The 53,772-nt window shown below is 68.3% G+C and carries 60 protein-coding genes (2 of these 60 cut by a window edge); 31 read left to right on the top strand and 29 right to left on the bottom strand.

Annotation, left to right across the window (positions count from 1 at the left end; all coding sequences use genetic code 11):
• The 8 genes from NOV86_RS17485 to NOV86_RS17450 all read right to left on the bottom strand — a co-directional run.
• On the bottom strand, positions 1 to 623 hold the 5' portion of the coding sequence (locus NOV86_RS17485; RefSeq protein ID WP_267643007.1) for a complex I subunit 1/NuoH family protein. Its footprint begins 451 nt before the window's first position; only the first 623 of its 1,074 coding nucleotides appear in the window; the start codon lies at positions 621 to 623; its stop codon lies off the left edge, out of view.
• Positions 623 to 2,293 (bottom strand): NADH-quinone oxidoreductase subunit D, encoded by a 1,671-nt coding sequence (locus NOV86_RS17480; protein ID WP_267643006.1) that lies wholly within the window; start codon positions 2,291 to 2,293, stop codon positions 623 to 625. The genes NOV86_RS17485 and NOV86_RS17480 overlap by 1 nt, the downstream gene beginning before the upstream one ends.
• Positions 2,290 to 2,991, bottom strand: a complete 702-nt coding sequence (locus NOV86_RS17475; RefSeq protein ID WP_267643004.1) for an NADH-quinone oxidoreductase subunit B — start codon at positions 2,989 to 2,991, stop codon at positions 2,290 to 2,292. Before NOV86_RS17475 ends, NOV86_RS17480 begins: the two co-directional genes overlap by 4 nt.
• On the bottom strand, positions 2,988 to 3,404 hold the full coding sequence (locus NOV86_RS17470; RefSeq protein ID WP_267643002.1) for an NADH-quinone oxidoreductase subunit A: 417 nt from the start codon (positions 3,402 to 3,404) through the stop codon (positions 2,988 to 2,990). Before NOV86_RS17470 ends, NOV86_RS17475 begins: the two co-directional genes overlap by 4 nt.
• Before the next feature lie 191 nt (positions 3,405 to 3,595).
• Positions 3,596 to 4,237 (bottom strand): AIR carboxylase family protein, encoded by a 642-nt coding sequence (locus NOV86_RS17465; protein WP_267643000.1) that lies wholly within the window; start codon positions 4,235 to 4,237, stop codon positions 3,596 to 3,598.
• Positions 4,234 to 5,436, bottom strand: coding sequence for a 5-(carboxyamino)imidazole ribonucleotide synthase (locus NOV86_RS17460; protein WP_368408781.1), 1,203 nt, complete (start codon positions 5,434 to 5,436; stop codon positions 4,234 to 4,236). The genes NOV86_RS17465 and NOV86_RS17460 overlap by 4 nt, the downstream gene beginning before the upstream one ends.
• Positions 5,429 to 7,567 carry a flippase activity-associated protein Agl23 gene (locus NOV86_RS17455; RefSeq protein ID WP_267642996.1) on the bottom strand — a complete coding sequence of 713 codons (2,139 nt, stop codon included), beginning with the start codon at positions 7,565 to 7,567 and terminating at the stop codon, positions 5,429 to 5,431. Before NOV86_RS17455 ends, NOV86_RS17460 begins: the two co-directional genes overlap by 8 nt.
• Before the next feature lie 91 nt (positions 7,568 to 7,658).
• Positions 7,659 to 7,838 carry a DUF7550 family protein gene (locus NOV86_RS17450; RefSeq protein WP_267642995.1) on the bottom strand — a complete coding sequence of 60 codons (180 nt, stop codon included), beginning with the start codon at positions 7,836 to 7,838 and terminating at the stop codon, positions 7,659 to 7,661.
• A gap of 93 nt (positions 7,839 to 7,931) precedes the next feature.
• On the opposite strand from NOV86_RS17450, the gene hisF reads away from it, so the two are divergent.
• Both hisF and NOV86_RS17440 read left to right on the top strand, forming a co-directional pair.
• Complete coding sequence (hisF, locus tag NOV86_RS17445) at positions 7,932 to 8,747, top strand: imidazole glycerol phosphate synthase subunit HisF (protein ID WP_267642993.1); 816 nt, start codon at positions 7,932 to 7,934, stop codon at positions 8,745 to 8,747.
• An 87-nt stretch (positions 8,748 to 8,834) separates the two neighbouring features.
• The gene (locus NOV86_RS17440; RefSeq protein ID WP_267642992.1) at positions 8,835 to 9,614 is read left to right on the top strand and encodes a spore germination YkwD domain-containing protein; all 780 of its coding nucleotides are present in this window, start codon (positions 8,835 to 8,837) and stop codon (positions 9,612 to 9,614) included.
• A 72-nt stretch (positions 9,615 to 9,686) separates the two neighbouring features.
• Here NOV86_RS17440 and NOV86_RS17435 read toward each other — a convergent pair whose 3' ends face one another.
• Positions 9,687 to 9,971 carry a DNA-directed RNA polymerase subunit L gene (locus NOV86_RS17435; protein WP_267642989.1) on the bottom strand — a complete coding sequence of 95 codons (285 nt, stop codon included), beginning with the start codon at positions 9,969 to 9,971 and terminating at the stop codon, positions 9,687 to 9,689.
• Between the two features lie 102 nt (positions 9,972 to 10,073).
• On the opposite strand from NOV86_RS17435, the gene NOV86_RS17430 reads away from it, so the two are divergent.
• A complete protein-coding gene (locus tag NOV86_RS17430; RefSeq protein ID WP_267642988.1) occupies positions 10,074 to 11,072 on the top strand; it encodes a hypothetical protein in 999 nt (332 codons plus the stop codon).
• Between the two features lie 24 nt (positions 11,073 to 11,096).
• Here NOV86_RS17430 and dph2 read toward each other — a convergent pair whose 3' ends face one another.
• On the bottom strand, positions 11,097 to 12,134 hold the full coding sequence (gene dph2 / locus NOV86_RS17425) for a diphthamide biosynthesis enzyme Dph2 (protein WP_267642986.1): 1,038 nt from the start codon (positions 12,132 to 12,134) through the stop codon (positions 11,097 to 11,099).
• 133 nt (positions 12,135 to 12,267) lie between these two features.
• Positions 12,268 to 12,771 (bottom strand): DNA-binding transcriptional response regulator, encoded by a 504-nt coding sequence (locus NOV86_RS17420; RefSeq protein WP_267642985.1) that lies wholly within the window; start codon positions 12,769 to 12,771, stop codon positions 12,268 to 12,270.
• A 173-nt stretch (positions 12,772 to 12,944) separates the two neighbouring features.
• On the opposite strand from NOV86_RS17420, the gene NOV86_RS17415 reads away from it, so the two are divergent.
• The 4 genes from NOV86_RS17415 to NOV86_RS17400 all read left to right on the top strand — a co-directional run bounded on the left by NOV86_RS17415 (position 12,945) and on the right by NOV86_RS17400 (position 15,649).
• Positions 12,945 to 13,670 carry a helix-turn-helix domain-containing protein gene (locus NOV86_RS17415; RefSeq protein WP_267642984.1) on the top strand — a complete coding sequence of 242 codons (726 nt, stop codon included), beginning with the start codon at positions 12,945 to 12,947 and terminating at the stop codon, positions 13,668 to 13,670.
• A gap of 80 nt (positions 13,671 to 13,750) precedes the next feature.
• Complete coding sequence (locus NOV86_RS17410; protein WP_267642982.1) at positions 13,751 to 14,149, top strand: YlbF/YmcA family competence regulator; 399 nt, start codon at positions 13,751 to 13,753, stop codon at positions 14,147 to 14,149.
• Between the two features lie 61 nt (positions 14,150 to 14,210).
• Positions 14,211 to 14,855 (top strand): triose-phosphate isomerase, encoded by a 645-nt coding sequence (gene tpiA / locus NOV86_RS17405; protein WP_267642980.1) that lies wholly within the window; start codon positions 14,211 to 14,213, stop codon positions 14,853 to 14,855.
• Positions 14,856 to 15,025: 170 nt separating this feature from the next.
• Positions 15,026 to 15,649, top strand: a complete 624-nt coding sequence (locus NOV86_RS17400) for a toll/interleukin-1 receptor domain-containing protein (RefSeq protein ID WP_267642978.1) — start codon at positions 15,026 to 15,028, stop codon at positions 15,647 to 15,649.
• Here the strand turns inward: NOV86_RS17400 and NOV86_RS17395 are convergent.
• The gene (locus NOV86_RS17395) at positions 15,646 to 16,635 is read right to left on the bottom strand and encodes a J domain-containing protein (protein ID WP_267642977.1); all 990 of its coding nucleotides are present in this window, start codon (positions 16,633 to 16,635) and stop codon (positions 15,646 to 15,648) included. The two genes, NOV86_RS17400 and NOV86_RS17395, sit on opposite strands and share 4 nt — an antisense overlap.
• Before the next feature lie 219 nt (positions 16,636 to 16,854).
• Between NOV86_RS17395 and NOV86_RS17390 the strand changes: the two genes are divergently transcribed.
• The 3 genes from NOV86_RS17390 to NOV86_RS17380 all read left to right on the top strand — a co-directional run bounded on the left by NOV86_RS17390 (position 16,855) and on the right by NOV86_RS17380 (position 20,494).
• Positions 16,855 to 19,176, top strand: a complete 2,322-nt coding sequence (locus NOV86_RS17390) for a heavy metal translocating P-type ATPase (protein WP_267642976.1) — start codon at positions 16,855 to 16,857, stop codon at positions 19,174 to 19,176.
• Positions 19,177 to 19,247: 71 nt separating this feature from the next.
• Entirely contained in the window at positions 19,248 to 19,925 is a 678-nt protein-coding gene (locus tag NOV86_RS17385) for a PH domain-containing protein (RefSeq protein WP_267642975.1), read from the top strand.
• Positions 19,922 to 20,494, top strand: coding sequence for a PH domain-containing protein (locus NOV86_RS17380; protein WP_267642973.1), 573 nt, complete (start codon positions 19,922 to 19,924; stop codon positions 20,492 to 20,494). Before NOV86_RS17385 ends, NOV86_RS17380 begins: the two co-directional genes overlap by 4 nt.
• Positions 20,495 to 21,014: 520 nt before the next feature.
• On the opposite strand, the gene NOV86_RS17375 is transcribed toward NOV86_RS17380, so the two are convergent.
• Positions 21,015 to 22,814: an acyl-CoA carboxylase subunit beta gene (locus NOV86_RS17375; protein ID WP_267642972.1), complete on the bottom strand. Its 1,800-nt coding sequence runs from the start codon at positions 22,812 to 22,814 to the stop codon at positions 21,015 to 21,017.
• A gap of 142 nt (positions 22,815 to 22,956) precedes the next feature.
• Positions 22,957 to 23,268 (bottom strand): hypothetical protein, encoded by a 312-nt coding sequence (locus NOV86_RS17370; RefSeq protein WP_267642971.1) that lies wholly within the window; start codon positions 23,266 to 23,268, stop codon positions 22,957 to 22,959.
• 263 nt (positions 23,269 to 23,531) lie between these two features.
• On the opposite strand from NOV86_RS17370, the gene NOV86_RS17365 reads away from it, so the two are divergent.
• Positions 23,532 to 23,861 (top strand): ArsR/SmtB family transcription factor, encoded by a 330-nt coding sequence (locus NOV86_RS17365; RefSeq protein ID WP_267642970.1) that lies wholly within the window; start codon positions 23,532 to 23,534, stop codon positions 23,859 to 23,861.
• A gap of 122 nt (positions 23,862 to 23,983) precedes the next feature.
• Entirely contained in the window at positions 23,984 to 24,373 is a 390-nt protein-coding gene (locus NOV86_RS17360) for a hypothetical protein (protein WP_267642969.1), read from the top strand.
• An 18-nt stretch (positions 24,374 to 24,391) separates the two neighbouring features.
• Here the strand turns inward: NOV86_RS17360 and NOV86_RS17355 are convergent, their stop codons facing one another.
• The 4 genes from NOV86_RS17355 to NOV86_RS17340 all read right to left on the bottom strand — a co-directional run bounded on the left by NOV86_RS17355 (position 24,392) and on the right by NOV86_RS17340 (position 28,767).
• Positions 24,392 to 25,249: a class 1 fructose-bisphosphatase gene (locus NOV86_RS17355; protein WP_267643127.1), complete on the bottom strand. Its 858-nt coding sequence runs from the start codon at positions 25,247 to 25,249 to the stop codon at positions 24,392 to 24,394.
• Positions 25,249 to 26,034 (bottom strand): class I fructose-bisphosphate aldolase, encoded by a 786-nt coding sequence (locus tag NOV86_RS17350; protein WP_267642967.1) that lies wholly within the window; start codon positions 26,032 to 26,034, stop codon positions 25,249 to 25,251. The genes NOV86_RS17355 and NOV86_RS17350 overlap by 1 nt, the downstream gene beginning before the upstream one ends.
• Before the next feature lie 231 nt (positions 26,035 to 26,265).
• Positions 26,266 to 26,829, bottom strand: coding sequence for a DUF7409 domain-containing protein (locus tag NOV86_RS17345; RefSeq protein WP_267642965.1), 564 nt, complete (start codon positions 26,827 to 26,829; stop codon positions 26,266 to 26,268).
• A 78-nt stretch (positions 26,830 to 26,907) separates the two neighbouring features.
• Positions 26,908 to 28,767 (bottom strand): cation:proton antiporter domain-containing protein, encoded by a 1,860-nt coding sequence (locus tag NOV86_RS17340; protein WP_267642963.1) that lies wholly within the window; start codon positions 28,765 to 28,767, stop codon positions 26,908 to 26,910.
• An 80-nt stretch (positions 28,768 to 28,847) separates the two neighbouring features.
• Here NOV86_RS17340 and NOV86_RS17335 point away from each other — a divergent pair, with 80 nt between their 5' ends.
• The 3 genes from NOV86_RS17335 to NOV86_RS17325 all read left to right on the top strand — a co-directional run bounded on the left by NOV86_RS17335 (position 28,848) and on the right by NOV86_RS17325 (position 32,490).
• The gene (locus tag NOV86_RS17335; protein WP_303647781.1) at positions 28,848 to 29,711 is read left to right on the top strand and encodes a 3-hydroxyacyl-CoA dehydrogenase family protein; all 864 of its coding nucleotides are present in this window, start codon (positions 28,848 to 28,850) and stop codon (positions 29,709 to 29,711) included.
• Between the two features lie 71 nt (positions 29,712 to 29,782).
• Positions 29,783 to 31,147, top strand: a complete 1,365-nt coding sequence (locus tag NOV86_RS17330) for an MFS transporter (RefSeq protein WP_267642961.1) — start codon at positions 29,783 to 29,785, stop codon at positions 31,145 to 31,147.
• A 38-nt stretch (positions 31,148 to 31,185) separates the two neighbouring features.
• Positions 31,186 to 32,490: a hypothetical protein gene (locus NOV86_RS17325; RefSeq protein WP_267642960.1), complete on the top strand. Its 1,305-nt coding sequence runs from the start codon at positions 31,186 to 31,188 to the stop codon at positions 32,488 to 32,490.
• 31 nt (positions 32,491 to 32,521) lie between these two features.
• Here NOV86_RS17325 and NOV86_RS17320 read toward each other — a convergent pair whose 3' ends face one another.
• Positions 32,522 to 33,583 carry a phytoene/squalene synthase family protein gene (locus tag NOV86_RS17320; protein WP_267642959.1) on the bottom strand — a complete coding sequence of 354 codons (1,062 nt, stop codon included), beginning with the start codon at positions 33,581 to 33,583 and terminating at the stop codon, positions 32,522 to 32,524.
• A 243-nt stretch (positions 33,584 to 33,826) separates the two neighbouring features.
• Here NOV86_RS17320 and NOV86_RS17315 point away from each other — a divergent pair, with 243 nt between their 5' ends.
• Together NOV86_RS17315 and NOV86_RS17310 are read left to right on the top strand one after the other, a co-directional pair.
• Positions 33,827 to 34,969 (top strand): acyl-CoA dehydrogenase, encoded by a 1,143-nt coding sequence (locus NOV86_RS17315; RefSeq protein WP_267642957.1) that lies wholly within the window; start codon positions 33,827 to 33,829, stop codon positions 34,967 to 34,969.
• Positions 34,970 to 34,973: 4 nt separating this feature from the next.
• A complete protein-coding gene (locus NOV86_RS17310; protein WP_267642955.1) occupies positions 34,974 to 35,153 on the top strand; it encodes a hypothetical protein in 180 nt (59 codons plus the stop codon).
• A gap of 50 nt (positions 35,154 to 35,203) precedes the next feature.
• Here NOV86_RS17310 and NOV86_RS17305 read toward each other — a convergent pair whose 3' ends face one another.
• Positions 35,204 to 35,500, bottom strand: a complete 297-nt coding sequence (locus tag NOV86_RS17305) for a PadR family transcriptional regulator (protein WP_267642953.1) — start codon at positions 35,498 to 35,500, stop codon at positions 35,204 to 35,206.
• A gap of 110 nt (positions 35,501 to 35,610) precedes the next feature.
• Here NOV86_RS17305 and NOV86_RS17300 point away from each other — a divergent pair, with 110 nt between their 5' ends.
• Complete coding sequence (locus NOV86_RS17300) at positions 35,611 to 35,886, top strand: DUF7111 family protein (RefSeq protein WP_267642951.1); 276 nt, start codon at positions 35,611 to 35,613, stop codon at positions 35,884 to 35,886.
• Positions 35,887 to 36,003: 117 nt separating this feature from the next.
• Here NOV86_RS17300 and NOV86_RS17295 read toward each other — a convergent pair whose 3' ends face one another.
• The 4 genes from NOV86_RS17295 to coxB form a co-directional block, all read right to left on the bottom strand.
• Positions 36,004 to 36,285 (bottom strand): DUF7410 domain-containing protein, encoded by a 282-nt coding sequence (locus NOV86_RS17295; protein ID WP_267642950.1) that lies wholly within the window; start codon positions 36,283 to 36,285, stop codon positions 36,004 to 36,006.
• The gene (locus NOV86_RS17290) at positions 36,282 to 37,670 is read right to left on the bottom strand and encodes a hypothetical protein (RefSeq protein WP_267642948.1); all 1,389 of its coding nucleotides are present in this window, start codon (positions 37,668 to 37,670) and stop codon (positions 36,282 to 36,284) included. Before NOV86_RS17290 ends, NOV86_RS17295 begins: the two co-directional genes overlap by 4 nt.
• Before the next feature lie 24 nt (positions 37,671 to 37,694).
• A complete protein-coding gene (locus tag NOV86_RS17285; RefSeq protein WP_267642946.1) occupies positions 37,695 to 38,543 on the bottom strand; it encodes a cytochrome c oxidase subunit 3 in 849 nt (282 codons plus the stop codon).
• A gap of 139 nt (positions 38,544 to 38,682) precedes the next feature.
• Positions 38,683 to 39,474, bottom strand: a complete 792-nt coding sequence (gene coxB, locus NOV86_RS17280; protein ID WP_267642944.1) for a cytochrome c oxidase subunit II — start codon at positions 39,472 to 39,474, stop codon at positions 38,683 to 38,685.
• A 111-nt stretch (positions 39,475 to 39,585) separates the two neighbouring features.
• Here coxB and cyoE point away from each other — a divergent pair, with 111 nt between their 5' ends.
• Both cyoE and NOV86_RS17270 read left to right on the top strand, forming a co-directional pair.
• Positions 39,586 to 41,016, top strand: coding sequence for a heme o synthase (cyoE, locus tag NOV86_RS17275; RefSeq protein ID WP_368408790.1), 1,431 nt, complete (start codon positions 39,586 to 39,588; stop codon positions 41,014 to 41,016).
• Entirely contained in the window at positions 41,016 to 41,702 is a 687-nt protein-coding gene (locus tag NOV86_RS17270) for a DUF7546 family protein (RefSeq protein WP_267642942.1), read from the top strand. The genes cyoE and NOV86_RS17270 overlap by 1 nt, the downstream gene beginning before the upstream one ends.
• A 12-nt stretch (positions 41,703 to 41,714) precedes the next feature.
• Here NOV86_RS17270 and NOV86_RS17265 read toward each other — a convergent pair whose 3' ends face one another.
• A complete protein-coding gene (locus NOV86_RS17265; protein ID WP_267642940.1) occupies positions 41,715 to 42,083 on the bottom strand; it encodes a winged helix-turn-helix domain-containing protein in 369 nt (122 codons plus the stop codon).
• A 108-nt stretch (positions 42,084 to 42,191) separates the two neighbouring features.
• On the opposite strand from NOV86_RS17265, the gene NOV86_RS17260 reads away from it, so the two are divergent.
• Entirely contained in the window at positions 42,192 to 43,469 is a 1,278-nt protein-coding gene (locus NOV86_RS17260; RefSeq protein ID WP_267642938.1) for an MFS transporter, read from the top strand.
• Here the strand turns inward: NOV86_RS17260 and mvaD are convergent.
• Positions 43,466 to 44,473 carry a phosphomevalonate decarboxylase MvaD gene (gene mvaD, locus NOV86_RS17255; protein WP_267642936.1) on the bottom strand — a complete coding sequence of 336 codons (1,008 nt, stop codon included), beginning with the start codon at positions 44,471 to 44,473 and terminating at the stop codon, positions 43,466 to 43,468. The two genes, NOV86_RS17260 and mvaD, sit on opposite strands and share 4 nt — an antisense overlap.
• A gap of 405 nt (positions 44,474 to 44,878) precedes the next feature.
• On the opposite strand from mvaD, the gene nth reads away from it, so the two are divergent.
• On the top strand, positions 44,879 to 45,562 hold the full coding sequence (gene nth, locus NOV86_RS17250; protein WP_267642934.1) for an endonuclease III: 684 nt from the start codon (positions 44,879 to 44,881) through the stop codon (positions 45,560 to 45,562).
• A 28-nt stretch (positions 45,563 to 45,590) separates the two neighbouring features.
• Here the strand turns inward: nth and NOV86_RS17245 are convergent, their stop codons facing one another.
• Positions 45,591 to 47,180, bottom strand: coding sequence for a hypothetical protein (locus tag NOV86_RS17245; protein WP_267642933.1), 1,590 nt, complete (start codon positions 47,178 to 47,180; stop codon positions 45,591 to 45,593).
• Between the two features lie 147 nt (positions 47,181 to 47,327).
• Here NOV86_RS17245 and NOV86_RS17240 point away from each other — a divergent pair, with 147 nt between their 5' ends.
• Entirely contained in the window at positions 47,328 to 47,627 is a 300-nt protein-coding gene (locus tag NOV86_RS17240; protein ID WP_267642932.1) for a hypothetical protein, read from the top strand.
• Between the two features lie 13 nt (positions 47,628 to 47,640).
• Here the strand turns inward: NOV86_RS17240 and NOV86_RS17235 are convergent, their stop codons facing one another.
• Complete coding sequence (locus tag NOV86_RS17235; RefSeq protein ID WP_267642931.1) at positions 47,641 to 48,135, bottom strand: DUF7321 family protein; 495 nt, start codon at positions 48,133 to 48,135, stop codon at positions 47,641 to 47,643.
• A 97-nt stretch (positions 48,136 to 48,232) separates the two neighbouring features.
• Between NOV86_RS17235 and NOV86_RS17230 the strand changes: the two genes are divergently transcribed.
• The 8 genes from NOV86_RS17230 to NOV86_RS17195 are packed head-to-tail and all read left to right on the top strand — an operon-like array spanning position 48,233 to position 53,249.
• A complete protein-coding gene (locus NOV86_RS17230) occupies positions 48,233 to 49,075 on the top strand; it encodes a DUF7319 domain-containing protein (RefSeq protein WP_267642929.1) in 843 nt (280 codons plus the stop codon).
• A gap of 60 nt (positions 49,076 to 49,135) precedes the next feature.
• Positions 49,136 to 49,807 (top strand): plastocyanin/azurin family copper-binding protein, encoded by a 672-nt coding sequence (locus NOV86_RS17225; protein WP_267642927.1) that lies wholly within the window; start codon positions 49,136 to 49,138, stop codon positions 49,805 to 49,807.
• Positions 49,808 to 49,810: 3 nt separating this feature from the next.
• A complete protein-coding gene (locus NOV86_RS17220; protein ID WP_267642925.1) occupies positions 49,811 to 50,200 on the top strand; it encodes a DUF7318 family protein in 390 nt (129 codons plus the stop codon).
• A gap of 3 nt (positions 50,201 to 50,203) precedes the next feature.
• Positions 50,204 to 51,088, top strand: coding sequence for a Rieske (2Fe-2S) protein (locus tag NOV86_RS17215; protein WP_267642924.1), 885 nt, complete (start codon positions 50,204 to 50,206; stop codon positions 51,086 to 51,088).
• Positions 51,089 to 51,090: 2 nt separating this feature from the next.
• Entirely contained in the window at positions 51,091 to 51,885 is a 795-nt protein-coding gene (locus NOV86_RS17210) for a cytochrome b (RefSeq protein WP_267642922.1), read from the top strand.
• 4 nt (positions 51,886 to 51,889) lie between these two features.
• Entirely contained in the window at positions 51,890 to 52,654 is a 765-nt protein-coding gene (locus NOV86_RS17205) for a cytochrome b family protein (RefSeq protein WP_267642920.1), read from the top strand.
• A 21-nt stretch (positions 52,655 to 52,675) separates the two neighbouring features.
• Entirely contained in the window at positions 52,676 to 52,999 is a 324-nt protein-coding gene (locus NOV86_RS17200; protein ID WP_267642919.1) for a DUF7315 family membrane protein, read from the top strand.
• Entirely contained in the window at positions 52,992 to 53,249 is a 258-nt protein-coding gene (locus NOV86_RS17195; RefSeq protein WP_267642918.1) for a DUF7314 family protein, read from the top strand. The genes NOV86_RS17200 and NOV86_RS17195 overlap by 8 nt, the downstream gene beginning before the upstream one ends.
• A gap of 436 nt (positions 53,250 to 53,685) precedes the next feature.
• Here the strand turns inward: NOV86_RS17195 and NOV86_RS17190 are convergent, their stop codons facing one another.
• On the bottom strand, positions 53,686 to 53,772 hold the 3' portion of the coding sequence (locus tag NOV86_RS17190; RefSeq protein ID WP_267642917.1) for a DUF7313 family protein. The gene runs 372 nt beyond the window's last position; only the last 87 of its 459 coding nucleotides appear in the window; its start codon lies off the right edge, out of view; its stop codon occupies positions 53,686 to 53,688.

Below are 53,772 nucleotides of genomic sequence, written 5' to 3'. Positions count from 1 at the left end.
ACCAGGCTCTCCTGCTGGACGGCGACGATCTCGCTCATCTGGAGCGACTGCGAGAACAGCACGACGGACACGCCCGTCAGGACGAGCGGAATCTCGTACGCGATGTTCTGTGCGATGGCACGCAGCGCGCCGAGCATCGAGTACTTGTTCGCCGACGCGTAGCCGGCCATCGTCAGGCCGAGCGTCGCGATGGAGGCCACCGCGAACACGTACGCCAGGCCGGCATCGGGGTCGGCCAGGTGGATGTTCAGCGGGCCGAGGCCACCCATCGGGATGACCGCGAAGCCGAGCAACGCAGAGCTGGCGATGATGAGCGGCGCGAGGTCGTACGCCGGGCGGTCGACGTCCTCGGGGACGATGAGCTCCTTCGAGAGCAGGCGGAGCGCGTCCGCCGGGATGGTCCCCAGGCCGAACGGCCCGATGCGGTTGACCGCGATGCGGTCCGTGAACGCGGCGGTGATCTTCCGCTTCGCCCACGGGCCCGCGACGCCGGTGTAGGCCAGCATGACGCTGCCCACGATGAACGCCGCGAGGAACGCCGCGACGGCGTCACCGAGCACGCCGTAGGGCGCCAGCCCGAGCGCGTTCTCGATGGTCTCCGGGAAGAGGACCGTATCTGCCATCAGCGGTCCACCTCCCCGAGCACGATGTCGAGGCTACCGAGCGCGGCGACCAGGTCCGGGATGTACTCGCCCTGTGCCATCTCGGGCAGCGTCTGCAGGTTCGAGAAGCACGGGCTGCGGATCTTGAACCGGGCCGGCTTGTCGGTGCCGTCGGCGCGGATGTAGATGCCGAGTTCGCCCTTCGCGCCCTCGACGGCGCGGTAGGTCTCGGTGTCGTCCTCCGGCTTGAGGGTGCGCGGGACGTTGGACTGGATGGTCCGGTCGTCCTCGGGCCACTCCTCGAGCAGGTCGACACACTGTTCGATGATCTTCGCGGACTCCTCGACCTCGCGCATGCGTACGAGGACGCGCGAGTAGTTGTCGCAGCCGTCCTCGGTGATGACGTCCCAGTCGAGCTCGTCGTAGTAGCCGTATGGGTCGTCACGCCGGAGGTCGTAGTCGATACCCGACCCGCGGGCGACCGGGCCCGTCGCACCGTAGGACTTGGCCGTCTCGGGGTCGAGGTAGCCGGTGTCGATGCACCGGAGCTGGAAGATCTCGTTCGACGTGATCATGTCGTGGTACTCCTCCAGTTTGCCCGGGAGGTCCTCGAGGAAGTCACGCGTCTTCTCGAAGAACTCCTCGCGCGGTTCCGGCAGGTCCCACGCGACACCGCCCAGGCGGAAGTAGTTGAACATCATCCGCTGGCCGGTGAGGTCCTCGAGGATGTTCTGGACGACCTCGCGGTCGCGGAACGCGTACTGGAAGATGGCGGTGAAGTCACCGTAGACGTCCAGCGCGAACGTCCCGAGCGCGAGCATGTGCGCCGCGATGCGGCACAGCTCGGCGGACATCGTCCGGATGACCTGTGCGTACTCGGGCACCTCGATGTCCGCGAGGTCCTCGGCCGCGCGGGCGTACGCCCACTCGTTGAGGATGCCGGCGGAGACGTAGTCCCACCGGTCCGGGTACGGCATGATCTGGTGGCGGTAGGTGCCCTGCTGGCACATCTGCTCCTCGCAGCGGTGCAGGTAGCCGATGTCGGGGTCGACGTCCGCGACCTGCTCGCCGTCGAGGACGGTCTTGACGTGCAGGACACCGTGGGTCGCCGGGTGGTGCGGACCGATGTTGAGGAACATCGTGTCCGACTCCTCGTCCAGGTGGTCGTCACGGATCGGGTTGTCCCACTCGCCCAGCGTGACGATCTGTGGCCGGTCCTGGTCGTAGTCCATCCCGAGCGGGTGGCCCTGCCACGTCTGGGGCAGCAGGATGCGGCGCAGGTCCGGGTGGTTCTCGTAGTTGATACCGACGAGGTCGTAGGCCTCGCGCTCGTGCCAGTCGGCGGTGCGGTAGGCCGCGTTGCCGGACTGGCTGACGGGGTTGTCCTTCGAGGCGGGCACGACGACGCTGACCTCCTGGGTCGGGTCGTCGAACTTCTTCAGGTGGTAGATGGACTCGTAGCGGTCCTCGTACTCCTGTGCCGTCACGCAGGAACAGTGGTCGAAGCCCGCCTCGTCGCGCAGGGCGAGCAGCGTCTCTTCGACCTCGTCCGGGCGCACGACGACGGACTGGTCGGCGTTCAGGTGCTCCTCGGTGTCGAGGACCTTGTCGCCGAGCAGTTCGAGGATGGCGTCGCCGTCGACGTCGCCCTCGGCGGTGACCATCCGTTCGCTGGGTTTCTCCAGGCTCATGGCGAATCAGCCCAGTTGTAGCGCATTGCGAGTGTGTCCTCGTCGATCTGCTCTGCGAGCTTGTCGACGACCTCGTCGCGCTCCATGTCGCCGAACTGCTCGAGCTCGTACGGTTTCACCGTCACGGGCGCGGACTCGCCGTTCGCGATGCGTTCCTGGAGCTTCGCGACGCCGTAGATGAGCGCCTCCGGCCGCGGCGGGCAGCCCGGGACGTGGATGTCGACCGGGATGACCTCTTCGGCGCCCTTGATGACGTTGTACCCCTCCTGGAACGGGCCACCGGAGATGGTACACGAGCCCATCCCGACGACGAACTTGGGCTCGGCCATCTGGTCGTAGACCCGCTTCATCCGGGGGGCGAACTTCGAGACGATGGTCCCCGGCACGATGATGACGTCCGCCTGTCGCGGCGATGCCCGGGGCACACCCGCGTGGAAGCGGTCGAGGTCGTGCTTGATCGCGTAGGTGTGGATCATCTCGATGCTGCAGCACGCGATACCGAACTGCAGCATGAACATCGAGGACCCGCGGACCCAGTTCATGAACTTGTCGAACTTCGTGAGGATGAACGGCGTGGAGCCGAGTGCATCCCGAAGCCGCGAGTTGAACCGGTCGTCGAGTCCTTCGCCCATCCGGGCTTCGCGCGTCTTTGTCAGCGCGTCTGTACTCGTACTGTCTGTGGGGTTGTCGCTACTCATCGTTCTGCCTGTGCTCCCTTTCTTTGTTCAGCGCGCGGGCTACGCGCCCACTTGACTGCGCCATTGCGCCATGCCCATGCGAGGCCGACCACGAGAACGCCGATGAACACGAGCATCGGTGCCAGCACCGTCACGAGTCCGACGCCGCCTTCGAGAGCAGAGCGATAGATAACCGTCCACGGGAAGATGAGGACGGTCTCGATGTCGAAGACGACGAACAGGAGCGCGACCATGTAGTACTGGATGTTGAACCGGATGCGCGTCCCGCCGGTCGGAACCTCGCCACTTTCGTAGGTGGCGCGTTTACTGTCTTCTGGGACGGAAGGTCTGAGGAGTGCCGAAACCGCCATCATACTGAGCGGAATCAGCAACCCAACCAGAGCCAGCGCCCCGATGGCTATCCATGGATTCATGCCGTTTACTCCGTAACATCCGGGGCTTTGAAGCGCACCCATATAAGGGTTGATTCTTGCGATTTTCGGGTTTTCTACCGTGTAGGACCCCCGGAAAAACGAAGAGCCGAACAGTTGGGATAGTTTACGTAATCGACGGTTAGTCCTGACGGTTCGGTACCACGCCGACCGGGGTGCCCCCGGTGGGCGGGTCAGTCGCGACGGTCCTTGAACCCGGGCGTCCCGAGTTCGTGGAGGTCACGGGACGTCCGGGCGACGTCGCCCTTGAGCCCCTCGTGGTAGTCGACGAGGCGCTCGCGCAACTCGTCGTGCTGCCGGGAGAGGACCATCGCCGCCGAGAGCGCCGCGTTGAACGACTTCCCGGCGTCGACCGCGGTCAGGGGCGCGCCCTGGGGCATCCCGATGACGGAGTCGACGGACTTCTCCTGGACGGGGACGCCGATGACGGGCAGCGGGTAGGCGATGGAGGCGGTCATGTTCGGCAGGTCGGCGGACTTGCCGCCGGCACCGGCGATGATGACGTCGATGCCGCGGGCCTCGGCGGTCTCGGCGTAGGCGTACATCAGTTCGGGCGTCCGGTGGGCCGAGACGACGTACGTCTCGAAGGTGAACCGTTCCGCGGGCGGGTCGTCGTAGTCGGTGACCTCGGCGAAGCCGAGTTCGTCGACGAGCGCGTCGTAGGCGCCGCCGCGGCCCGTCTCCGAGCCCATCATCACGTCGAGGTCCGAGTCCGACCCCATGACGATGCCGATGTCGGGCGTCTCGTCGGCGGGTCGGTCGCGCTGTGCCTCTGCGTGCAGGTCGTCGATGAGGGAGTCCAGTTCGTCGGTCATCGGAACGTGAGGTCGTCGACGAGCATGCGGGTGCCCGTCAGGAGTTCGTCGGTCGATTCGTCCGCGGTCGCGATGCTGGTGACGTGGCCCATCTTCCGGAGCGGGCGCACCTCGCGCTTGCCGTACCAGTGCAGCGACGCTCCTGGCGTGTCGAGGACGTTCTCGACGCCTGCCAGCTCGGCCTCACGTGATTCGTCACCGGTTCCGAGGATGTTCTTCGAGACGGTGTTCGCGCGCAGGTCGGTCGCGCCGAGCGGCCAGCCGAGCACCGCCCGGACGTGCTGCTCGAACTGCGAGGTGACCGCGCCCTCGATGGTCCAGTGCCCGGAGTTGTGCGGGCGCGGGGCGATCTCGTTGACGAGGATGTCGCCGTCGCGGGTCTCGAACAGCTCGATGCCGTAGATACCACGGCCCTCCATGAGTTCGAGCACGTCGCGAGCGACCGCCTCGGCCTCCTCGACGACCTCGTCGTCCGAACCGGCCGGGACGATGGTCTCGCGGAGGATCTCCTCCTCGTGGACGTTCTCGCCGACGGGGAAGGTGGCGACCTCGCCGTCGCCATTGGCGGCGATGACCGAGACCTCGCGCTCGTAGTCGACGAAGGACTCGAGCATCGCGGGGCCGGCGACGGCCTCGATGGCGTCTGCGGCATCCTCGCGGTTCTCGACCGGGACGTTCCCCCGGCCGTCGTAGCCGCCGGTCCGGGCCTTGAGCATCGCGGGGGCACCGAGGTCGTCGATGGCCGCGCGCAGTTCGTCGGCCGTCTCGACCGCCCGGAACTCCGGGACGGGGATGCCGGCGTCGGCGAGTGCTTGCTTCTGGTGGAGCTTGTCGTGGATGAGTTCCAGCGTCGCCGGCTCGGGGTGACACGGGACGCCCGTGTCGGCGCTGACCTCGTTCAGCGCCGCCTGGTCGGCGAGTTCGATCTCGAAGGTGAGGTAGTCGGCGCGTTCGGCCAGGTCGCGGATGGCCGACTGGTCGTCGAAGTCGGCGACGAGCTGGTCGCGGGCGACCGGCGCTGCCGGGCAGTCGGGCGTGGGGTCCAAGACCACCACGTCGACGCCCAGGGGTGCGGCGGCCTCGGCCAGCATCCGCCCGAGCTGGCCGCCGCCGACGACGCCGAGCGTCGGCCCTGGTAGGGTCGCGGGCATTGTGGTCGGCGGTTCCACAGCCCGGCGCTTAACGCTTGCTTTATGCATCGACGTGTACCGACTGGCGGTCGTCGGACACGGATGTATTCACGAACACGACTGTAACGGTGTCACCCGCGGTCAGGTTGAACGCGTGGCGGTCGTACCCCGCGGGCAGGGCATCTCCGACCGCCTTCGTGTTCGTGACGCGGGTGACGACGACCGGGGGATTCGAATCGAGGTGCGCCTCCAGCTCGGAGACGTTGCGGACACTCGCGGTCTCGGCACCCGCCCGCGCGGTGTACCACGGGAGCGGGAGCCGGTGGTACCAGTTCTCGTTCTCGGCGTAGACGGTCCAGCTCCCGTTGCGCCAGCCCGCGCCGTTCGTGACGGGAAGGCTGTCGGCCGCACTCTCGTTGTCCATCGCGAAGAACGACCCGTAGTACACCACGTCGGGACCACCCTGGTTCTCGGCCGCCGCCGTCTCGATGGCCGCGGCCACCGGCTCGATGCCGGTCCCGGGCTGGCCTCCCTGGACCAGCGGGTTCTCGGCGCTCGTGGGGTAATCGTAGACCGTCGTCGCCACGGTCGCGCCCGAGAGCCCGACCGTGAACACGAGGACGACCACCACGAGGCTCGCGGACACCATGCGCCGGTCGGCCACGGCGTGCCGGCCCCAGCGCCAGACGACGCCGACGCCGACCGCGGCCGGAATCGCCAGCGGGACGAGCATGTGTGCGGTCGCCCACTGGCCCTTGACCGCGACGAGGACGGGGTAGGCGAGCACGCCCGCGAAGCCCCAGTAGCTCGCGAAGGAGACGAGGTCGCGCTGTGCCCCGGCCCCGTAGCGGTCCGCGAGGAACCCGACGACCGCGAACAGCAGGAGGACGAACGCGCCACCCCGGAGCGCCTGCGCGAAGAAGACGAACGAGTCGAGGAAGCTCAGGTCCTGGGCGTTGCCGAGGTACAGCGCCGACAGGTCGGCCCAGCTGTCGAACAGGGCCGCCTCGACGACCCCCGGCAGGAGTGCCGGGTCGGTCAGGGCGGCCCCGAGCCCGTCCGACCCACGGGGCGCGAAGAGGAGGACGGTCACCAGCACGAACAGCACCGCGGCGAAGACGGTCGGAGCGCGCCAGCGGTGGAGCGCCCGCCCCACGTCGGAACCCCGGAAGACGACGGCCAGCACGTAGCCGGCCAGCACAGTCCACGTGAGGGTGTACACCAGCAGTATCGACCCGACGCCGCCGAGCAGCGCGAGCACGCCGGCGGCGCCGACGAGCACACTCACGTCGAATCCCTCGCCGTCTCCGGGGACGACCCAGAGCGTCCCGCGGATGGCGACGAGCAGCAACACGATGGCGAGGAACCGCGACTCCACGAACAGGGCGACGACGACCGGGTTCAGGAGCGCGACCAGCCCGACCGGTCCGTCGACGCGCTCGGCCAGCCACCCCGGGACCGGGTTCGCCCCGTCCTCGACCGGGTCGTAGTCGGGGTGGCGCCAGAACAGCCGGTGGTCGAGCACGAGCAGACCGGCGACAGCCCACGTACCGACGTACAGCAGCGCGGTCTCCTGCGAGGCGACCATCAGCGCGGCGCCGACCGCGGCCGCGTAGAGGTACCACGGCGAGCGCGTCTCGGCGAGTCGCACGAGAAGCCCCAGCGTGAGCAGGGCGAAACCGGCGACGAGCACGTCGGCCCGGGCGAACCGCGAGTAGTAGACGAGCGCCGGGGTCGCCGCGAGGAAGCCGCCGAACGCGAGCACCTCGCCGTCGCGCAGGTGGTCGCGGAAGAGCCACGCGGTGAGTGGCACGAGCCCGCCGACGACCGCGACGACCAGCCGGAGCAGCGCATCGGACGGCCCGAAGGCCGAGAAGAGTAGTTCGTTCGCGTGCGCGAGCAGTGGGCCCTGCATGACCGGCCGGTACGTCCACGCCCCGGTCTCGACGTAGGTCAGGACCCCGTACCCGAGCCGCGCCTCGCTCCAGTGTGCCGGGCGGCGACCGAGCCAGAGGAGCCGCCCCGCCAGGGCGAGCGCCGTGATGGCGAGCAGTCCCCACAGCAGCCAGCGGTTCGCGGTCGCGGTTCGCTCGGGCGTCCGGAGCCGGACCGCGTCGAGGAGTCGGTCCGTCGTCTCGCCCGTCTCCGTCCCACCGGGCCCGCCTGCGTGCTCGTCGGTCCCCACCGGATCCGCAGCCATTGGCGACGGAAGCGTCTTCCGAGGTTGAAACCTTTTGGGTTCGCGACGGTCGGGACTCGGGGACGTGGCGAAGACTGCAGAACGGAGTGACTCAGATCAGCAGCAGGGGGACGGCCATGGTGACGATGATGCCGACGAGCATCGTGACGAAGCCGATGCCGGCCGCGCTCGTGTCGAAGTCCTGCATCGGGGAGGTCACGCGCCCGTCCTCGTCGCCGTGGTCGTGGTGGTCGTCGTGTCCGTGGTCAGCGTGCTCGGTCTCGTCGCTCATACGCCGGAGTACCCCCACTGGCTACCTGAAAGTATCGAAACTGACCACGGTCGAAACGGTCAAACGCCACACGCCCGAACCCCCACGTAGTAGATGCCCCTCACGAAGCGTATCATCCCCTGTATCGACGTGGACCTGGACGAGGACGGCAACGCCGCGGTGTACACCGGCGTCAACTTCGAGGACCTCGAGTACACCGGCGACCCGGTCGAGATGGCCCGGCAGTACAACGAATCCGGCGCGGACGAGTTCGTCTTCCTCGACATCACGGCCTCGGCGGAGGGCCGCGAGACGATGCTCGACACGGTCAGTGCGGTCGCCGACGAGGTGTTCATCCCCCTCACCGTCGGTGGCGGCATCCGGACGAAAGAAGACATCAAGGAGACGCTGCGGGCCGGCGCGGACAAGGTCTCCATCAACTCGGGCGCGCTCGAGAACCCGGACCTCATCAACGAGGGCGCCCGCGCCTTCGGCAACCAGTGCATCGTCATCTCGGTCGACGCCCGTCGCCGGTACGACGACGACGGCGAGTACTACGCCACGGTCGACGGCGAGTCCTGCTGGTTCGAGTGCACCGTCAAGGGCGGGCGCGAGGGCACCGGCCGCGACGTCATCGAGTGGGCACAGGAGGCCGAGGAACGCGGCGCCGGCGAGCTGTTCGTCAACTCCATCGACACCGACGGCACCAAGGACGGCTACGACATCCCGCTGACGAAGGCGGTCTGTGACGCGGTCGACACGCCCGTCATCGCCTCCTCCGGCTGTGGCGGCCCCGAGCACGCCCGCGAGGTGTTCGAGGACGCCGGCGCGGACGCCGCCCTCGCCGCCTCCATCTTCCACTTCGACGAGTACTCCATCCGCGAGGTCAAGGAGTACCTCGACGACCACGGCGTCCCGGTCCGGCTCTGACCCGGCAACCACGGGCCCGTTCTCGGCCGTTTCTCGTCCCGTCGAACGGCAGGTATTTCCACGTGACACCGTACTGTAGGCTAGAGAATGGGCTGGGAGTGCGACAACTGCGGGACGGTCTCGACGACACCGCCCTGCGACGAGTGCGGGCACGAACACGGCGAGTACACCGGCTTCGTCTGGGTCTGTACCGAGTGCGGCAAGCAGTCGACCCGGAACAACCCGCCCTGTGTCCGCTGTGGCAACATGGGCCTCGAGAAGCGCAAACCGGACTACGAGGACGTCGAGTCCGAAGCCGCCGGGGTCGGGTGGCTCACCGTCGCCAGGCCCTTCGCCCCCCTCATCGCGGTCATGTTGCTCGTCGCTGCACTCTTCGCCACGGGGGTCGTCCCGTTCCCCCTCGGCGACCAGACCCCGACCGTCGAGAACGTCCCGGGGAACGCGACGACCGCGAACGGCATCGACCTCGCGGCGGTCGAGACGAACGTCCACCGGCAGGTGAACGACTTCCGGGCCGAACAGGGCGAGAGCGACCTCGCGGAGGACGAGACGCTGGCCGCGATGACGACGTTCGCCAACCAGCAACGCGTCGCCGAGGACTACGAGGGCGGGCAGGTCCGCGGCGGCCTGGGCGAGTTCTCGCCGGGCTGTGAGCCGCGAGGGTACTTCTTCGGCTCCGTCGACGGCACCGACGGGTCACGCATCGGCGACTACGAGACCACCCAGGAACTGGCCGACAGCGTCGCCCAGTCGCTGCTCACCGGCTCCCAGTCCAGACAGACGGTCCTCGACGCGAACACGACCTACGCCGTCGACGTGCACGTCGCGCCCGACGGCCGCATCTACGTGGCCCACCTGTTCTGCTGAGGCTCCCGTCGACCCTGACCGAATGCGTCGCTCACTGTCGAGACGGCCGAGACGAGGAGACTGGTCGAAGAATCAGGCCGCGTTCTCGAACGCGGTGCGGAACGCGTCGGTCTTCTCCTGCACGCGCTTTGCGGCGGTCTCCAGCGCGTCGAGCGGGGCGGTCCCCTCGTACGTCTTGACGGTGAGGATGGGCTCTGTCTGCCCACCGGACTGCTCGGGGTTCATGTCGTAGGTCGCGGCACTGACGCCCTCCGTCTCCAGGAGCGCACCCTTGAGGACGTTCATGAACGTGTGGTCCTCCCCAGCGATCTCGACGTGGAGTTCCTGCTCGAGGTTCTCCGTGACGGTGAGTTCCATGTGTCCTCGTGGTCGGTGGCGGCGTTTACAGGTTTCGGAACGTGTGTGGCGCCTGGTGCACGCGGCAGAAAGCATTTACAATCGTTCGGACACGTCCAACGTGTGAAACGACGTGCCCTCCTCTCCACGCTCGCCGTCGGCCTCGCCGGCTGTGCGAGCACCCTCCCCGGCTCCAGCACGGAGTCGCAGACCACGACCAGCCCGCCCACCAGCCACACCGACACGCACACGACGACCCACCCGACCACCGGCGACCAGACCACCGCGCTGGAGCCAGCCGATATCGGTGTCCCCGCCTCCGAGACCGACTGCCCGGTCCACGGCGAGGAGAACACGAGCCGCGTCGTCTGCTGGCCCGCGATGGCCGACTCGCCGCTCGTCCTCTCGGCGTCCGGGGACAGCCTCTCGCTCCCGACCGGCGACCTCGCGTTCACCCTGCGGAACGACACCGAGACGACATTCACCACGAACTTCTACGACTGGCGGGTCAGGAAACGGGTCGACGGCGAGTGGTACAGTGTCGCGCCACGACGCATCCCGGTCCCGGCGATGATGGTCGACCCCGCCCAGTCCCACACCTGGACCCTGACCGTCGACAACGCGGACACCAGCGCCCTCGCGTTCACCGAGGGGACCGCGGACGTGACCGTCGGCGGCCTCGGCGGTGGCGAGTACGCCTTCACCGCCGGCGGCTGGTTCGAGTCGACCGACCACGAGCACCAGACCGCCCTCGCGGCGCGGTTCAGCATCGAGGGACCCGCGGTCGAACTGGAGCCATCCGAGAAGGTCACGGGGACCACGCGCGACGGCGACGTGGTCACGGTCGACCGCGACCTCGAATCCGGTTACAACGGCCGGACGTGCGAGTACCGCGTCACCCGGGTCGAGAGCGCGGCCGACCCGTACGAGTTCATCACCGAGCAGGTACTCCGGATGCGGAACCTCCGAGATGCCCTCGCGTTCTTCGAATCCGGCGTCGAGACGGTCCGGTTCGTCGAGGAGAACGGCGCCTACCCGCCCTTCGGCATCGACGAGGCGCGCCACGTCGCGTACGACGGGCAGACCTACGAGATAACGTCGGAAGAACTGGAATCCGAGTAGGAGAGAGAAGCGCGTTTCAGCCGGTCACCACGTCCCGTGGAAGGTGTCGAACGCGAGGTCCTCCAGCGGTTCCTCGCCGATGGCGATCCTGTACTCCTGGGGCGTGAGCATCGGCTTGTGGAACTGCGGCCCGTCGTCGGTCGTGATACGCGGACAGCCCGTGTTCACGAAGGCGTCCATGTCGAAGTTGCGCAGCCTGTCGGGGGTGACCTCGTCCATCGTGATGAGGTAGGCGTTCTCGTTGTTGTCGACGATCTCCTCGGCGATCTCCCAGCGCCCCTGGCCGATCTTCGTACAGAAGATGACGCCGAACTTCTCGGCGTCCATCGCCTTGTGGACCGAGGCGTAGCGCTGCTTCATGAACTTCTCCGTGTCGGCCACGGTGAGGACGTTGTTGACGGGGTCGGCGATGACGACCGTCTTGTCGGGGTGCTCCATCGCGAGTCCGAGGGGGTGGAACTTCCCGCCGCCGACGTAGAGGATCTGGTCGGCGTCGATGTCCGCGGAGGCGTAGTTGCACCCGAGCACCTGCCCCTCGTGGGTGAGGCGGTCGTCGCCCTTGCGGGTGTGGACGTCGAAGCCCTGCTCCGTGAGCCACTCTTTCATCTCGCCGAAGCGGTTCATGTGCTGGGCGGTCGTGACGAGGCCCACGTCGCCCTCCTCGAGTTCCTCCTCGACGGCGCGCTCCATGATGGGGCGGACCTCGACGTTGGAGAACAGCGGCACGTAGATGATCTTGTCCGACTCCTTCATGGGGGAGTGGCCGAAGTGGACGAACACGTCGGTGCGGCGCATGAGGAAGGTGTCGAGGTCGCACGCGCCGTAGCAGGGCTGGCCGGAGATGAGGACGGTCACGTCCTCGGGCAGCAGTTCGCGGAGGTCGTCGGCGACCTTCGGGCCGCGGCGTTTCAGGCCCTCCGGGAACTGGAGGCCCACCTTGGTCGCGTCGCGCTCCTCGACCGCCTCGATGATGCGCTCGAGCTCGTAGTCCCACTCGCGGTCGTGCTTGAGGGACATGCCTGTGTTCCTGAGGTCTCCCTCGGAGAACGACTCGTTGCTCATTAGCATCGCATAACTGGGGCGGACGGTTAACTTCCGCGGTTCGGGAACGGCCGGTCTGTGGCCTATGTGCCCTGTTGTCGGGGAGAACGGTCCGGAGGCGTCCTGTCGAGTGCTGTGCGACCCTGCGGCGACGCTACGACGGGTCGATGGTGCGGAAGACCGCCTCGTAGTCCGCCGGCTCGAACCCGTCCTGGAGGTCGCGGGTCTCCGACCGGAGCCGGGAGAGTCGGCCGTGGTTGCCGGTCGCCCGGCGCGCGGCCGCCAGCAGCGCGTCGAGCCGGTCGACGTAGGTCGCCCGGGTCACGAGGCGCTCGACCACCTGCCGGAGTTCGGCCTCCCGGACCGGCGAGGACAGGCGCGCGTCGTAGGGGAGGTCGTAGCTCGCCGAGGAGGCGAGCGAGACCACCGCGCATTCGCGGCCGTGGCGGCCGACCATCCGGACGAGTTCGTCGTGGGTCGCCCGGCCGACACCGCCCGCGACGAGCACGACCGCTGCCCGTTTTGCGGTCGCGAGCGCCTCGTCGAGGATGCCCGTGGCGACCACGTCGTAGTCGCCGTCCTCGAGCCACGCCGAACAGCGCTGTCGGATCAGTTCGTCGTCTGCGACGACCAGTACCATCGGGGTGCGCTCGACCATCGTAGTTTCCACGACGGCCCGAACGTATATCAAGTGGTGAGCCCGTTCATGAATCGTTCAGACCGTTCAAAATAGCGCGAAACAGGTGGACTCCGGAGATTCCTCCGCTCGCCGGTCCAGCGTCCGGCGGGCGGTCGACGGCTTTTATCGCACTGGCCGTGCAGTACCCACTGATGACTGGGCAGGACGACGCGACGGACGAGGCCGAGGTCCTCCGACTCACGCTGAAGGTCGCACACCCGGACTGCTGGTCGCTCCAGGTGACCGACCGGCACGACGGCGGCCTCATCAACCACGGGGCCTTCCCGCTCGCCGAGGGGAACATCAGGGGGCTGTTCACCGCGTTCGGGGACACCCGCGCGCAGGTGAACGACCTGGTCGAGGCGACGCGGGCCTCCGCCCTCACCGAGTCGGTGGTCGAACTCTCCAGCGGGCTGCAGACCCACGCCGAGGGGTTCGACCCCGGGAACGCGACCCAGGACATCTTCGTGGAGTACTCCGAGGAGGACAGCATCGAGCCGGCGCTCACCTCGGCCGGCTTCATCCACGAGGGGCCGGTCCGCATCTACGACGGGTACGAGTACTGGCCCGTGGTCGCCCAGTGCGACCGCGCCGACCTCGAGGAAAGACTGGCGACCGTCCGCGACCGCATGGACGCGACCATCGAGGTCCAGCACATCTCCTCGGGGCGGTCGCACTCCGGCGGGTCGACCCAGTACCTGCGCCTGCTCTCCCAGCGCCAGCGGGAGGTGTTCGAACTCGCTCGCCGGGAGGGCTACTACCAGTGGCCCCGCGAGGTGTCCCTGCAGGACCTCGCGGACGAACTCGACATCTCGAAGACGACGTTCACCGAGCACCTCCGCAAGGCCGAGGCGAAGTTGCTGAACGACATCCGGTGACGCCGGGCGTCGAACCGACGGATTCCTGCCGGGAATCTGCTTCCAACACGTTGAAACCCATCGGCTCCCAAGCCGCGTCCATGAGCATCGAAACGAGCGGGGACGCAGCCGAGGAGACGAACACGGTCGACGAGCGCGCCCGCGAACTCGGTGAGGCCATCCGCAACCTGCCCGAGTTCGAGCGGTTCCAGGAGGCCCAGGAGGCCGTCGAGCAGTCCGAGGAGGCCCAGGAGAAGATCGACGAGTTCGAGCAGGTCCGCCAGGAGTTCATGCTGGCGCGCCAGACCGGCCAGGCCTCCCAGGAGGACCTCCAGCACCTCCAGGAGACCCAGCAGGAACTGCACGACATCCCCGTGATGGAGGAGTACCTCGACGCCCAGAACCGCCTCGACGTGAAGCTCGAGCAGGTCAACGACACGCTCTCCGAGGTCATCGGGCTCGACTTCGCCGACGAGGCCTCCGGCTGCTGCAACGACTGAACCAGAGGCAAGCGCTGGCGGAACAGGTAGCTATTTTACCGACGCTCGTGGCGGTTACGACGTGTTCGTACTCGTCAACCTGAAGGCGTACCCGTGCGACCCGGTCGGGGTCGCGACGGCGGCAGCGAACGTGAGCGACGACTCTGGCGTGCGTATCGCCGTGGCCCCGCAGGCCGCGCACCTGCAGCGCGTGGCCGAGACGGGCGTCGAGACCTGGGCCCAGCACGTCAGCCCGGTCGAGCACGGCAGCCACACCGGGAGCACGCTGGCGGAGGCGGCCGCCGACGCCGGCGCGGTCGGCACGCTCCTGAACCACTCCGAGAACCGGCTGAAACTCGCGGACATCGATAGCTCGCTGCGCGCCGCCGAGCGCGCCGACCTCGAGACCATCGTCTGCGCGAACAACCCGCGCCAGATCGGCGCGGCCGCCGCCCTCGGCCCGGACTCGGTCGCGGTCGAGCCGCCGGAACTCATCGGCACCGGCACGCCCGTCAGCCAGGCCGACCCGGACGTCGTCACCGGCGCGGTCGAGGCTGCCAAGGCCGTCGACGAGAGCGTCGACGTACTCTGTGGCGCCGGCATCTCGACCGGCGACGACCTCGAGGCCGCGGGCGAACTCGGGTCGACCGGCGTGCTCCTCGCCTCCGGTGTCGCCAAGGCCGACGACCCGCGCGCCGCGCTCGAGGACCTCGTCTCGCCGCTGTAACTGCCACCACCGGGTCGCCCGGCGGGCCGGCAGGCCCGTATCTGTCAACCGATTGTCGCTGGTTCGCAGGGGAGCGACAGCGCCCGGCACGCCCTCGTGACCCCCTGTCCCCCGTCACGACCGACCCCGCCCGGAGTAAGGGTTTTGTACGTCTCGGGTGAGGTTCAGCTATGACCGACGCGCAGGTCTTCGTCACGCACGCGAGCGAAGACCTCGACCTGGCCCAGGACCTGTTCGGGACGGTCCGGAACCTCCCGGTCGGGGTCCACCTCGCCATGGAGGAACTCGAGGCCGGCCGGACGCGGAGCGACCTCAAGGGGCGACTCGCGAACGCCGACGTGGTCGTCGCCGTGCTCACCGCCGAGGGCGTCGCCGACCACTGGGTCAACCAGGAGATCGGCTTCGCCACGGCCCGCGGTATCCCGGTGCTCCCGCTCTACGAACCGCCCGTCGACCGGCCGGGCTACCTCGCGAACGTCGAGGGCGTCCAGCTCGACCGCGAGGAGGTTCCGGTCACCGTGTTCAACCTGCTCTGCCGGCTCCGGGCGGAAATCGCCCCGCTCGGGACGCTCTCGACCCCGAACTGGTACCTGGAGTTCCCCTGCAACTTCGAGGGCTGTGGCCACCGCGTGGTGCTCGACGTCGAACAGCAACAGAAGGACCTCTGGCAGCAGTACGAGCACAACCAGCCGCTCGTGGCGACCTGCGGCGAGTGCGGGTCGCGCTACCTCTTCAACCCGGGGACGCTCGGGTACGTCCGCCGGGAGGACCCCGCCGAGCAGGAGCAGGTCTAGAACTCGGATTCGAGGCGTTCGTACGCCCGCTGGACCCGCTTGAACGCCTCGCGGCTCCCGCCGGCGCGGTCGGGGTGGACGTCCTTGACCCGGTCGATGTAGGCGTCACGGAGTTCGCCGGCGTCGTCGACCGGCTCGATGCCGAGTGCGTCGTAGGCATCGGCACGCCGCATGCCGACCTCGGTGACGATGCCGCGGCTCCGGGCTATCTCGAGACAGTCGGGACAGAGGTTCTCGGTCCGGCTGTCGTTGATCTCGGCGGGGTAGAGTTCGACCGAGCACCACTCCTTGCACTGCGTGCAGAGGTTCCGGGTCTGGATCGCCTTCGAGGGGTCCTTCTCGGCGAGTTCCGACGCCGTCTCGCGCTCTGCGTCCTTGCGCTGCTCGTCGTCGACCTCGTCGGTCGCTGTCGGCTCGGGCGCGTGCTCCCGGCAGGTCGGACAGCAGAGGACGCTCGTCCCGTCCGAGAGCACGATCTCTTCGAGTTCGGAGACGGGGAACGTCGTGGTGCACCCGTCGCACTCGCGCTGTCGGTCGCCGAGTTCCGCCGTGGTGCTGACCGACTCCGCGTACCACTTGCACTCGGGACAGCAGATCGACTGGGTCCCACCCGGCATGTCGACGACGGCGAGGTTGTCGAGCGCGAACTCCCTCGAACAGCCGTCGCACTCCCGGCGGCGCTGCCCGAGTTCGGCGGTCGTCCCGACCGACTCGGCGTAGGTCCGACACTCCGGACAGCAGACCGACTGCGAGCCACCGGGCATGTCGACGACCGAGAGCTCCGAGAGCGGGTACGTCCGCGAGCAGCCGTCGCACTCGTGTTCGTCCCGGTCGAGTTCGGCCTTCGACCGCGCGGACTCGGCGAACCGCCGGCAGTCCGGGCAGCAGACCGACTGTGACCCCCCCGGCATCGTGACGGTCGACAGTCGCTCGACGGCGAACTGTCGGTCACATCCGTCGCAAGATTGCCTGTCGGCCACGGCCATCGCTCGAAGCGTTGGGTTTCATGGTATATGAGTTTTCAGTCCACGGCGAACGCGCCTGCTCCACGTCGGGCGGTCTCCGACGTTCGAGTTTCGCCCACCGCAGGCCCCCACCTCGCCACAGTGCTACTAACTAACAAACGCGATTTTGTTAAGAACTGCTATCCTGACCCGGTTCTGTAGCAGCCGAATTAATAACGTCCGGACGACTACCGTCAGGCAATGAGCGACGATTGCACGACCGAGTCCTGCGGCTGCGACGACGCCGGGACGGCCGGCACCGGGGCCGAAAGCGTCGCGGACGCGCCGGCGACCCTGCGGCTCGACGTGCCGGACATGGACTGTCCGTCGTGTGCGAGCAAGGTCGAGGGGGCCGTCTCCGGCCTCTCCGGCGTCCTCGCCGTCGACCCGCGGCCGACGACCGGGACCCTCGTCGTCGGCTACGACCCCGAGGCGACCGACCGCGAGACGGTCGTGGCGGCCGTCGAGGGCGCGGGCTACGCGGTCCGCGACGACGACGAGGACGGTGACGAGGCCGTCTGGACGAGTGCCCGCGGGCTGAAGACCATCGCCTCCGGCGCGTTCGTCGCGCTCGCCCTGCTGGTCATCCTCGTCCGCGTCAACCCCGTCGTGGTGACCGTCCTCGACCAGTCCTACGCCCTCTCGGACGTGCTGTTGCTCGGCGCGGTCGTCGCCGGCGGGCAGGTCATCCTCCGGAACGGCTACTACTCCGCCCGGACCCTGAGCCTCGACATCGACTTCCTGATGACGGCGGCCATCCTCGCCGCGACGGGCATCACCGTCTTCGTCCCCGGCGAGAACCTCCTCATCGAGGCCGCCTCGCTGGCGTTCCTCTTCAACGTCGCCGAGCTGTTAGAGCGCGCCTCGGTCCAGCGCGCCCGGCGCTCGCTGGACGACCTGCTCGACCTCGCGCCCGACACCGCGGTGGTCCGCCGCGACGGCGAGCAGGTCGAGATTCCGGCCGACGAGGTCCGCGTCGGCGAGGTCGTCCTCGTCCAGCCGGGGGAGAAGATTCCGGTCGACGGGGTCGTCCGCGACGGCGAATCCGCCGTGAACCAGGCACCCATCACGGGCGAGTCCGTCCCGGTGGACAAGGTCCGCGGCGACGAGGTGTACGCCGGCACCGTCAACGAACAGGGCTACCTCGAGGTCGAGACGACCAGCCCCGCCGGGGAGTCCACGCTGGCGCGCATCGTCGACCTCGTCACCGACGCCCAGTCGAACAAGACCGAGCGCGAGCGCTTCGTCGAGCGCTTCGCGCAGTACTACACCCCGCTGGTCACGGGGCTGGCCGTACTGGTCGCCGCGGTCCCGCCGCTGTTCTTCGGCGCGGACTGGGTCCACTGGGCGGTCAACGGCATCGGGCTGCTCGTCATCGCCTGCCCGTGTGCGTTCGTCATCTCGACGCCCGTCAGCGTCGTCTCCGCGGTCACCAGCGCCGCGAAGCGTGCCGTCCTCGTGAAAGGCGGGGACCGGCTGGAGACGATGGGCGACGTGGACATCGTCGCGCTCGACAAGACGGGGACACTCACGACCGGCGAACTCGCCGTCACCGACGTCGTGCCCCTCAACGGGAACAGCGAGGAGGACGTCCTCCGGTGTGCCCGCGGGCTGGAGAGCCGGTCCGAACACCCCATCGGCGACGCGATCGTCGCCCACGCCGCACGGAACGGGGTCGAGCACCGGGACGTGTCCGGCTTCGAGAGCCTGACCGGCGAGGGCGTGAAGGCGACCCTCGGCGACGTGCCCCACTACGCCGGCAAGCCCGGCCTGTTCACCGACCTCGGGTTCGACCTCGACCACGTCCACCTGACGACTGAGGGCGGCGTCAGCCGGCCCGAGATGCGCCGCCAGTGCGAGCGCGAGGGCTGTCTCGACCTCGTCGAGGACACCATCCCGCGCCTCCAGGGCGAGGGCAAGACCGTCGTCCTCGTGGGAACGGAGGACGCCCTCGAGGGCGTCATCGCGGTCAGCGACACCATCCGGGACGACGCGGTCGAGACCGTCGCCGCCCTCCGCGAGCGCGGCCTCTCGGTCGTGATGCTCACCGGCGACAACGAGGGGACGGCCCGGGCCGTCGCCGAGCAACTCGGCATCGACGAGTACCGCGCCGACCTGCTGCCCGAGGACAAGACCGACGCGGTCGCCGAACTCAAGGAGCAGGGGACGGTCGCGATGGTCGGCGACGGCGTGAACGACGCGCCCGCGCTCGCCACGGCCGACGTGGGTATCGCGATGGGCGCGGCCGGCAGCGACACCGCCATCGAGACTGCCGACATCGCGCTGCTGACCGACGACCTCTCCCGGCTCCCCTACCTCGTCGACCTCTCGCGGAAGGCAAACAGCGTCATCCGCCAGAACGTCTGGGGTAGCCTCGCGGTCAAGGCCGCACTCGCGGTCCTCATCCCGGTCTTCGCCATCCCGCTCTGGCTGGTCGTACTCGCGGGCGACGTCGGCATGACGACCGCCGTCACCGGGAACGCGATGCGGCTGGCCCGCGTCGCGCCCGACGAGGCGGACTGACCGCGGGTCGCAGGCCCCGACTCGTCTCGAATTCCCAACACCTTTGCTGACACGGGGCGCATCGACCCGGTATGAGCGACACCCCCGCGACCGAGTCCACCTACGACTGGTTGACGCTCGACGAGGACGAGGAGATCGTCTGGTCGGGCATCCCGGACCAGAAGAGCATCTACCCCGCCCTCATCATCGGGCTGCCGCTGTGTCTGGTCCTCGTCGGCATCCCCATCGTCGTCGGCGCGTACCTCCAGCGCGAGAACACGGAGTACGTCGTCACGACCGACGGGCTCTACAAGAAGACCGGCATCCTCTCCCGTGACGTCCAGAAGATCGACTTCGACAAGGTCCAGAACATCTCCTTCAGCGAGAGCTTCCTCGGCAAGCAGTTCGGCTTCGGGAACGTCGACATCTCCACCGCCGGCGGCTCCGGCGTCGAGATGCAGTTCATGGCCGTCTCGGACCCCAAGCAGGTCCAGGAGCTCATCAACAGGCGCATCAAGCAGGCCCGTGGCTCGCAGTCCGACGGCGAGGAGGACAAAGAGCAGGTGCTCGACGAGATACTGACCGAGCTGCGCGCCATCCGCGCGTCCTTCGAGGGCATCGAGGGGCAGGACACCGGCGCCGACACCGGCACCGCCGACGCCGGCGCCGCGCCCACCTCGCAGGGGCCGACCGGCGGCGCCGGTGAGGACGAACCGGGGGACCCGGCCGGCCGGCAGTCCGACGAGTTCGACTGGCAGGACGAGCGATGACCGGTCAGTGGTTCACGCCCGACGACGACGAGGAGGTGCTGTGGTCGGCGAAGCCCCGCATCCAGTCGGTCATCCCGGCGCTCGTCGCCGGGCTGGTCGCCCTCGCCGTCGCCGCCGGGTTCGCCTGGGTCATCGAGGAGCCACTCGTCATCCTGCCCGGGGTCGTCCTCGGCATCCTCCCGCCCCTCGTGGCGTACTTCCGCGTGGTCAACACCGAGTTCGTCGTGACGAACCAGGCCTGCTACCGGAAGACCGGCGGGCTCTCCCGGACAGTCCTCAGTGCCGACTTCGAGAGCGTCCAGAACTCCTCGTACGAACAGCCCGCGCTCGGGGCGTTGTTCGGCTACGGTACCGTCGAGGTCGACACCGCCGCCGGCGGCGGCACCGAGCTGACGTTCTGGAACGTCGAGGACCCCGGGAGCGTCCAGCGACTCGTGCTCTCACAGAAACAGCGCCACCAGTCGTCCGACGACATCCCCGGCAGCCTCGAGCAGTGGCAGGCGGTCCGGGACGAGGTGCGTCGGCTCAGGCGTGCGGTCGAACGGTCCGACGGAACGAGAACGCGATAACGGTACGAAAACCCACGGCGACCGTGTGTACATGGCCGCGCTCCCCCCGGGGCGCGACTGTGTCTGAAACCCCGCTAGCCGACCACGCAACCGCGTCGGTCGGCCCGGGATGACGACCGGGTCGCGAACCCCCATTCGCGTGTGACCCGGTGTGGCTGTGTGAACCGATGGGTCGTCACCTTCCCCCATGCCAGATCGGTGTCGAACCGGTCGTGACGACCCCACTATCGCCGTGGGCATACGTACCAAGGGCACCATCGAACAAATGTATGGCCCCACTATGGGCTCACGAGGTACCGGTTCGGATAGGGAAAATATCCGTTTGTCCGGTGGCAGGGCGACCGAACCGGCCCCTCGGGAACGGTAGTGGGGCGCTACCCGCGCTGAAGGGTAGCTTAAGTGCCGGTTCCGTCGGCCGGTTTCCTGCTACGGCGACGCTACCATCGTCGGGCCGTCGGTAAGGAGGGCGGAACCGGGTCGGTTCGGGCCTTCGCCGGTCCGGCAACCCGGGCGAGTCGCCTCAGAGGATGGTACCGTGCTTCTTGTCCGGCAGCTCCTTCTCGACGGTCTCGTAGAACCGGAAGCGGTTCTCGAGTTCGGTGCGCAGCGACGACGGCGGGACGATCTCGTCGATGACGACCTCGCTGGCCATGCGGTGGATGTCGATGTCCTCGCGGTACTCCTCGCGGAGTTCGGCCTCGCGCTCGGCGCGCTCTTCGGGGTCGTCGATGTCGTTGAGCTTGTTCGCGTAGACCGCGTTGATGGCGGCCTCGGGGCCCATGATGGCGATCTCGCCCGAGGGCAGCCCGATGGTGCTCTCGGGGTCGTACGCGGGCCCGGACATCGCGTAGATGCCGGCGCCGTACGCCTTGCGGACGACGACGCACTGCTTCGGCACCGTCGCGCTGGAGGTGGCGTAGATCATCTTCTTGCCCTTCTCGAGGATGGCGTCCTTCTCGACCTGCGAGCCGGCCATGAAGCCGGGGGTGTCCGCGAGGTACAGCAGCGGGATGTTGAACGCGTCGGACTTCCAGATGAACTCGGCTGCCTTCTCGGCGGCGTCCGGGAAGATGGCGCCGGCGCGGTGGGCAGGCTGGTTGGCGACGATGCCGACCGGGCGGCCGTCGATGCGGGCGTAGGCCGTGATTATCTCCTCGCCGTAGTCCGGGCGGAGTTCGAAGTACGAGCCCTCGTCGACGACCCGGTCGATGACCTCCGTCATGTCGTAGCCGCGGTTGGGCTCCTGGGGCACGATGCTGTCGATGCCCGCAGGCGACTTCGCGGGGTCGACGGGGTCGGCGCGCGGCGGCTTCTCGTCGGAGTTGCTCGGCAGGTAGGTGACGAGCTGGGAGACGAGTTCCCGGGCGTGCTCCTCGTCCTCGGCGACGAGGTCGGCGCTGCCGGACTCCTCGGCGTGGACGTGGGCGCCACCGAGGTCCTGCATGGATATCTCCTCGCCGGTGACCATCTGGACCATCCGCGGGGAGGCGATGGCCATCGCGGACATCCCCTCGACCATGATGGTGAAGTCCGCGAAGACGGGCGTGTACGCCGCGCCGGCGATACACGGGCCGTACAGGACACAGATCTGCGGGACGCGCCCGGAGAGCATCGAGTGGTTGTAGTAGTACTTCCCGATGCCCTCGCGGTTGGCGAAGAAGCCGGTCTGCTGGTCGATGCGACCCCCGGAGGAGTCCATCAGGTACAGCACCGGCTTGCCGGTCTTCAGGGCGCGCTGTTGCATCCGGAGGAACTTCTCGACGCCCTTCGACGCCATCGAGCCGGCCTTGACGGTGAAGTCGTTGGCCATGAAGTGGACGTCGCGGCCCTCGAACTCGGCCGCGCCCGTGATGAGGCCGTCGGCGGGGATCTGGTCCTCGTTGTCGAACTCGGCGAACTTGCCGTCCTCGAACAGCACTCCGTCGTTCCCGTGACCGGACTCCGTCTGGTCGCCTGCCGAGCCCTGCTCGGGATTGAACCAGAGGTCGATGCGGTCACGGACGAACAGTTTGCCCTGTTCGGGGAGTCGCTCTTTGTACTTCTCCGGGCCGCCCTCGAGAATCTCCTCGATCTCCTCGATGAGTTTCTCCTCGCGTTCGGTCGGCCCGAGGTCGTCGTCGTCGCCGGCCGACGCGGTCGACCCGCCGGCACTGGCGCCCCCAGCGGTCGCGGCCGCCCCTTCCGGAGCCGCCTCGACCGCCGCGGGGTCGTCGGCCCGGCCGACGTACACCTCGACCTCGTCGCCCACGTGCTCGGCGAGCGCCGCGGCGATGGCGGAGGCCTCCTCCTCGGACGCACCCTCGCTGATACGCACCTTCATGCATCGCCATGCGAAGGGTGCGGTGAGAAAGGTTTCCCTTTCCGGTAGGCACGAATGTTGCCACCAGTCTCGCGGGCGACCGCGTCACGGTCTCCGGCCGGGTGTGCCGTGGTACCGTCCCAGTCCGGGGTTCGTTTATGCCTCAGACCTCGGCGCGCCGGCGGCGGAGCGCCCGGCGGGCCGCACGGCCGAGCGAGACGGCACCGGCGACGAGCCCGACGAGCCCGGAGAGGACCGCCATCGCGAGTACCATCCCGAAGGCGACCTTCGCGAGTTCGCTGGTGAAAAACAGCGGGATGGTCATGGCCAGCCCGACGAGGAACACCTCGGCGAGGACCCACCGCACCACCCATGGGCGCCTGGTCAGCAGTTGCCCGATGGTGTCGCGGTCGAGTTCGAAGTCTATCGACTCTGTCGAGGACGTCCCCTGCCGCCCGTAGTAGCGTTGTGCCATGTTTCCAACTGTATCATGGTCGACCATACAAAAGGACGCGGCGACGGTTCTGGAACGGCGAAACCGCCACAGCCGGTCGCTGGGCGGTACTCGTCGGTCCTCCCCGGATATCCATGCGGCACGTTCACACTCGCGTTCCGTTGCCCCCGGTCAGGCCGCCGAAATCGTCCCGAAACCGTGAACGTCCCGGTGTCGACAGCGTTCTCACGTGGTGAAACTACCGAGGCTGCACCCTTTTCACCGTGGCTCCGCATCTATCTCCCGTGACAAACGAGTGGGACGCCGACACGCTGTTCGACGTCTTCGAACGGGAGACGGCCCGGCGCATCCTCGCGCTCACGTCCGTCGAGCCCCTCTCGGCACAGGCACTCGTCGACCGCTGTGACGCCTCCGAGGCGACGGTCTACCGGCGCATCGACGTCCTCGAGGAGTACGACCTGCTCGAATCGCGGCCGAAGGTCGACGAGGGCGGGAACCACTACGAGGTGTACGAGACCAACCTCGACAGCGTCTGCTTCGAGCTGCGCGACGGCGGCTTCACCATCGACGTGAGCTACCGGCGCGAGCTGGTCGACGAGGAGTCCAGTATCTGACCGTTCGGTCGATACGGGACGGTGATAACGAGACGGTAGCCTGAGAATCCGACCGTTACGTAGTCTCGTTACTCGTAAGTTCGCGATTAGCTATCACCGTTGCGGGACTACATCGTAGTCTGATGTATCCCGCCTCGCCGGACGACATCGACACGCGCCTCCGCGGCTACTGGTGGTGGCTCGGCGCGGTGCTGTTCGTCCTCGTCGCGCTCGACCTCGGGACCACGCTGGTCGCGGCCCAGCTGGTCGGGGTCGAGGGCGAGGCCAACCCCATCGTGCGGTGGGCCCTCGAACAGGGCGTCCACGTCGTGGTGCTGTTGAACCTGGTGGCGGTGGTGCTCGTCGTCGGCCTGTTCTCCGCACTGCTGGAGGCCATCCGCGACACGCCCGCCCGGGTCCGCGGGCCGTTCCTGTTGCTGTTCGAACTCTGGATCGCGGCGCTGTTGCTGCTCGGGGTCTTCCTGGTCGCGAACAACATGACCGTCATCGTCGCCGGCGCGAGCCTGCTCTGACAGAGAAGCGAGGAGCAGCTACGTCAGCGCTGCTTCGAGGCGCTCGATGAGCGCCTCGTTCCCGATGTGGACGGGGACGCGCTGGTGGAGTTCGGTCGGCTCGACCGCGAGCAGCGACCTGTCCCCGTCCGAGGACGCGCCGCCCGCCGTCTCGATGATGTAGCCGATCGGGATACCCTCGAACTGCAGGCGGAGCTTCCCGTTCGGGGCGGACTCCAGCGCCGGGTACGCGAAGATGCCGCCGTAGGTGACCACCTGGTTCACGTCGGATATCATCGCACCGCCGTAGCGGAGCTTGAGTTCGTCCTCTATCTCCCGGGCGTACGCCTCGAAGTCGCCCGGCCAGTCCGGGACGCGCCCGCCGAAGCCGTAGACGACCGGGTCGTCCGGGAGCACGATGTCCTCGCGGACGACCGAGCGCTCGCCGTCGCTGATCTCGTACTCGGTGACGGTGTCGTCGCGCGCGACCGTCATCGTGGTGATGGGGCCGTAGAGGACGTACGCCGCCGCGACGAGGTCCTCCCCCTTCGCGGGGAGGGGTTGCTCGTAGATGCCGACGATGGTCCCCATCGCCGCGTTCGGCCTGAGGTTCGAGGAGCCGTCGAGGGGGTCGACCGCGACCGAGACGCCCTCGCCGCACTCGACGATGTCCTCGCGCTCCTCGCTGGCGTACTGGCCGACGCCGTCGATGGCCGTGATGGCGTTCTCGAGGAGCTTGTCGGCCCAGACGTCCGCCGCCGCCTGCGTCTCGCCGCTGGGGTTCTCCTCGTCGACCTTGGTCCGGCGACCCACCAGCCCCTGACGGATCTGCGGGGCGGCGGTCGCGACCGTGTCCATGACTGCATCGACCGCGGACCGGCGGTCGGCCGTGTGCATCATTCGAGCGCTTCCTCGGCGGACGCACCCTCGAAGATGACCTGCTCGAGGCCGTCGAGGATGGCGACGGGGTCCTCCCGCTGGAAGACGTTCCGGCCGACGGCGAGGCCCTTGCCACCCGCGTTCATGCTCTCTTCGACCTGCTTGAGGAACTCGTAGTCCGAGGTCTTCGACCCGCCGGACATGACGACCTTGACCTTCCCCGCCGAGTCGACGGCCCACTGCATCGCCTCGGGCGTGCCGGGGTACTTCACCTTCGCGATGTCCGCGCCGAGTTCGAGCGCCTGCCGGGCGGCGTAGGCGATGGTGTCGGGCGAGCGGTCGTTCTTCAGGCCCTGGCCGCGCGGGTACGACCACATGACCATCGGGAGGTCGTAGTCGCGGGCCTCCTCCTGGGCGTCGCGGAACTCCTCGGCCATCTCTATCTCGTGGTTGGAACCGCCGTACAGCGTGAAGCCGAGCGCGTCGGCGCCGAGTTCGGCGGCGTACTCGACCGAGCAATTCACTGCAGAATCGGGCTCGCCCATCCACATGTTGGACGTGCCGTTGAGCTTCAACAGGAGGTTCACGTCGTCCTCGTAGGAGGGGTAGTACGTCTCGGCGACGCCCTTCTGGACGGCGAAGGCCGTCACGGCGTCGTGGGTCGCGACGTCGAACACCGTCTCCGGGTTCACCGTCTCGGGGACCGGCTCGAAGTCGACCGGGCCGTGCTCCAGCCCGTGGTCCATCGCCAGAATCAGTACCTTTCCGTCACGCACGATGGGAGAGTCGTCGATGGGGCGCATTCAGTTGGACATACCCGTAACTGCCTATATAAGATTGGTGGTCGGTTTTCGTCCGGAAGATATCGCCTAAAATCGCCTTATCGACCGGATAAACGCATCTGCGGGCCGCCGCGAGATTCGGGAAAACCACTACAGGTATAGTAAAAATCTGTCGGCGGGAGCAGAGCGTCGAACCGGCGGTCTCGACCCCGCTCGTCGGCGGTGGTGCACCCCCTCAGAACAGCCCCGGTTTCACCGGGCGTCGCGCGCCGCGAACCGCCACGTCCGGGCCTGCATCACGTTCACGTCCAGCGCCTCGGCGAGCGCGCTGGCGTCGACCCACGCGAGCTGGCGGACCGACGAGATGCCGGCCTCGGCCAGTCGCTCGGCGACCCAGTCGTTCACGACGGTCTCGACCGGGGTCGGGCGCTCGTGGTCGGCCCAGAAGTCGATGGGCTCGCGCTCGACCGGGTCGTACTCGGGGACGCCGAGGTCCTCCCAGTCGGCCGTGCTCGCGGCCACCCAGTCGCGCTCGCCCTGCTGGAGGCCGCCCATCTCCTCGGCCCGGTCGTCGAGCCCGTCGCCCATGCGGGACGCCCAGGTCAGGGAGTAGTGTCTGCGTATCTCGCCGGCGACCTCCCGGTCGACGCCGGCCTCCACGAGGTCCATGTAGGTGACGGCCTTCTCGGTCAGGTCGGTCGGCGTCACGTCGGCGTCCGCCAGTTCTGCGGCTGCGTCCGGGGGAACGCCCTCGAGGGCGTCGACGGTGTTCGCGTCGCCCACCAGCTCCCGTCCACCGTGGTCGTCGGCACCCATGTCTACTCGTCTGTAACTACTGGTAATCCGACTTCAATCTTGCCGTGGCGCCCGGGCCCGGACCGGGACGACGACCTCCTACCAGCGCGACTCGTCGGTGAGTCGTTGGAGGGCCGTCTCGACCGCCGCCTCCTCCCCGACGAAGGTGATTCGGTCGCCGTGTTCCAGCCGGTCGTCCCCCGCCGGTACCTGCGTCTGGTCGCCGCGGGTGAGCGTCACGAGGAGGGCCCGGGGCGGGAGCTGGGCCTCGACCTCCTCGACCGTCCGGCCCGCCAGCCCCGGAGGGACGACGAACTGCCTGATGTCGCCCTCGCGGAGCAGCGCGGTGAGCCAGCCGGGCCTGGCCGTCGTCTCGCGTGGGGTGATGCCCTCGATGGCCCAGAGGTGCAACACGGAGCCCGTCAGGGGGCGGCCGCCGAGCGCCTCCGCGGTCTGGACGGCGTCGGGGTCGTCCGCCCGGACGAACACCGGGTCAACGTCGAAGCGCGTGCGAAGCAGCCGGGTGACGTGGACGTTGGTCCGGTCGTCGCCGGTGACGACGACGGCCCGGTCCGCGTCGGCCGCACCCGCGGCGCGCAACACGGCCGGGTCGGTCGCGTCGCCGCGGTGGACGGTGAACCCCGCGTTCCGTCCGGTCTCGACCGCCCCCGGGTCGCGCTCGACCAGTTCGATGCGCTCGCCGCCGGCCTCGTACTGCCGCGCGAGGGCGCGCCCGACCGTCCCACCGCCGACGACGAGGACGCGGGGCGGCGTCACCTCGAACAGGTCGGCGAGCGACCGGGCCAGCCCGCCCTCGACGACGACGCTGGTGATGATGACGAGGAACACGGTGCCGACGAGGATGGCCGCCCCGGCCGGGTCGAACTCCCGGAGTTCGAGCGCGAACAGGGTCGCGACGCTCGCCGGAACGATGCCGCGCGGGGCGACGAAGCTCATGAACAGTCTGTCGGGCACGTCGAAGGTGCTCCCCCAGGTCGAGACGAACACCGACAGGGGCCGGACGACCAGCAGGACGGCCGCGACGACCGCCACCCCGCCGAGCCCGAGGACGGCCAACTCCGCGAAACTGACGAGCGTGGTCAGGACGATGAAGACGAACGAGAGCAACAGCACCGTCACGTCGTCCTTGAACGTCGCGATGTCGGCCTCGTAGGCGAGGTTCGCGTTCCCGAGGACGACGCCCGCCGTGGCGGCGGCCGCGATGCCGGCCTCGCCGGCGACGGTCTCGGCGGTTCCATGGGCGACGACCGCGCTCGCCAGCACCAGCAACCGGGCGTTCTGTGGGGCGTTCCACGGTGAGTGCTCGACCGTCTCGAAGAGGTACCAGAGGACACCGGCGACGACCCCCCCGATGACCGCACCGACGAGGAGCCGGTGGCCGAACGCCATCGTGACGTTTGCGAGCGTCGGGTTCGGGGCGGTCACCGCCTCGAACATCGCCACGGCGAGGATGGCCGCGGTCACGTCGTTGAGGATGCTCTCGACCTCCAGGGTGGCCGCGACGCGCGGCCGGACCCGGACCACCGAGAGGATGGGCGTGATGACGGTCGGGCCGGTCGCGACCAGCAGTGCCCCGGTCAGCAGGGAGACGCCCCACGTCGCGCCGAGGAACACCCGGACCGCCACCGCGGTCCCGAGGAACGAGACGAGCACGCCGACCGTGACGAGTGCGACCGTCGCCGAGGGGGCGCGCCTGAACGTCTGTGCCTTGAGGTTGAACGCGCCCTCGAAGACGATGATGGCGACGCTGATGCCGACGATGACCGAGAGCGCGTCGCCGAACGTCTCGGGCCGGACGAGCGCCAGCCCCTCCGGCCCGAGTGCGAGCCCGACGAGCACCAGGAACGGGATGCTGGGCAGCCGGAGCCGGTCCGCGATGACCTGTGCGGCGACGCCCAGGCCGACGACGGCGACCACGACCGTCAACAGTTCCGTCACGTGCGCAGAGAGGCGAGGCAGGGGGTTGGCCCTTGCCCGGGACCGGCAAGCTTAGGGACGGTTCGCAAGAATTGCGAGACATGGTGTACGACCTCGACAGCATCGAGCGGATCGGCGTCATCGGCGCAGGGACAATGGGCAGCGGCATCGCACAGGTCGCCGCGATGAACGGCTACGACGTCGTCATGCGCGACATCGAGGACGAGTACGTCCAGAACGGGTTCGACAGCATCGAGAGTTCGCTCGACCGCTTCGTCGCCAAGGACAAACTGAGCGAGAGCGAGAAGGCAGAGACGATGGAGCGCATCGAGGGGACGACCGCCCTCGACGACCTCGCGGACTGCCAGGCCGTCGTCGAGGCCGCACTGGAGGACATGGACGTCAAACAGGACATCTTCGCGGACCTCGAGGACGTGGTCGACGACGAGGCGTTCATCGCGACCAACACCTCCACGCTCTCCATCACGACCATCGCCTCCGCCATCGACTCCGAGGAGCGCGTCGTCGGCCTCCACTTCATGAACCCCGTCCCGGTCATGCAGGGCGTCGAGGTCGTCTACGGGGAGAAGACCAGCGACGAGGCGCTCTCGCTCGCCCACGACCTCGCCGAGGCGCTCGGCAAGGAGACCTGGGAGTCCGACGACAAGCCCGGCTTCGTCGCCAACCGCATCCTCATGCCGTGGATCAACGAGGGCATCCGCGCCTTCGACGAGGGCGTCGCCACGAAGGAGGACATCGACAAGGGGATGAAACTCGGGACGAACGTCCCGATGGGCCCGCTCCAGCTCGCCGACCACATCGGTCTGGACATCTGTCTGCACGCGACCGAGACGCTCCACGAGGAGCTGGGCGACCGCTACAAGCCGGCGTACCTGCTCAAGCGCAAGGTCGACGCGGGCGACCTCGGCAAGAAGACGGGCACGGGCTTCTACGAGTACGACTGACTGGCCAGTCCTCGGCCCCCGACCTCGCACCCGCGGAAACTATTTGTCGAGACAGTGAGACGACCTAGCCGATGCGCCCTCCACACGCAGCCATCGCGGTCGTCGCGCTGCTCCTCCTCGTCCCCGCGCTCGCCCCCGCCAGCGCAGGCGCCCCGCCGCCCGAGGGCGTCTGTGGCGTCTGCGGCCCGGCGTTCGAACGCGCCGCCGAAGACGCCGGGGTGAACGCGAGCGTCGGCGAGAGCGAACTCGCGGTCCAGGTCGCCGCCGATGGCGACAGCCGCTGGACCGCCGTCGTCGACCTCGACCCGGCCGCCGCCGACCGGTTCGCGGCGAACCAGAGCCTGCTCGACCGGGTCGTCCGCGAGACCTTCGACTCCTATCGCACCGTCGTCGACGACCCGCGGAACCTCTCCACGCGCCTCGACGGCCGGACCCTGACGGTCGCGTGGACGGTCCCCGACGCGGCACACCGCCGAACTGGCGACGTCCTGCTCTTCGACGTGTTCACGCAGGACCAGGGTGAGGGCGAGGCGTACGTCGATTCGGACAGCCTCGCGGTCCGTGGGCCCGAAGGGAGCGTCGTCACGCACGCCCCCGAGGGCGGGACTACCCGCGGGAACCGCATCGTCTGGGCCGACGCCGACGACCGCGACTACCACCCGGACCTCGGTCGCCACGCGACCATCGCGTTCGCCCCCGACGGCGGCCTCGCCGCGCAGGCCGCGACCGCGCTCGCGGTCCGGAGCCACTCCCTCGGGCTGGTCGAGTCGGAACTCCGTGCCTACGCGCAGTGGCCGGCACTGCTGGTCGGCCTGGTCGCCGCGGGGCTGCTCCTCGCAGGGGGCCGTCTCCGGTTCGACGACCGGTTCGCCCGCCGGACCGTCCAGGCCATCCTCGTGGCAGCCGGGGGCATCGTCGCCCTCGGCGTCGGTGGCGGCGTGGTCGGCGGCGAGTGGGGCGAGCTCGGCATCGTGCTCGCACTCGTCTCGATGGGGCTCGCCCCGGCGGCGGTCCTGACCGCGGCTATCGTCGGGCTCGCGGCTCGCGTCGACCTCGACCCCGGCCGCCGGCTGCCCACCGTCGCGGCCGTCGCCGCGGTCGGCTGGCCGCTCGTGCTCGTCCTCGGCGCCCCGGCGAGTGCCGTCCTCGTGCTGTTGCTCGGCCCCCTCGCGTTCCTGGCCTACGGCGTCCTCGCGGGCGCGGGCCACCCGGCGCGCTGGCTCTTCCCGCCGGTGGCGGCCCTCGGCGCCGGCGTCGCCGCGCTCCCCCTCGTCCCCCGGGTCGGCGTCGTGTTCGTCACGCCGGGACTGTTCGGCGTGGTGCTGGTCGGGGGCGCACTGCTCGGCGTCCCGCTGTTCGTCCTGGGCCGACGCCTCGGGCGCGAGGCCTCCGCACCCGCCGAGGAGCCGGCCGACACGCGGCCGACCTCTGCCTGACAGAAGACATTTACTTTCTCCCCGAGAGCTTCGGGTAGATGTCCCGCGTCCCCGTCGTCGCCGCCCTCCTCGTGCTCGTCCTCGCCGGGAGCCTCGTCCCCGCGGCCACGGCGAGCAGCCCCCCGGAGCGAGTCTGCCCGGTCTGTGACCAGCAGTTCGAGGAGGCGGCGCACGAACTCGACCTGAACGCGACGGTCGACCGGTCCAGCCTCCGCGTCGACGTCCGGGACGACGGGAGCAGCCGCTGGACCGCCCGCGTCACCCTCTCCCCGGAGACGGCCCCGACCTACCGCGACGACCCGGCCCAGCTCCGCGAGGTCGTCGACACCGCCTTCGAGGCGCACAACAACCTCGTCGAGGACCCCCGGAACGTCTCGGTGCGGTTCGAGGACCGGACGGCGGTGGTCGGGTTCACCGTCCCGGACGTGGCACACCGCGGGGTCGGCGGCGTGCTGGTCGTCGATTACTTCCACACAATCGGTGGGCGGTACACGATGCTCAACGCGGACGAGTTCGTCGTCGCCGGGCCCAGCGAGACCGTCGTCGCGAACGACCCGCCGGGGGACCCGGGCGTGGGCGACGGGCTCGCCAGCTGGGAGAGTGACAGGGGGTACACCCAGGAGACGTTCGTCGTCTTCGCCGACGACGACGGGGCCGCCTCGCGCGCCGCCGCAGAGGCCAGCGTCGCCCTGGCGGTCGGCCCGCGGCTGGTCCGGGACGCCCTCCTCCTCGCGACCGCGCCGACGTTGCTGTTCGCCGCCGCCCTCGGCTCGCTCCGGGGGTCGGACCGCTTCGCGGAGTGGTCTCTCTCGACCGCCGCCGCGGTCTCGGCTGGCCTGCCACTCCTCGGTCTGGCGGTCTCTACGGTGACGGTCACCAGCACACTCGCGGCGCGACTCGTCATGGCACTCCCGCTGCTCGTGATTCCGCTCGTGGCCGTGGCGGTGGCGGACTGGCTCTCGCCCCGGCGGATGCTGGCGCTCGTCGGGCTGACGCTGCTCGCCCAGTTGGTTGCCGCCGACGCGGTCGGGCTCGGGTGGGGACTCGCCGGCTTCGCCGGCGGTGGGGCAAGTGCGCTCCTCCTGCCGGCACTGCTGTTCTTCCCGGCCGGCGGGCTGGCGGCCGATTCGAGAACGCGTACTCGCGCGTGGCGGGCGCACACGCTGCTGGTGGTGTCGTGGCCGCTCCTCGTGACGACGCAGTTCGTCCCCCTGACGGGGTTCGAGTTCCTGTTGCTGCCGGCGTTCCTCGCCTGGGCGGCCGGGACGCTCCTCGTGGGGACGCCACTGTTCGCGCTCGGGCGGGCCGTCGCCGGGTCCCGCGGCTTCGAACCACAGTTCTGACGGCCGAGATGGTGGACGCGTAGAAAGAGCCCTACACCGACACGTCGGCTTCGTGCAGGGGCTTGTCCTCGATGACCTGCCGGACCTGCTCCAGTGCCTGCCGGTCGCCGTGCTGGCGGAACCAGCTGATGATGGCGACGACCTCCATCCGGGAGATCTTCACGCCACCCTCGCGGACCACGTCGGCGGGCCGCTTGCGCAGTTCGCGCAGGGTCGCGACCGCGAGCAGGTACGGGATGCCCCAGGCCGAGAGGCGGTTCCCGCGGTGCTCGGGGAGCGCCTCGAGGTATGTCTGCGTGTCGTCGAGGTAGCCAGAGGCGTGGTCGACGACGCGCTCGATGACGGAGGCGACCTCCTCCTCGTTCTCGGGGTCGAGGACGTTGTCGCGGTCGACGCCCTCCTCGGCCAGCCACTCCGCCGGGAGGTAGACGTTGTTCTCCTCCTGGTAGTCGTCGCTCACGTCCTTGGCGACGTTGACGAGCTGCAACAGCAGCCCGAACGACCGGGCGTTGTCCCAGAGGCGGGACTCGCGCGACTCCGAGGTGTCGCGGGTCACCAGGCCAGTGACCAGCGAACCGACCGTCCCGGCGACGTACCAGCAGTACTCCTCGAGTTCCTCCAGCGTCTGGATGCGGAGGCCGCCGGAGTCGGCGTGGCGTTCGACGAACTCGGCCATACCGTTGGTGAGTTCGAGCACCGGCGGGAGGATGTCCTCGCGAGCCTCCGGCGACAGGTTGCGATACGTCTCGACGACGCGCGGCGATTCGGCGACGACCTCCCAGTCGTCGTCCAGCTCCTCGGGGAGCCACGGGTCGACCTGCTCGCGGAACGCCGCGGCGGTGGTCGGGTCGTCCTCGTCCAGCACGTCCGCATACATCCGCAGCAGTTCCGCCTTCTCGGTCGGCGGGATGTGGCCCGCGTCCTCGACGGTGTCGGCGACGCGACAGAGGAGATAGCCCAGACAGATGTGACGGGCCGTCGGTTCCTCGAGTTCCTCGATGGTGATGGCGAACGTCCGGGAGACGCCCTGCACGGCGTCGTAACACCACGCGAGGTCGTCGTCCACGGGATACGCGGCCTGTTCCTCGTTCATCCACTAACCCCTGTGTATTCCACTCTGAAAAACCCACCTGCCGTGATACCTTCGACGGCGCGGTGGCCCTGTCGACGAACCGGATGCTCCATACTCGTGAAAGCAGGCCCGAAGTCGTTTCTACCTTTCGGGACCGCAGGCGAGCCAGCGACCCCGGCGTACAGCCGTCTCACACCCGGGAATATCAGGTATTTTCGCGCGGGTTGTAGCAAGAGTAAAGGGTCGACGGCCGTACCTTCGAGTATGGACTTCAGTCTCTCTGCCGAGCAAAAGCAGATTCGTGACATGGTCGCGGAGTTCGTCGACGAGGAGGTCGTTCCCGTCGCCGCGGACATCGACCACGACGACGAGTTCCCCGCGGACCTCGTCTCGGAGATGGCGGAACTTGGGCTCATGGGAATGCCGTTCCCCGAGGAGTACGGCGGAGCGGGACTTGACTACCACTCCTACGCCATTGGGCTGGAGGAGATCTCCCGGGGCTCCGGCGGCCTCGGCACCATCGTCGCCGCCCACATCTCGCTGGCGGGCAACATGATATACGAGTTCGGTGACGAAGAGCAGAAACAGGAGTACCTCACACCGCTCGCGGAGGGCACGGACATCGGCGCGTTCGCGCTCTCGGAGCCCCAGGCCGGCTCCGACGTGCCCGCCATGTCGACGACCGCCGAGAAGCAGGGCGACGAGTACGTCATCGACGGTGGCAAGCTCTGGATCTCCAACGGCTCCGTCGCCGACACCGTCACCGTCTTCGCCAAGACCGACCCCGACGCCGGCAGGAAGGGCATCTCCTCGTTCATCGTCCGCCCCGAGGAGGACGACGGCTTCATCGTCGAGGGGACCGAGGACAAGCTCGGCGACAAGGGCTGTCCGACCGCCGAACTCCGCTTCGACGACATGCGCATCCCCGCCGACCGGCGCCTCGGCGAGGAAGGTGACGGGTTCGTCCACGCGCTGAAGACCCTCAACGGCGGCCGCATCACCATCGCGGCCCGGTCGGTCGGTATCGCCCGCGCCGCGCTGGAGCAGGCGCTCGACTACGCCCAGCAGCGCGAGCAGTTCGACCAGCCCATCTCGGACTTCCAGGCCATCCAGCACAAGCTCGCCGACATGGACACGAAGGTCCAGTGCGCGAAACTGCTGATGCACCAGGCCGCGGACAAGAAGATCCGTGGCGAAACGTTCATCAAGGAGGCCGCACAGGCCAAGCTCTACGCCTCGGAGATCAGCCGCGAGGTCGCCAACGAGGGCATCCAGATCCACGGCGGCTACGGCTACACCAAGGACTTCCCCGCCGAGCGGTTCTACCGCGACGCGAAGCTCAACGAGATCTACGAGGGCACCTCCGAGGTGCTGCGCAACACCATCGCCCAGCAGCTGCTCGACTGAGCCGATGGCACTGCTCCGGGCCGGCGTGCTCGGAGTCGGTATCTTCGGCGGCCTCTTCTTCGTCGCGATGCTGCTCGCTCAGGTGCCCGGCTTCGACGGCCCCGCGGTGTTCCTCGCGGCCGGGTTCGTCGGTGCCGGGGCGCTGCTCGGGGTCGGGCTGTTCCGGGCGGTGTTCCGGGCCTGACGCAGCTATCCTCGTCACTTGACTCCACCCGGAGACGGTGAGCTGTCTGGCTACTCGTCGCCGCGGGGTTCGCCCTCGACGCACGAACTGACCCACGCGTAGTGCTCGCGGAGCCGCGCCTCGCCAGCCTCGGTCAGCGCGTACACGTCGTGCAGGCCCTCGGTCCGCGTCGTCAGGAAGCCCGAGTCGACCATCGCCTCCAGCGTCCCGTAGAACGACTTCGGGTCGATGCGGTCGTCGTAATGCTGTTCCAGCCGCGTCTTCAGCCGCTGTGCCGGCAGTTCCCCGGCGTCGGCGAGGAGGAAGCAGAGGTCGCGGCGGCGACCACTCTGGAGCCACTTCGTCATGGGCGAGTCGAGCGGGTGCGAGAACAGGTGTGTTTCGCTTGGCGGCCGACAGAGTCGGCAGGGTCGCACGGAACCGGTACGTACGAAACCCACCGGTCCCAAGCGGGGGTATGAGCGACGACACGGCCGAGGCGAACGGCATCACGGCACGGTACTCCGAGACGGAGACGGAACGGCTCCTGGAGTTCGACAGAGGGGGGACGACGGCCGCGGTCGCCCAGAACATCGAGGGCTACGCGATGCTGAAGGTCCGCCCGAGTGCCGACGGCGACGAACTCGAACGCTACTACGGCTTCGACATGGCGCTCGACCACGTGGCCGAGTTGCTCGGCGTCTCCGAGCACGACCTCCCCGTCCCCGAGGCCGCCGAAGACATGGGGATGTGACCCGCGTGAACAACCACACAAAAGAAGGCTTATCCGGGGTCCCCGGTAAGCACCAAGTCCGCGTCGACTTTCCATAGCAAACCCGACGCGGTGACGCGATTTCGCGTCGCGTTTTCCTCAGGTGACCACGGAGTAGAGCATCAGCATCCCGAAGTACAACAGCACCAGCACCGCGAACGTCCGGAGCCGGAACAGCCCGAGGTCGTCGGACTCGTCGCGGTAGGCGTCCTGGAACCGGTCGCGCTCGTCGTCGGTCATCACGTCGTAGTGGGTCAACCCGACGTGCAGGGTCCGGTACTCCGTCTCGCGGAAGGGTCGGTCGCAGTACGGGCAGCGATACGGCTCCTCGTCGGCGGGCACGTCCGTCTCGAGTGCTGCGTGGTCGGTTCTGCGTGTCATAGGAACGGTGGGAGCTGGTTCGGTTCCGCGACGATCCACAGGCTCGCCATCGTGTACAGCACCATCACGCCGATGAAGGGGTACTGGCTCCGGACCGCCTGCAGCCGGCTCGGGAAGAGGTCGTAGGCCGCGGCGTGGGCGACCCAGATGGCGAGCAGGTGGCCGAGCAGGACGAACGCGAGCGCGAGCCCGCCGACCCACGCCGGCAGCACGAACTGCTGCGGGTTCAGCGGCGGCGCGAACGGGTTCGCGAGCGCCTGCGAGAGGGGGAGCGACAGCGAGACGAAGTACCCGAGGTAGTGCGCGAGGTGGTAGCCGGCCGCGATGGCGAGCAGGGGCGGGGCGAACCGGAGCGCGAGTTCGCGCGTCGTGAGGTAGGTGTTCCCGGTCCGACGGGCCAGCCGGGCCGCGAGCAGGTACGCGCCGAGGAACACGCCGAACCCGGCGAGGAACGTCAGGAGGTACACCAGCAGCGCCGGCACCCCTGCCGCGACCGCGGCCCGGGCGATGTCGCCCCACGCCGGCGTGGTGACGAACCCGTCGTAGGTCGTCCCCCACAGCAGCGCGACGACGAACGCGACCTCTCCCGCCCCCCGGTGCTCGCCCGCGTCGGAGAGCGCCATCCCGGGCAGGCGGAGTCGCAGGCCGTCGTCCGTGCGCGAGAGCGGCGCGACCCGGCCGTACGCCTCGAAGACCCGCGAGACGGGGTCGGCGCGTTCGAACCACGTCTCGTGGCCGAAGACGATTGCACCGGCCAGCGTCAGGAGGCCGTAGGCCGCCACGACCCCGGCGAGCAGTTGCGGGTCGTCCGCCAGCGGGCTGACGACCTCGACGAACACCAGCGCGAGCAGGCCGACGACGGCCGGCCACGCGCCCACACCGGCCGGGTACGAGCGACCGAGGCTCGGCAGCAGGCGCGCGAGGGTCCGGAACGGGTTCAGCGCGGGCCAGGTGTTGCCGACGAGGTAGACCGACATGGTGTAGCCGGCCCACCAGCCCACCCAGACCAGCAGGATGCTGAGGTTGCGAAGCGGCGCCTCGACCCCGAGCGACCGGGCGAAGAAGCCGAAGCCGAGCACGACCGCCAGCCCGGCGAGGCCGACGACCGGCGCGAGGTACGTGCCGACGGCGCCCGGGAGCCGCCCGAAGAACCGGTGCCAGTCGTCGATGGTCGCGATCCAGCGACGGTCCGTCACCAGCGTCGCCAGCAGGAACGATGCGCCGACCGCGGCCCCGCCGGTCAGCAGGAAGAGCCACGTCGGGATGGCCAGCGTCTCCGCCTGGCCGCGCAGCGACCCCCCGTGGGCCAGTGCCGTCCCGGACGCCAGCGTCACCACTCCGAGGACGGCGACGAGTGCGCGGCGGCTACGTGTCTGGCGGGTCATCGAGAACGAAAGGTTGTGACTGGCTTACGCGCCGGCGTACAGGACGACGACGAGGAAGATCCAGACGGCGTCGACGAAGTGCCAGTACATCGAGACGGTGCTCACGGACACGTGGCGCTCCGCGGAGTACTGCCCGCGCAGCGCGCGGACGAACACGATGCCGATGAGGACGGCACCGAGGGTCACGTGCAGGCCGTGGAGGCCGGTCAGGGCGTAGAAGCCGGACGCGAAGGTCTGGTCGAACGCCTCGGCACCGAGCGTGAAGCCTTCCTCGGCGATGAACACGTAGTACTCGTACACCTGCCCGCCGATGAACACGGTCCCGAGCAGGAGCGTCGCGCCCAGCAGGCCGATGAAGCGCCGACGGTTGCCCTTCAGCAGCGACGTGTGCGCGAAGTGGATGGTGACACTCGACAGCACCAGTATCAGGGTGTTGACGATGACGAGGCTCCCGAACAGGTGCGGAAGCTCACCCAGGCCGCCGACCCGGATGAAGAAGTAGTAGATGAAGCCAGCACTGAACGTGGCGACCTCGCTCCCGAGGAACGCGACCATCCCCCAGCGGAGCTTGTGTTCGCTCTTCTCGTTCGCGCCGCGTTCCCAGAACGTGCTGACGAAGGTGTGGTAGAGCCAGCCGAACAGGCCAGCCAGGAACAGGAACGTGCTCCCGATGGCGACCGCCGAGAACGCGCCCATGCCGATGATGTCCTTGATAGCCATTACGTAGAGGGCCGCGGCGAGGTAGATGCCGCCCCCGCCGATGGCCGTCACGAACGGCCACCAGCTGGCCTCGCCGAACCCCTTCGGCCAGTCCTCGACGGCCGGCAGGTGGTGCCCGTGACCGTGGTCGTCAGCGTCTTCCGCGACTGTCATACACGGGGCTTACGACCCGACTACTAAAAATCCATCCAAGCGTGTTCGCCCGGGCTATCTCACAGCAAGCGTGGGGCCGTGCGACGAATCCGTCGGCTCAGCAGGGTGGAGAGAACGAGAGAAAGCGAGTCCAGAGCGCTCAGGCCGCAGCGACGGAGCCGGAGCCGGACGAGCTGTTGCCCGCGGTACAGGTCTGGGAGCCGGCGTCCCAGCTACCGCCAGCGTCCTCGCACTGGCTCTTGAGCCAGTCCTGGTAGTCCTCCTGGGACATGACCTCGACCTCGAACATCATGCCCGAGTGGCCGACACCACAGTACTCGGCACAGTAGCCCTGGTAGGTGCCTTCGGTCGTCGCCTCGGTCATGATGTAGTGGTGCTGGCCGGGGACCGCGTCCTGCTTCAGACCCAGTCCGGGCACGTGGACCGCGTGCAGCCAGTCCTTGGTCGTGACGTTGAAGTACGTCTCCTGTCCCTTGGGGATGACGAGCTTGTTACTGGAGCTCACGTTGTGCTTGTCGTAGGTGAACGTCCAGGCGTAGGTCTCCGCGGTGACCTGTACGTGCTCTGCGTCCTGGGGCACGTCGGCCCGGTCGTTCACGTCGTCGGTGATGACGGCGGGGTTCGCCATCGTCATCGTGGCCGAGAGGCCGACGAACAGCAGGATGACCGCCGTGGCGACGGTCCAGGTGATCTCGAGCCGGCGGTTCTCCCGCGTCGGCTTCGCCTCGTCGTTCTTGCGGTACTTGAGGACGGTGTAGATGAGGACGCCCTCGACGAGCACCGTGATGGGGATGGCGACGACGAGCAGTTTCTCGTTCAGTCCCCGAATCGCCTCTTCCGTTGTCGACGCCTGCGCTGCGACCGGGTCCGCGAGCAGCAGCAGGAACGCCGCCCCGAGCAGGGCAGTCGGGGCTAGCCGCTTTGCGTTCATGTCGGTTCGAGGGTTAGGAAGACGGGGTTAAATATGTGCTGACTTTCGCCACCGGGGACCGCGCTGTGGGGGGAAAGCGCGGGCTCTAAGTACGCGGAGCCGAATCATCCACTGATTGCCGTGTCTCGCACATTCCCGACCCCCGTCAGGACCCACGCCCGTTTCACCGGGCTGCTCGCAGTCGCGGCGATGGGCGTCTACCTGCTCATCATCGTCGGGGCGACGACGGCCGTCACGGGTGCCGCCGACGCGTGCCCGACGTGGCCGGCGTGTAACGGGCAGTGGCTCGTCCCACTCTCGGACACCACGCTGGCCATCGCGTGGGGACACCGGGTCGCGGCCCTGCTCGTGGGGGGCGCCGTCCTCGCGACCGTCGCCGTCGCCTGGCTGGGTGACACCGACCGTCGCGTCCGTGTTGCATTGACGCTCGCGCTGTTGTTGTACCCCCTGCAGGTCGCCCTCGGCGCGGTCGCCGCGACGACGGGGTCGACCGGCACGCTGTCGGCCGTCCACCTGACCGTCGGCGTCGGCATCTTCGCCGCCATCGTCGTCGCGCTGGCGTGGACGCTCGAGGCCGAGACCGCCGACGAGCCGGACTGGGAACCGATGCCCGACCCGGAGCCCGTCGACGAACCCGCAGACGACGGGGGCATCGAACTGCCGTCGGGAGTTCTCGCACGCGCGAAACTCAAGACCGGGATGTACTTCCGGATGATGAAGCCACGCCTGATGTGGCTGCTGTGTCTGGTCGCCGCCGCCGGGATGGCGCTGGCGGCCGGGCAGGAACTCCGCGTCGAGACCGTCCTCTGGACGCTGCTGGGTGGGGTCCTCTCCATCGGTGCGAGCGGGACGTTCAACCACGTCCTCGAGCGCGACGTGGACCGCCGGATGCAGCGGACCTCCGACCGCCCGCTGGCGGTCGACGTGATTCCGGTCCGGAACGCGCTCGCGTTCGGCCTCCTGCTCACCGCGGCGTCGCTGTTCGCGTTCGCCCAGCTCAACCTGCTCGCCGCGGGCCTGGGCCTGACCGCCATCATCTTCTACAGCGTCGTGTACACGCTGGTCCTGAAGCCGAACTACGTCTCGAACACCGTCATCGGCGGTGCCGCCGGCGCGCTCCCCGCGCTCATCGGCTGGGCCGCCGTCACCGAGACCATCGGTCTGCCGGGGCTCGCCCTCGCGGGCGTCATCTTCCTGTGGACGCCGGCGCACTTCTACAACCTCGCGCTGGCGTACAAGGAGGACTACGCCCGCGGCGGCTTCCCGATGCTGCCGGTCGTCCGCGGTGAGGCCGTGACGCGCAAGCACATCGTCTGGTACCTCGCGGCCACGCTGGTCAGCGCGGTGGTGCTCTCGGCGGTCTCCTCGCTGGGGCTGCTGTACGCGTTCGTCAGCGTCGCCATCGGTGCGGTGTTCCTCTGGACGGTCGTCGAACTCCACCACGAGCAGACCACCGACGCCGCGTTCCGCGCCTTCCACGCGTCGAACGCCTACCTCGGCGCGCTGCTGGTGGCCATCGTGGTCGACTCCCTCGCCTTCTGATGGCGTTCGAACGCGTCGACCTCGACCCGGAGACGGTCGTGCCGGAACCGGAGACGCTCTTCGCCTTCTTCATCGTCCTCACCGGTGAGGCCCTGTTGCTCGGCCTCTACCTCGCCAACGGTGGGACCGCGGCACTCGACCTGCTCCTCCTCCCGCTCGTCTGGGTGAACCTCGGGCTGTGGGCGCTCTGGCGCGCGAAACCGGCCCCGGCCCCGGCGAAGCGCAAGCGACGCGCGGCCGCCATCGCGGTCGGCTACGGCCTCGTCCTCGCGTACTTCGGCGGGCTCTGGAGCCAGGGCTACATGTTCTTCGAGACCGGCGCGTACCAGCCCTCCTTCGGCTGGTACGTCTCGACCGCGCTCCCACCCGGCTTCGGCCCGGCGATCTCCTACGAGAGCCAGCTGGTGAACCTGACCATCCTGCCGTACAAGGTCGTCGGCTACGTCGCCCTGACGTACCTCGTGTACGTGACGGTCATCGACGCGGCCAGTTCGGCGGTGTCGGGCGTGCTCGGACTGCTCTCGTGTGTCTCCTGTAGCTGGCCCGTCCTCGCGACCATCGTCACCGGCGTCGCCGGTAGTTCTTCGGCACTGGCGACCGCGGCGATGCAGCAGTCGCTCCCGCTCTCGACGGCGGTGTTCGTCGTGACCGTCGTGTTGCTGTACTGGCGGCCCTCGTTCTGGTAGGGGACCGGAGAATCAGGCCCACGGTGGGGTCAGGTGCACGTGGAAGAGGCGTTCGCAGTCGTCGTCGCCGCAGACCGGGCAGGCGTCGCTCGCGGCATCGGTCGCCGGGGCGTCCCCGTCCTCGGCCTGCATCGGCTCGGCCGCGGCGATGACGCGCGTCCCGGCGTGACCGAGTTCGTACCCGTCCGCGACCTCGCGCACGTAGTACTCACAGAGCCGGGTGAGGTGGTAGTTGAACTTGCCCGTGTCCCGGATGCCGGCGCGCTCGCGCAGGGTCGAGAACGGGAGTGGCTCCTCGGCCGCGGCGAGTTCGCGCAGGATGCGCATCCGGAGCTCGTTCCCGAGGACCTCGAGGGCGTCGGTCGCGTCCGCGTCGTCCATACGTCGGCGCTGGTCGGTGGTCGTGATATATCTCGTGTCTGCTGTCACCTCGGCTACAGAACTGGCGTTCGCGGAACGGCCAAGTGCGCCGTGGCCGAGGCGTGGGACGTGACCCTCCCCGAACGGTTCGCCGTCCTCCGCCACCGCGGGTTCCGCCGGCTGCTCACCGGCCGGACCGTCAGCGTCCTCGGCGACGGCCTCTACACCGTCGCCGCGATGTGGCTCGTCTTCGAGTTGACCGGGTCGACCGCCTACACCGGCCTCGCCGGTTTCCTCACCCAGATTCCGGGCGTGCTCTCGCTGTTCGTCGGCCCCATCGTCGACCGGTCCCGGCTCGACCGGGTGCTCACGCTCTCGGAGGTGGCACAGGGCGTGGTCGTCCTCGTCGTCCCTCTCGCGTGGCTCGCCGAGTCGCTGACTGTCGCGGTCGTGCTCGCGACCATGCCCGTGCTGTCGCTGGTCGGCCTGTTCGCCGGACCGGCCCAGACCGCGGCGGTCCCCCGGCTGGTCCCCGACGGGTCGCTGGTGCGCGCGAACGCGGCGGCGACGGCGGTCGGGAAGACGGTCGACGCGCTCGCCCGCGGCATCGGGGGCGCGCTCGTCGTGCTCGTGAGTGCGGTCGGGGTCTACGTCGTCGACGCGGTCACCTTCCTGGTCGCCGCGGTGCTGTTCGTCGGCCTCGACGTGCCGGGTTCTGCGAGTGCCGATGGCGGCGAGTCCGAGGGCCCATCCCAGACAGGGGACCACGACCCGTTCGACCGCGAGGCGTACGTCCGCGACCTGCGCGAGGGCATCGCGACGCTCACGGACTCGGTCCTCGGCCTGATGCTGGTCGGGAGCCTGTTCGCGAACTTCCTCTTCGGCGTCGCCTTCGCGGTCCTTCCCTCGTTCGCCGCCGACCTCGGCGGTGCGGGCACCTACGGCCTGCTGCTGGCCGGGCTGACCGGCGGCACCGTCGTCGGCTCGCTGTTCTCGTCGTGGGTCGAGTCGGTTCCACTCGGCCGGACGACCATCGTCGGCCTGACGGCATCGGGGGTGCTGTTCGCGGCCAGCGTGCTCGTCGCCCGCCCGCTCGCGTCGGTCGCACTCTTCGCGCTCTCGCGGGTTCCGGTGGGCATCTACAACGTCTCGGTGCTGGCGACGCTCCAGTCCGGCGTGCCAGACGACCGGCTCGGGCGCGTGAGTTCGGTGCTCTCCAGTGCGTCCAGTCTCGTCTCGCCTGTCGGCGTGCTCCTCGGCGGGCTCCTCGGCGAACTGGTCGGCGCGTGGTCGGTCCTGCTCGCGAGCGCGGCCGGGACGGTCCTCACGGCGGCGTACTGGCTGGTGGTGCCGTCGCTCCGGACCTTCGACGCACCCACGGCGGTCGAACCGGGGTCGCTCGGCTAGAAGAGTGCCTCGTCCTCGTCGAGGAGCGTCGCGGAGCCGCCGACCTCCCAGATGGTCGTGCGGACGCCAGTCTCGGCGACCTGTTCCTTGACGCGCTCTGCGTGTTCGGCGGTCGTGTTCACGTAGACGGACGCGCCGGTATCGGTGGAGAACCAGACGGGCACCGAGTCGACGTCGTCGTCGTCCGGGTAGCCCTCGTTGCGGAGTTCGCGTACCTTGTTGAACACGGCGAGCGTGGCCGGCTGCCAGTAGACCCAGCCGTCGGGGCCGGTCATGGTGGTCGCCGCCAGCGAGAGGGAATCGTGCTCGGCGATCTCACAGACGCGGTCGAGGTCGTCGTCGTGCAGCGCGTCCTTCATCTCGACGAGCTGGTCCTGGACGTGGGCGCGCCGGGCGTCGAACATGTGGCTGTCGGCGGCCTCCTCGTGGGCGTCGTCCGTGTTCTTGTACGCGGGGACGAGCGCGACGATGGTCTTCAGTTCGTCGTCGAGCTTCGTCTCGATGCGGTGCGAGCGACAGTCCTCGTCGTTCAGGCCGGCGCTCAGGTAGGAGAAGCCGCCTGTCACGGCACGGGCCGCAGAGGAGGAGCCGACGCGGGCGATGGTCGAGACGTCACCGAGCGTGGCGTCGAGTTCGGCAGCCTCCGCGAGGGCCATCGCGGCGGCCGCGAAGCCCGAGGAGGAGGAGCCCAGCCCGACGTTCGAGGGGAAGGAGTTCTCGGACTCGAGCTTGACCGGGTAGACGGTGTGGGCGGCGTCGGACATCGAGCGCGCCTTCTCGACGACGCGCTCGACGCGGTCGTAGGCGTGGCCGTCGAGTTCCTCGCCGTCGACGATGTAGACGTCCTCGTCGTAGTCCATCGAGAACTCCACCGTCGTCTTCGTGTGGCTCGGGGCTGTGCACACGCTGATGGAATCGTGGTAGGGGAGTCGTTCGATGGAGTCTCGCATACCGTGGTACTTGACGAGGCCCTGGATCGGGTGCGCCATCGCGGTTGCTTTCATACGTTTGTACGCAACGAGTGCGCGCTTAAAAGTCACGGCAAGCGTCTCGACCCTGTCGCTCGCGGTGTCTGTGGTCTGGAACGAAGTGCCGGGCGCCCCGGTGTGGGTCGGCAGTAGCAGTCGGTGGACGCCCGGTAGTCGTGGCCGGACAGGGTCCAGTCGTATCGGTTCGCAAGGTGCTTCGGGCACGAGGCTCCCCCGGACCCCCCTACCCGCCAGCCGGCCGTGCTGGAGCGTGTGTATGGGTGCCTGACGGTTGCTCGACGACGGCCGGCCGGCAAGGTCGGCCGGGGAACGCCTCACGTAGATGATTGTTCTTGACGGGCAAAACGGTGCGGCTTTACGCCTCAGGTGCCCCACCGCGGGAACCGAATCGCTGAAATCCGGGCCCTCGAACACAGCACCATGGGCACGCCACTCGACACGCGGACGGCACAGGCCGAGGCGGTCGTCGACCGATTGCAGGCGGAGTATCCGGACTCGACCATCTCCCTGCGGTACCGGAACCGCCTGGAACTGCTGGTCGCGGTCGTCCTCTCGGCGCAGTGTACCGACGAGCGCGTCAACAAGGTGACCGAGGACCTCTTCGAGAAGTACCAGAGCGCCGCCGACTACGCCGCGGCCGACGAGGCGGAACTCGCCGAGGACATCTACGGCATCACCTTCCACAACAACAAGGCGGGCTACCTCACCGAGGCCGGCCGCATCATGGTCGAGGAACACGACGGCGAGGTGCCCGACACGATGGACGAGCTGACCGACCTCCCGGGGGTCGGCCGCAAGACAGCGAACGTGGTCCTCCAGCACGGCCACGACATCGTCGAGGGTATCGTCGTCGACACGCACGTCCAGCGCATCTCGCGCCGGCTCGGCCTGACCGAGGAGGAGCGACCGGAGGCCATCGAGGACGACCTCATGCCGGTCGTCCCGGAGGAGCACTGGCAGCAGTTCACCCACCTGCTCATCGACCACGGCCGGGCGGTGTGTACCGCCCGCAACCCGGACTGCGGGGAGTGCGTTCTCGCGGACATCTGTCCGTCCGAGAAGGGCGACGGCGCGGTCGACCTGGCGTCGGGCGACCCCTGGTGACCGGCGTCGGCTCCCACCGCGGCTGCGACTAGCCTTCCTGCTCCGGCGTCGGCTCCGACGGCGCCAGCCCCGCGAGCGCCTGCCGGACCTTCGCGTTCTCTTCGACCCGCGCGTCGAGGTCGTCGAGCCGGTCGTCGACCTCCTCGATGGCGCCGGTCAGCCGGTCGACCGCGTCCCCGAGTTCTCGCAACTCGGCCGTCAGGGCCTCCGAGCGCTCCTCGAAGTCCGACCGGAGCGTCTCCATCGATTCTTCGAGGTCGTCGATGCGGTCCAGTTCCGCAGCGTTCGCCTCGACCGACTCGCCGAGGGTCGCACGCTCCTCGCGCTCCGCGCTCAGTTCCTCCGCGAGGTCGGCCTGCTCGGCCTCCAGCGTCTCGATGTCCTCCTGCAGGTCCTCGAGGAGGTCCTTGCCGGTCCCGTTCTCGTCGAGGAACGTCTCCATCGCGTCCGCGTAGGCGGCGAAGCGCTCGACGCGGGACTGGAGGTGGTCGAGCCGGACCTCGGTGCTCGTCCGTGGGTCGAACCCGAGCTTCCGGCGCAGCGTGATGCGCTCGTCCTCCGAGACCGACCCCTCCTCGAGTTCGGCGAGCAGTCGTTCGACCATCCCGTCGTCGCGGGTGGTCGTGGTGGCGTCGGCGTCCGCCTTGTCACCCGCGTCGGCGTCGACCAGTTCGTCGAAACTGAGGTCGTCGAACGGGAGGTCCTCGTCGTCGTCGCTGGTGTCCTCTGGGGCCGCCCGCTGTTCGAACCCCGCCTCGGTGAGGTCCTCCCGGAGGTCGTCGTAGTCGGCCTGCTCGACCGTCTCGCGGAGCGACTCGAACGTCTGGCGCAGCGACGCCGAGGCCGCGTCGTCCTCGGCCGTCGGCTGGCGCTCGCGGAGCACCGAGGTCTCGACCCCCTCGACGCCCTCGATGGACGAGAGGGCGTCCTCGACCACGACGTGCGGGAGGCGGGTACAGACGACCACCCGCACGAGCGACCCGTCGTCTCGCGCCTCGATGGCCGAGAGGTCGGGCTCGGTCTGTAACACGTCCGTCCCGTTCAGCAGCTCGCGGACGACCCGGTACTGCCGGGAGCCGGACCCCTCCACGAAGCGTATCTCGAAGCGGTACAGCCCCTCGGGCGTGGCCGGTTGCTCGTCGCCGTCGGCCTCCGAGATGTCGTGGACGGCGGAGAACACCGGTTCCGGGACGCGCTCGTCGCTCGGCAGCGCGTCGACCGGCTGGAGGTCGACCGTCTCGACCGTCTGGTCGACCGGCAGGTCGTCCGGTTCGTCGACGGCATCGACCCGCTGGACCGACGCGACCGTCGGGCGCGTGTCGAGCGATTCGACCACCGCCGGGTCGGTGACGACGGCCGCGTACTCGGCGGTCGTCGTCTCCTCTGGCGGGACGCGGCCCTGCCAGACCAGCGACCCGTCGTCGAAGGCGCGCCAGTCGCCCGGCGTCTCCGGGACGCCGACGTGGTCGAAGCCGAGGTCCTCGGGGACTGCCTCGACCAGCTGGACGTCGACCGGCACGTCGTACCGCGAATCGAGGTCGAGCCGGACCCGCGTGAGTCCCTGTTCGTCTATCGATACCCGTCTCGTCAGTCGTAACCCCCGGGCGTTGCAAAGCATGGTAACCCCCTGTTCCCCCAACCGGAACAGTTGGATGATAGATAATTCTGTCCAGAATATAAAAACACGGCTTGCTGATTAATGCACTCCCCGGAGGCTAGCCGAATAGGCCGGGCCCTCACCTCGATGGCCGGACAACGTCGGGATATGACGGACGATTCGACAGACGCCGACCAGAACACCCACGTCGAACAGCGCAACGAGGAGGGTATCCCGGACGAGCTCGGAGAGCCGGGCGAGGACCCACCCGACGAGACGGCCGATGCAGTCCCGGACGACGAGGAAGGCGAGGTCGAAGAGGAACACGAGGAGGCGATGGAAGAGCGCGAGGAGGAAGAGCTCGAACCGGGCCAGCACAAGAACACAGACAAGATGAACACCACCGCGGAGAACCAGACCAACGACGACAACGGCCCCGACGAGATGCCGAACCAGGGGCCGAACTGACGCCGCGAGGGGCTCAGAACGGGGCCTCGAGGAACCCGTACCGGATGAGGTAGCGTCCGACGCCCAGCACGTAGGCGAGCAGCCAGAAGACGACGTAGCCGAACACGCCGATCCTGAGGCGGCGACGCCAGTGCGACATGTCCTCGCCGAGCTCGTCCAGGTCCACGTCCTGGTCGGGGTCGTTGTACAGGTTGTAGCGCATCTTCGCGCGGAGGATACGGTAGATGCCCGTGAGCGCGAACACCAGCAGCGCGTACGCCTGGAGCCCGAGGAAGGCGTGCAGTGCCGCCAGGCCACCCAGTTGCTCGAACAGCCGTGGAGCCATCCACGTGACGACCGGGACGGTGTTGAGCACCAGTCCGGTGACGATGAACTTCAGGTGGTAGGTGAGCACCCCCCACGTCACCACGTCGGCGTCGATCATGATCCAGGCGCCGTAGAGGTAGAACGGGAAACTCGCGGTCACGAGCGCCAGCGCGACCGTCGCGATCGTCGTGTCGCCGACCATACGTGTCCCTCGGGGGGCCGTCGGGTTAAACCGTCTGAAACCGGGCGGGGTCGTGCGTTCGGAAAGCGTTTACCGGTCCGGGCCCAAGGGTCGGCAGATGACTCGACCGATACGGGCGGACGGCGGGACCGACGCGGACGTCCCGGACCCGTCAGAGGAGGAACTCCGCCGACGCGTCGAGGAGACCTACGACTTCGAGAACTTCGGCCCGCAGGACATGGCGGAGATGTCCTACGAGGAGTGGGACGCGGTCTTCGACCCCGACTCCTGGATCGTCGGCCAGGAGTTGCTCGAACGGGTCCAGCAGGACCTCCGCGCGCAGGTCGCCGCCCGCGACGTGTTCGCCATCGTCGAGCGCGTCCGGTACGAGGGCGAGGAGTGCGTCCTCGCGTACTCCGACGAGGGGTACGCGCTGGTGTTCCCCGACGGGTCGACCGACGGGTTCGGCACCGTCCTCCGCGACGTGAAACCGACGGTCGCACTCTGCTCGATGGACGACTACGAGCCCTCGGAGGCCCAGGCGAACGCCGTCCTCCCGCACCCGGAGGAGGTGCCCGAGGGCAGCGGCCAGCTCGGGAACTGGATGCTCCAGGCCGTCGCGTTCGTGCTGTCGCTGAGCGCGCTCGCCCTGTTCGGCGGTGCGGCGTTCCTCTCGAACCCGGGGCTGACCGGTGACTCGGCCATCGCTCGCGGAGTGATGGTCGTCGCCGGCATCATCTTCCTCCTCACCGCCATCGTGCTCTTCCTGACGGTCGCGAACGCCCGCCTCTCGGACCGGTTCCGGGCGAAGGAGTACAAGCAACGGCTGCGCGCCGTCGGCCTCGAGGACGGGGAGCGCCCGGAGTTCCTCCCGGACGTCGAGTTCCTCGAGGACTCCCGTCCCGAGACGCGGCGCACGCTGGACGAACCGTCTGAATCTCCCCCCGAGCCGGATTCGTAAACCCGTTCTCGGCGGCGGCATCGGTGGGTTTAAGCGAACCCAATCCTGAGCATTTCATGTATGAATAGGCGGGACTTTCTGAAGGCTGCCAGCGGCGTTGCCGGAGGCGCTGCAGCAGCGAGCACGGCGGCGTCTGCTGCCGGGCAGGAGGAGACAACGACGACCTCCGGAACGTCCGGCACCTCCACGGGGACCGGCACAGGTACTGGGACCGGCACTGGTACCGGCACCGGCACCTCCGGTGGAGGCGGCGGCGGAGGCACAGAGACCGTCAAGGTCGGCCCCGGCGGGAACTACGTGTACACACCCGGCACGGACAGTCCGCTGTACATCACGCCCGGGACGACCGTCGAGTTCGTCTGGGAGTCCGACAACCACAACGTGAACCCCACGAGCGTCCCCGAGGGCGCGTCCTGGGAGGGCCACAAGCCCATCGAGAACACCGGCTTCTCATTCAGTTCGACGTTCGAGACGAAGGGGACCTACGAGTACCAGTGTGACCCACACGCCGGGCTCGGCATGAAGGGGTCCATCATCGTCAACGACAGCGGCCAGGCCCCCTCCAGCGGTGGCGGGGGCGGTGAGGTCGACCCCGAGCACATGGGCGTGCCGTTCCAGGCCCACTGGGTCGGCATCGCGACCATCCTCGCGATCCTCGCCTCGCTGATGTTCACGTTCTACATCGTCAAGTACGGGGAATCTGCACACAGCAGTAGCCCCGGGAGGAAGTAAGCCATGTCCACGAAAGGAAGCAACTACGGTGACATCCACCGGTACGAACCGGCTCGCGAGAGCACGGCTGCCGCGGTCGCGATCGTCTTGCTGACCGTCATCGAGGTCGTGTTCGTCGGCGTGTTCACCTACGGACTCGTCAGCGGCTGGGGCCTCGACGAGGTCGGGAACATGTACCTCGGATTCCTCCTCGCGATCATCTTCATCGACCTCGCGTTCATCCTGCTGCTGTACCGCAAGGAGTTCCTCCCCGACGTGATGATCGTCAAGAAGCGCCGTCGCAAGTGGGAGGACCTCTACATCCGTGAGGAGGACGTCGATGGCGTGAGCCTCGGCGGCGGCTCCGCCATGGACACACTCAAACGTGCGGTCTACCCATATTACAAGAAGTAAACCATGCCAGTTGACGAAGACAAATATCCGGTCGAATCGGACCGTCGCCGCTTCGTGAAGGGCGTCGTGGGCGGCGCGACACTCGCGGGCATCACGACCGCGGGGTCCGCCGCAGTGAACTCCGCGACAGCCCCGAGCGGTGAAGGCGGTGGGACGACGACCTTCCGGGCGGTCGAGAACACGGACGGTCCCGCACCCCGCGGGATGCCACAGATTCCCATCGAGCTCGAACCCATCGATGGTGAAGACGACTTCTACATCAAGGGCCTCTGGCCCGAGGTGTCCACCGAGAACCAGCAGGGCCGTGAGGTCACGGTCGCCAAGCAGCAACTCGGTGGCGTCACCTACTCCTCGGAGTGGTTCCAGTACTGTGGCGTCCAGACGTACTCTGGCGTCTACCCCAACGCGGCGGAGGAGAACTCCGACCTGACGAACTACTTCCGGTACACCAACAGCTCCCAGTACGAGTGGCAGTCCAACGATGTCAGCGGTGGCGACCGCATGAAGCTCAGCGACTTCGAGGACTACAAGACCTGGGAGAACGGCGTCGGCACGCCCGGTATCGGGAAGCCGGCGACGGGCACCTGGCGCTCGGAAGGCCTCGAGCCGGCAGAGACGATGCCGGTCGAGGTCATCCGCTCCGAGAAGATCGAGCAACTGGCGAAGGAGAACCCCGACAGCTGGCTCGCCGCCAGCACCGAGAAGGGTGTGATGGCACACCTGAACAAGTGTACGCACTTCTGTTGCGTGCCGGGGTTCAAGAAGGAAGGCTCCGGCAAGTTCGGCGCGGCAGACGCGATCTACTGCCAGTGCCACCAGTCGGTGTACGACCCGTTCAACATCGTCGAAGCATCGTTCGTGGCACTGCCACGTCCGGATAAGGAGTAACAATGAGTCTCGAGAAGAAAGACGAATACGACCACGGCGGGTGGATGAAGACGAAGGACCTCACGCCCGTGGAGAAGACGTACCTGACCGTCCTCATCTGGATGGACAAGCGTCTTCGGCTCGTGGACTACCTGGAGCTGGTCGAGAACCTCTACTACAAGGTCAACCTCCAGATGCCCAAGAGCCACACGGAGCAGTACAACCTCGACAACAAGTTCTGGTACTGGTACCCGTTGTACGCGTTGGGGAGTTTCTCCACGATAGCGTACGTGGTGGCCGCGCTCTCTGGCGCGCTGCTCGGGTTCTACTACTCGCCGGCGACGACGGGCGACCCGTCGACCGCGTACAACAGCATCGTGTTCATCATGACCGACCTGAACTTCGGGTTCATGCTCCGGTCCATCCACCGGTGGTCGGCCCAGGTGATGGTCGCGGCGGTGTTCCTGCACATGCTCCGTGTCTACTTCACGGGCGCGTACAAGGAGCCGCGCGAGCTGAACTGGATCCTCGGCATCATCCTCATCTCCCTGACGATGGTGTTCGGGTACACCGGCTACCTGCTCCCGTGGGACCAGCTGGCGTACTGGGCGGGCCAGATCGGCGTCGAGATGTCGCTGTCCATCCCGCTCGCGGGTGAGTGGGTCGCCCAGCTCCTGTTCGGCGGCTTCTCGCTGAGCCAGGCGACGCTCCAGCGCATGTACATCCTGCACGTGTTCGTGTTGCCGTTCGTGGTGACGACGCTCATCGCCATCCACATCGGCATCGTCTGGATGCAGGGAATCGCGGAACCGCACTAGAACCATGGCAGACGAAAACGACAACGAACCTATGACGGACGGCAGCGGTACTGGCATCGTCGCGCCGGACGACGAGGTCCCGACGTGGCGCGAGCGCAAGGAGCGCACGCAGGGCCTCTCCCGGCTGACGTACGAATACTTCGAGCGCGCACGCCGCGAGGACCAGGACCTGCGCATGGAGTCCGACTACGTCGAACGTGACGTGCTCGGCTTCCCGACGTGGCCCCACGAGATGATCCGCAACCTCGCCCTGACGAGCTTCTTCGTCGGGATGATCATCTTCCTCTCGGCCACGCTCCCGCCCCACATCGGGCCGCCGGCCGACCCGTCCACGACGCCGGCCATCATCCTGCCCGACTGGTATCTCTACTGGTCGTTCGGCCTGCTGAAGCTCGGTCCCCTCAACCCCGAGCTGAGCATCCTCGGCGGGAAGAAGCTCGTCTCCGACCGCACCTACGGTGTGCTCGCGAACGTGGTGGTCGTCGGCTTCATCGCCATCGTGCCCTTCCTGAACAAGGGGAGTGCACGCCGCCCCGTCGAGCAGCCGTTCTGGGCCGCAGTCGGTGTGATGGGCGTGGTGTTCGCGTTCACCATCTCCGTGCTGTCGGTCAAGAATCTGGTGCCGATGGACTCCCACCTGCTGTTCGACCTGACGTGGCTCATCCCGCCCATCGCCGGGCTGGTCGCCTACGCGGTCTTCAAGTCGATGCAGGAGGGCTACATGTACAGCCTCAACCGGCGCTACTACCGCCTGCGCCCGCCGAAGTAACACCTCCCGTTCTCTCCTCCCATGGACGATACAGACGACGCACAGTCGACAGAACCGAGTGGCCCGCGGGGCCGCGAGGTCGAGGTCCCGATGCGCGTGTACAAGACGGTGACAGTGGTCGCCACGCTGCTGGCGATGGTCGGCGTCATCGCTGGATTCGTGTTGCTCGATTCGGCGACGAACCGCGCGACGGCCGAACTCTCCGAGGTGAACGTCGTGCTCGCACTCGTCGGGCTGGCACTCATCGTCGGCGGTGCGGCCGTCTACGCCTTCTCGACCCGCTTTCGCACCGCGGGAATGGGAAAGTCTAAAGACGACTCCTCCGAAGATTCAGACAATGGCTGACGAATTTGGCAAGGGCCTCGCCATCGGCACCGGCGCTGGCCTCATCTGGATGGTGCTCGCCGGATGGTACAACACGCCGAGCTTCGAGGGCGCACAGCTGACCGGCCCGGGGCCGGAGAACCCGGGCGCGTACGACGCCCTCGGCGTCATGGTCAAGAACGGCCTCTTCTGGTTCGCCGTCCTCGGGATGCTGACCTTCTGGGTCGTCATCCCGGCCGCGCGCGAACTGCAGGGACAGCTCGCCGAGTGACGGCTTCTCTCCTGTCGTTCTCCAGCCGGCCAGCGACGCGTGTCGCGGTCGGCAGGGCGCGTCGCGGTTGGCCGGGCGCAGCGTGACCGCAGGACGGATGGACGACTCGCGATGCGAGTCCGTCCGTCGCGCCCGCAGTAAGGTGGTTGCGCCAGTCACGACGAATGCGATACTGCTGGCGGTGCGGATGCGACATCCCGGGCACTCGCAGAGACCAGATAGCGACACCGGTACGAGTCAGGTTCGAGAGTGTGCGAGACGGCCGTGATTCGCGGTCGCGGAGCCGCCCCTCAGAAGCGGACGAGAGCGACGCGACACTGGAGCGAGGGAGGAACAGGTGGAGACACGCGGGGAGGACAGGGACGAGGGACGGACCGTCGAGAGTGGCGGCCCGCTGGCTGGGCGGCGCCGAACGCGAGAGGATGGAGTCGCCGGTTCAGACGATGGCCGTCCAGACGTCCTTCACGAGGAAGAACAGGGACTGGAACCCGGCGTAGGCGAGGACGAACACGGAGGCGCCGAG

Source organism: Haloarchaeobius amylolyticus, assembly GCF_026616195.1.
Classification (GTDB): Archaea; Halobacteriota; Halobacteria; order Halobacteriales; family Natrialbaceae; genus Haloarchaeobius; species Haloarchaeobius amylolyticus.
Note: the sequence above shows the minus strand (reverse complement) of the source record. Positions and strands in the feature narration are given on the sequence as shown.

Excerpts from the sequence above, each read along its gene's own strand:
- NOV86_RS17240 (WP_267642932.1), top strand. The coding sequence starts at position 47,328 with ATGACGGACGATTCGACAGACGCCGACCAGAACACCCACGTCGAACAG.
- hisF (WP_267642993.1), top strand. The coding sequence starts at position 7,932 with ATGCCCCTCACGAAGCGTATCATCCCCTGTATCGACGTGGACCTGGAC.
- NOV86_RS17465 (WP_267643000.1), bottom strand. The coding sequence starts at position 4,237 with ATGACCGACGAACTGGACTCCCTCATCGACGACCTGCACGCAGAGGCA.
- NOV86_RS17455 (WP_267642996.1), bottom strand. The coding sequence starts at position 7,567 with ATGGCTGCGGATCCGGTGGGGACCGACGAGCACGCAGGCGGGCCCGGT.
- NOV86_RS17380 (WP_267642973.1), top strand. The coding sequence starts at position 19,922 with ATGACCGGTCAGTGGTTCACGCCCGACGACGACGAGGAGGTGCTGTGG.
- NOV86_RS17345 (WP_267642965.1), bottom strand. The coding sequence starts at position 26,829 with ATGGGTGCCGACGACCACGGTGGACGGGAGCTGGTGGGCGACGCGAAC.
- NOV86_RS17335 (WP_303647781.1), top strand. The coding sequence starts at position 28,848 with ATGGTGTACGACCTCGACAGCATCGAGCGGATCGGCGTCATCGGCGCA.
- NOV86_RS17410 (WP_267642982.1), top strand. The coding sequence starts at position 13,751 with ATGAGCATCGAAACGAGCGGGGACGCAGCCGAGGAGACGAACACGGTC.
- NOV86_RS17355 (WP_267643127.1), bottom strand. The coding sequence starts at position 25,249 with ATGCACACGGCCGACCGCCGGTCCGCGGTCGATGCAGTCATGGACACG.
- NOV86_RS17195 (WP_267642918.1), top strand. The coding sequence starts at position 52,992 with ATGGCTGACGAATTTGGCAAGGGCCTCGCCATCGGCACCGGCGCTGGC.
- NOV86_RS17320 (WP_267642959.1), bottom strand. The coding sequence starts at position 33,583 with ATGAACGAGGAACAGGCCGCGTATCCCGTGGACGACGACCTCGCGTGG.
- NOV86_RS17450 (WP_267642995.1), bottom strand. The coding sequence starts at position 7,838 with ATGAGCGACGAGACCGAGCACGCTGACCACGGACACGACGACCACCAC.
- NOV86_RS17460 (WP_368408781.1), bottom strand. The coding sequence starts at position 5,436 with ATGCATAAAGCAAGCGTTAAGCGCCGGGCTGTGGAACCGCCGACCACA.
- NOV86_RS17300 (WP_267642951.1), top strand. The coding sequence starts at position 35,611 with ATGAGCGACGACACGGCCGAGGCGAACGGCATCACGGCACGGTACTCC.
- NOV86_RS17285 (WP_267642946.1), bottom strand. The coding sequence starts at position 38,543 with ATGACAGTCGCGGAAGACGCTGACGACCACGGTCACGGGCACCACCTG.
- NOV86_RS17350 (WP_267642967.1), bottom strand. The coding sequence starts at position 26,034 with ATGCGCCCCATCGACGACTCTCCCATCGTGCGTGACGGAAAGGTACTG.
- NOV86_RS17270 (WP_267642942.1), top strand. The coding sequence starts at position 41,016 with ATGGCGTTCGAACGCGTCGACCTCGACCCGGAGACGGTCGTGCCGGAA.
- mvaD (WP_267642936.1), bottom strand. The coding sequence starts at position 44,473 with ATGAAAGCAACCGCGATGGCGCACCCGATCCAGGGCCTCGTCAAGTAC.
- NOV86_RS17290 (WP_267642948.1), bottom strand. The coding sequence starts at position 37,670 with ATGACCCGCCAGACACGTAGCCGCCGCGCACTCGTCGCCGTCCTCGGA.
- NOV86_RS17375 (WP_267642972.1), bottom strand. The coding sequence starts at position 22,814 with ATGAAGGTGCGTATCAGCGAGGGTGCGTCCGAGGAGGAGGCCTCCGCC.
- NOV86_RS17315 (WP_267642957.1), top strand. The coding sequence starts at position 33,827 with ATGGACTTCAGTCTCTCTGCCGAGCAAAAGCAGATTCGTGACATGGTC.
- NOV86_RS17420 (WP_267642985.1), bottom strand. The coding sequence starts at position 12,771 with ATGGTCGAGCGCACCCCGATGGTACTGGTCGTCGCAGACGACGAACTG.
- NOV86_RS17265 (WP_267642940.1), bottom strand. The coding sequence starts at position 42,083 with ATGGACGACGCGGACGCGACCGACGCCCTCGAGGTCCTCGGGAACGAG.
- NOV86_RS17305 (WP_267642953.1), bottom strand. The coding sequence starts at position 35,500 with ATGACGAAGTGGCTCCAGAGTGGTCGCCGCCGCGACCTCTGCTTCCTC.
- NOV86_RS17215 (WP_267642924.1), top strand. The coding sequence starts at position 50,204 with ATGCCAGTTGACGAAGACAAATATCCGGTCGAATCGGACCGTCGCCGC.
- NOV86_RS17210 (WP_267642922.1), top strand. The coding sequence starts at position 51,091 with ATGAGTCTCGAGAAGAAAGACGAATACGACCACGGCGGGTGGATGAAG.
- NOV86_RS17205 (WP_267642920.1), top strand. The coding sequence starts at position 51,890 with ATGGCAGACGAAAACGACAACGAACCTATGACGGACGGCAGCGGTACT.
- nth (WP_267642934.1), top strand. The coding sequence starts at position 44,879 with ATGGGCACGCCACTCGACACGCGGACGGCACAGGCCGAGGCGGTCGTC.
- NOV86_RS17310 (WP_267642955.1), top strand. The coding sequence starts at position 34,974 with ATGGCACTGCTCCGGGCCGGCGTGCTCGGAGTCGGTATCTTCGGCGGC.
- NOV86_RS17475 (WP_267643004.1), bottom strand. The coding sequence starts at position 2,991 with ATGAGTAGCGACAACCCCACAGACAGTACGAGTACAGACGCGCTGACA.
- NOV86_RS17440 (WP_267642992.1), top strand. The coding sequence starts at position 8,835 with ATGGGCTGGGAGTGCGACAACTGCGGGACGGTCTCGACGACACCGCCC.
- NOV86_RS17225 (WP_267642927.1), top strand. The coding sequence starts at position 49,136 with ATGAATAGGCGGGACTTTCTGAAGGCTGCCAGCGGCGTTGCCGGAGGC.
- NOV86_RS17400 (WP_267642978.1), top strand. The coding sequence starts at position 15,026 with ATGACCGACGCGCAGGTCTTCGTCACGCACGCGAGCGAAGACCTCGAC.
- dph2 (WP_267642986.1), bottom strand. The coding sequence starts at position 12,134 with ATGAGCAACGAGTCGTTCTCCGAGGGAGACCTCAGGAACACAGGCATG.
- NOV86_RS17330 (WP_267642961.1), top strand. The coding sequence starts at position 29,783 with ATGCGCCCTCCACACGCAGCCATCGCGGTCGTCGCGCTGCTCCTCCTC.
- NOV86_RS17245 (WP_267642933.1), bottom strand. The coding sequence starts at position 47,180 with ATGCTTTGCAACGCCCGGGGGTTACGACTGACGAGACGGGTATCGATA.
- NOV86_RS17220 (WP_267642925.1), top strand. The coding sequence starts at position 49,811 with ATGTCCACGAAAGGAAGCAACTACGGTGACATCCACCGGTACGAACCG.
- NOV86_RS17200 (WP_267642919.1), top strand. The coding sequence starts at position 52,676 with ATGGACGATACAGACGACGCACAGTCGACAGAACCGAGTGGCCCGCGG.
- NOV86_RS17480 (WP_267643006.1), bottom strand. The coding sequence starts at position 2,293 with ATGAGCCTGGAGAAACCCAGCGAACGGATGGTCACCGCCGAGGGCGAC.
- NOV86_RS17395 (WP_267642977.1), bottom strand. The coding sequence starts at position 16,635 with ATGGCCGTGGCCGACAGGCAATCTTGCGACGGATGTGACCGACAGTTC.
- NOV86_RS17230 (WP_267642929.1), top strand. The coding sequence starts at position 48,233 with ATGACTCGACCGATACGGGCGGACGGCGGGACCGACGCGGACGTCCCG.
- NOV86_RS17235 (WP_267642931.1), bottom strand. The coding sequence starts at position 48,135 with ATGGTCGGCGACACGACGATCGCGACGGTCGCGCTGGCGCTCGTGACC.
- NOV86_RS17435 (WP_267642989.1), bottom strand. The coding sequence starts at position 9,971 with ATGGAACTCACCGTCACGGAGAACCTCGAGCAGGAACTCCACGTCGAG.
- NOV86_RS17385 (WP_267642975.1), top strand. The coding sequence starts at position 19,248 with ATGAGCGACACCCCCGCGACCGAGTCCACCTACGACTGGTTGACGCTC.
- NOV86_RS17370 (WP_267642971.1), bottom strand. The coding sequence starts at position 23,268 with ATGGCACAACGCTACTACGGGCGGCAGGGGACGTCCTCGACAGAGTCG.
- NOV86_RS17415 (WP_267642984.1), top strand. The coding sequence starts at position 12,945 with ATGACTGGGCAGGACGACGCGACGGACGAGGCCGAGGTCCTCCGACTC.
- NOV86_RS17390 (WP_267642976.1), top strand. The coding sequence starts at position 16,855 with ATGAGCGACGATTGCACGACCGAGTCCTGCGGCTGCGACGACGCCGGG.
- NOV86_RS17470 (WP_267643002.1), bottom strand. The coding sequence starts at position 3,404 with ATGAATCCATGGATAGCCATCGGGGCGCTGGCTCTGGTTGGGTTGCTG.
- coxB (WP_267642944.1), bottom strand. The coding sequence starts at position 39,474 with ATGAACGCAAAGCGGCTAGCCCCGACTGCCCTGCTCGGGGCGGCGTTC.
- NOV86_RS17360 (WP_267642969.1), top strand. The coding sequence starts at position 23,984 with ATGTATCCCGCCTCGCCGGACGACATCGACACGCGCCTCCGCGGCTAC.
- NOV86_RS17295 (WP_267642950.1), bottom strand. The coding sequence starts at position 36,285 with ATGACACGCAGAACCGACCACGCAGCACTCGAGACGGACGTGCCCGCC.
- NOV86_RS17325 (WP_267642960.1), top strand. The coding sequence starts at position 31,186 with ATGTCCCGCGTCCCCGTCGTCGCCGCCCTCCTCGTGCTCGTCCTCGCC.